The organism is Streptomyces sp. NPDC048650 (genome assembly GCF_043199095.1).
In the GTDB taxonomy this organism is placed as follows: Bacteria; Actinomycetota; Actinomycetes; order Streptomycetales; family Streptomycetaceae; genus Streptomyces.
This window is the reverse complement of the sequence record NZ_JBICVM010000024.1, coordinates 1-56698: the sequence shown is the minus strand read 5'-3', so window position 1 is coordinate 56698 and position 56698 is coordinate 1. Positions and strand designations below refer to the sequence as shown.

The 56698-nt window shown below is 69.9% G+C and carries 47 protein-coding genes and 5 pseudogenes (1 of these 52 cut by a window edge); 21 read left to right on the top strand and 31 right to left on the bottom strand.

Going from position 1 to position 56698, the window contains the following annotated elements; all coding sequences use genetic code 11:
• On the top strand, positions 1 to 664 hold the 3' portion of the coding sequence (locus ACGFML_RS37025; protein ID WP_393550169.1) for a MarR family transcriptional regulator. It extends 164 nt beyond the left edge of the window; the window shows 664 of its 828 coding nt (coding positions 165-828); its start codon lies beyond the left edge, outside the window; it ends in the stop codon at positions 662 to 664.
• Positions 665 to 718: 54 nt separating this feature from the next.
• Here the strand turns inward: ACGFML_RS37025 and ACGFML_RS37020 are convergent.
• Positions 719 to 1070 (bottom strand): annotated as a pseudogene (locus ACGFML_RS37020) (hypothetical protein); the annotation flags it as partial.
• Between the two features lie 177 nt (positions 1071 to 1247).
• Between ACGFML_RS37020 and ACGFML_RS37015 the strand changes: the two are divergent.
• On the top strand, positions 1248 to 1508 hold the full coding sequence (locus ACGFML_RS37015) for a hypothetical protein (RefSeq protein ID WP_393550167.1): 261 nt from the start codon (positions 1248 to 1250) through the stop codon (positions 1506 to 1508).
• Positions 1509 to 1759: 251 nt separating this feature from the next.
• Here the strand turns inward: ACGFML_RS37015 and ACGFML_RS37010 are convergent, their stop codons facing one another.
• Positions 1760 to 2311 carry a GNAT family N-acetyltransferase gene (locus tag ACGFML_RS37010; protein ID WP_393550166.1) on the bottom strand — a complete coding sequence of 184 codons (552 nt, stop codon included), beginning with the start codon at positions 2309 to 2311 and terminating at the stop codon, positions 1760 to 1762.
• Positions 2312 to 3099: 788 nt separating this feature from the next.
• Complete coding sequence (locus tag ACGFML_RS37005; protein WP_393550164.1) at positions 3100 to 4893, bottom strand: amidohydrolase; 1794 nt, start codon at positions 4891 to 4893, stop codon at positions 3100 to 3102.
• A gap of 78 nt (positions 4894 to 4971) precedes the next feature.
• Here ACGFML_RS37005 and ACGFML_RS37000 point away from each other — a divergent pair, with 78 nt between their 5' ends.
• From ACGFML_RS37000 to ACGFML_RS36980, 5 genes and pseudogenes are all read left to right on the top strand, one after another.
• Positions 4972 to 5601: a TetR/AcrR family transcriptional regulator gene (locus tag ACGFML_RS37000; protein WP_393550162.1), complete on the top strand. Its 630-nt coding sequence runs from the start codon at positions 4972 to 4974 to the stop codon at positions 5599 to 5601.
• A 160-nt stretch (positions 5602 to 5761) separates the two neighbouring features.
• Positions 5762 to 6358, top strand: a complete 597-nt coding sequence (locus ACGFML_RS36995) for a hypothetical protein (protein ID WP_393550160.1) — start codon at positions 5762 to 5764, stop codon at positions 6356 to 6358.
• A 48-nt stretch (positions 6359 to 6406) separates the two neighbouring features.
• Positions 6407 to 6538, top strand: a pseudogene (locus ACGFML_RS36990) (ABC transporter permease); the annotation flags it as partial.
• Between the two features lie 233 nt (positions 6539 to 6771).
• A pseudogene (locus ACGFML_RS36985) lies at positions 6772 to 6939 on the top strand (ABC transporter permease); the annotation flags it as partial.
• A 5-nt stretch (positions 6940 to 6944) separates the two neighbouring features.
• Complete coding sequence (locus ACGFML_RS36980) at positions 6945 to 7928, top strand: glycine betaine ABC transporter substrate-binding protein (RefSeq protein ID WP_393550180.1); 984 nt, start codon at positions 6945 to 6947, stop codon at positions 7926 to 7928.
• Between the two features lie 172 nt (positions 7929 to 8100).
• On the opposite strand, the pseudogene ACGFML_RS36975 reads toward ACGFML_RS36980, so the two are convergent.
• The 7 genes and pseudogenes from ACGFML_RS36975 to ACGFML_RS36945 all read right to left on the bottom strand — a co-directional run.
• A pseudogene (locus tag ACGFML_RS36975) lies at positions 8101 to 8336 on the bottom strand (leucine zipper domain-containing protein); the annotation flags it as partial.
• 213 nt (positions 8337 to 8549) lie between these two features.
• Complete coding sequence (locus ACGFML_RS36970) at positions 8550 to 9938, bottom strand: FG-GAP-like repeat-containing protein (protein WP_393550158.1); 1389 nt, start codon at positions 9936 to 9938, stop codon at positions 8550 to 8552.
• Between the two features lie 491 nt (positions 9939 to 10429).
• The gene (locus ACGFML_RS36965) at positions 10430 to 10732 is read right to left on the bottom strand and encodes a hypothetical protein (protein WP_393550157.1); all 303 of its coding nucleotides are present in this window, start codon (positions 10730 to 10732) and stop codon (positions 10430 to 10432) included.
• A gap of 483 nt (positions 10733 to 11215) precedes the next feature.
• Positions 11216 to 11431, bottom strand: a complete 216-nt coding sequence (locus ACGFML_RS36960; RefSeq protein ID WP_393550155.1) for a DUF6243 family protein — start codon at positions 11429 to 11431, stop codon at positions 11216 to 11218.
• Positions 11432 to 12071: 640 nt separating this feature from the next.
• A complete protein-coding gene (locus ACGFML_RS36955; RefSeq protein WP_393550153.1) occupies positions 12072 to 14303 on the bottom strand; it encodes an MMPL family transporter in 2232 nt (743 codons plus the stop codon).
• A 115-nt stretch (positions 14304 to 14418) separates the two neighbouring features.
• The gene (locus ACGFML_RS36950) at positions 14419 to 14994 is read right to left on the bottom strand and encodes a TetR/AcrR family transcriptional regulator (RefSeq protein ID WP_393550151.1); all 576 of its coding nucleotides are present in this window, start codon (positions 14992 to 14994) and stop codon (positions 14419 to 14421) included.
• Between the two features lie 320 nt (positions 14995 to 15314).
• Entirely contained in the window at positions 15315 to 15497 is a 183-nt protein-coding gene (locus ACGFML_RS36945; RefSeq protein WP_393550149.1) for a hypothetical protein, read from the bottom strand.
• A gap of 192 nt (positions 15498 to 15689) precedes the next feature.
• Here ACGFML_RS36945 and ACGFML_RS36940 point away from each other — a divergent pair.
• The 4 genes and pseudogenes from ACGFML_RS36940 (at position 15690) to ACGFML_RS36925 (ending at position 19744) form a co-directional block, all read left to right on the top strand.
• Positions 15690 to 16306 (top strand): annotated as a pseudogene (locus tag ACGFML_RS36940) (TOPRIM nucleotidyl transferase/hydrolase domain-containing protein).
• A gap of 255 nt (positions 16307 to 16561) precedes the next feature.
• On the top strand, positions 16562 to 16759 hold the full coding sequence (locus ACGFML_RS36935) for a hypothetical protein (RefSeq protein ID WP_393550148.1): 198 nt from the start codon (positions 16562 to 16564) through the stop codon (positions 16757 to 16759).
• 305 nt (positions 16760 to 17064) lie between these two features.
• Positions 17065 to 17796 (top strand): SDR family NAD(P)-dependent oxidoreductase, encoded by a 732-nt coding sequence (locus tag ACGFML_RS36930; RefSeq protein WP_393550146.1) that lies wholly within the window; start codon positions 17065 to 17067, stop codon positions 17794 to 17796.
• Between the two features lie 793 nt (positions 17797 to 18589).
• On the top strand, positions 18590 to 19744 hold the full coding sequence (locus ACGFML_RS36925; RefSeq protein ID WP_393550144.1) for an ABC transporter substrate-binding protein: 1155 nt from the start codon (positions 18590 to 18592) through the stop codon (positions 19742 to 19744).
• A gap of 277 nt (positions 19745 to 20021) precedes the next feature.
• On the opposite strand, the gene ACGFML_RS36920 is transcribed toward ACGFML_RS36925, so the two are convergent.
• Both ACGFML_RS36920 and ACGFML_RS36915 read right to left on the bottom strand, forming a co-directional pair.
• Positions 20022 to 21005 (bottom strand): zinc-binding alcohol dehydrogenase family protein, encoded by a 984-nt coding sequence (locus ACGFML_RS36920; RefSeq protein ID WP_393550142.1) that lies wholly within the window; start codon positions 21003 to 21005, stop codon positions 20022 to 20024.
• A gap of 44 nt (positions 21006 to 21049) precedes the next feature.
• The gene (locus ACGFML_RS36915) at positions 21050 to 21916 is read right to left on the bottom strand and encodes a helix-turn-helix transcriptional regulator (protein WP_393550140.1); all 867 of its coding nucleotides are present in this window, start codon (positions 21914 to 21916) and stop codon (positions 21050 to 21052) included.
• Between the two features lie 313 nt (positions 21917 to 22229).
• On the opposite strand from ACGFML_RS36915, the gene ACGFML_RS36910 reads away from it, so the two are divergent.
• A complete protein-coding gene (locus ACGFML_RS36910) occupies positions 22230 to 22925 on the top strand; it encodes a DUF4232 domain-containing protein (RefSeq protein WP_393550138.1) in 696 nt (231 codons plus the stop codon).
• A gap of 172 nt (positions 22926 to 23097) precedes the next feature.
• Positions 23098 to 23418: a hypothetical protein gene (locus ACGFML_RS36905; protein WP_393550137.1), complete on the top strand. Its 321-nt coding sequence runs from the start codon at positions 23098 to 23100 to the stop codon at positions 23416 to 23418.
• A 175-nt stretch (positions 23419 to 23593) separates the two neighbouring features.
• Here the strand turns inward: ACGFML_RS36905 and ACGFML_RS36900 are convergent, their stop codons facing one another.
• Both ACGFML_RS36900 and ACGFML_RS36895 read right to left on the bottom strand, forming a co-directional pair.
• Positions 23594 to 24298, bottom strand: coding sequence for an alanyl-tRNA synthetase (locus tag ACGFML_RS36900; protein WP_393550135.1), 705 nt, complete (start codon positions 24296 to 24298; stop codon positions 23594 to 23596).
• A 96-nt stretch (positions 24299 to 24394) separates the two neighbouring features.
• Positions 24395 to 25414 carry a DMT family transporter gene (locus tag ACGFML_RS36895; protein ID WP_393550133.1) on the bottom strand — a complete coding sequence of 340 codons (1020 nt, stop codon included), beginning with the start codon at positions 25412 to 25414 and terminating at the stop codon, positions 24395 to 24397.
• A 247-nt stretch (positions 25415 to 25661) separates the two neighbouring features.
• On the opposite strand from ACGFML_RS36895, the gene besA reads away from it, so the two are divergent.
• Positions 25662 to 27047, top strand: a complete 1386-nt coding sequence (gene besA / locus ACGFML_RS36890) for an L-propargylglycine--L-glutamate ligase BesA (RefSeq protein ID WP_393550131.1) — start codon at positions 25662 to 25664, stop codon at positions 27045 to 27047.
• An 83-nt stretch (positions 27048 to 27130) separates the two neighbouring features.
• Here the strand turns inward: besA and besB are convergent, their stop codons facing one another.
• Genes besB through besD form a run of 3 tightly spaced genes read right to left on the bottom strand, consistent with a single transcriptional unit; the run spans position 27131 to position 30243 of the window.
• The gene (besB, locus tag ACGFML_RS36885; protein ID WP_393550130.1) at positions 27131 to 28669 is read right to left on the bottom strand and encodes an L-2-amino-4-chloropent-4-enoate dechlorinase/desaturase BesB; all 1539 of its coding nucleotides are present in this window, start codon (positions 28667 to 28669) and stop codon (positions 27131 to 27133) included.
• Positions 28666 to 29439: a 4-chloro-allylglycine synthase BesC gene (gene besC, locus ACGFML_RS36880; protein WP_393550128.1), complete on the bottom strand. Its 774-nt coding sequence runs from the start codon at positions 29437 to 29439 to the stop codon at positions 28666 to 28668. Before besC ends, besB begins: the two co-directional genes overlap by 4 nt.
• A gap of 45 nt (positions 29440 to 29484) precedes the next feature.
• On the bottom strand, positions 29485 to 30243 hold the full coding sequence (gene besD, locus ACGFML_RS36875; protein ID WP_393550126.1) for an L-lysine 4-chlorinase BesD: 759 nt from the start codon (positions 30241 to 30243) through the stop codon (positions 29485 to 29487).
• A 596-nt stretch (positions 30244 to 30839) separates the two neighbouring features.
• Between besD and ACGFML_RS36870 the strand changes: the two genes are divergently transcribed.
• From ACGFML_RS36870 to ACGFML_RS36855, 4 genes are all read left to right on the top strand, one after another.
• The gene (locus ACGFML_RS36870) at positions 30840 to 31649 is read left to right on the top strand and encodes a proline hydroxylase (protein ID WP_393550125.1); all 810 of its coding nucleotides are present in this window, start codon (positions 30840 to 30842) and stop codon (positions 31647 to 31649) included.
• A 39-nt stretch (positions 31650 to 31688) separates the two neighbouring features.
• A complete protein-coding gene (locus ACGFML_RS36865) occupies positions 31689 to 32279 on the top strand; it encodes a nitroreductase family protein (protein ID WP_393550123.1) in 591 nt (196 codons plus the stop codon).
• A complete protein-coding gene (locus tag ACGFML_RS36860) occupies positions 32276 to 33577 on the top strand; it encodes a cation:proton antiporter (protein WP_393550122.1) in 1302 nt (433 codons plus the stop codon). The genes ACGFML_RS36865 and ACGFML_RS36860 overlap by 4 nt, the downstream gene beginning before the upstream one ends.
• Before the next feature lie 228 nt (positions 33578 to 33805).
• On the top strand, positions 33806 to 34750 hold the full coding sequence (locus ACGFML_RS36855) for an alpha/beta hydrolase (protein WP_393550120.1): 945 nt from the start codon (positions 33806 to 33808) through the stop codon (positions 34748 to 34750).
• Between the two features lie 31 nt (positions 34751 to 34781).
• Here ACGFML_RS36855 and ACGFML_RS36850 read toward each other — a convergent pair whose 3' ends face one another.
• The 8 genes from ACGFML_RS36850 to ACGFML_RS36815 all read right to left on the bottom strand — a co-directional run bounded on the left by ACGFML_RS36850 (position 34782) and on the right by ACGFML_RS36815 (position 43902).
• On the bottom strand, positions 34782 to 35429 hold the full coding sequence (locus ACGFML_RS36850) for a LysR substrate-binding domain-containing protein (protein ID WP_393550118.1): 648 nt from the start codon (positions 35427 to 35429) through the stop codon (positions 34782 to 34784).
• Positions 35422 to 36117 (bottom strand): DUF6182 family protein, encoded by a 696-nt coding sequence (locus ACGFML_RS36845; protein WP_393550116.1) that lies wholly within the window; start codon positions 36115 to 36117, stop codon positions 35422 to 35424. The genes ACGFML_RS36850 and ACGFML_RS36845 overlap by 8 nt, the downstream gene beginning before the upstream one ends.
• A gap of 44 nt (positions 36118 to 36161) precedes the next feature.
• Positions 36162 to 37349 carry a hypothetical protein gene (locus ACGFML_RS36840; protein WP_393550114.1) on the bottom strand — a complete coding sequence of 396 codons (1188 nt, stop codon included), beginning with the start codon at positions 37347 to 37349 and terminating at the stop codon, positions 36162 to 36164.
• Positions 37349 to 38791 carry an FAD-dependent oxidoreductase gene (locus tag ACGFML_RS36835; RefSeq protein ID WP_393550112.1) on the bottom strand — a complete coding sequence of 481 codons (1443 nt, stop codon included), beginning with the start codon at positions 38789 to 38791 and terminating at the stop codon, positions 37349 to 37351. The genes ACGFML_RS36840 and ACGFML_RS36835 overlap by 1 nt, the downstream gene beginning before the upstream one ends.
• Position 38792: 1 nt before the next feature.
• Complete coding sequence (locus tag ACGFML_RS36830) at positions 38793 to 39650, bottom strand: class I SAM-dependent methyltransferase (RefSeq protein ID WP_393550110.1); 858 nt, start codon at positions 39648 to 39650, stop codon at positions 38793 to 38795.
• Complete coding sequence (locus ACGFML_RS36825; protein WP_393550109.1) at positions 39647 to 41314, bottom strand: GH3 auxin-responsive promoter family protein; 1668 nt, start codon at positions 41312 to 41314, stop codon at positions 39647 to 39649. The genes ACGFML_RS36830 and ACGFML_RS36825 overlap by 4 nt, the downstream gene beginning before the upstream one ends.
• A 22-nt stretch (positions 41315 to 41336) precedes the next feature.
• Positions 41337 to 42032, bottom strand: a complete 696-nt coding sequence (locus ACGFML_RS36820; protein WP_393550107.1) for a hypothetical protein — start codon at positions 42030 to 42032, stop codon at positions 41337 to 41339.
• Positions 42033 to 42993: 961 nt separating this feature from the next.
• On the bottom strand, positions 42994 to 43902 hold the full coding sequence (locus ACGFML_RS36815; RefSeq protein ID WP_393550105.1) for a TIGR03620 family F420-dependent LLM class oxidoreductase: 909 nt from the start codon (positions 43900 to 43902) through the stop codon (positions 42994 to 42996).
• A 631-nt stretch (positions 43903 to 44533) separates the two neighbouring features.
• Between ACGFML_RS36815 and ACGFML_RS36810 the strand changes: the two genes are divergently transcribed.
• Positions 44534 to 46240, top strand: coding sequence for a TlrC/CarA/OleB/SrmB family ABC-F type ribosomal protection protein (locus tag ACGFML_RS36810; RefSeq protein ID WP_393550103.1), 1707 nt, complete (start codon positions 44534 to 44536; stop codon positions 46238 to 46240).
• Between the two features lie 6 nt (positions 46241 to 46246).
• On the opposite strand, the gene ACGFML_RS36805 is transcribed toward ACGFML_RS36810, so the two are convergent.
• Genes ACGFML_RS36805 through ACGFML_RS36795 form a run of 3 tightly spaced genes read right to left on the bottom strand, consistent with a single transcriptional unit; the run spans position 46247 to position 49214 of the window.
• Positions 46247 to 47329: a transaldolase family protein gene (locus ACGFML_RS36805; RefSeq protein ID WP_393550101.1), complete on the bottom strand. Its 1083-nt coding sequence runs from the start codon at positions 47327 to 47329 to the stop codon at positions 46247 to 46249.
• Positions 47330 to 47345: 16 nt separating this feature from the next.
• A complete protein-coding gene (locus ACGFML_RS36800) occupies positions 47346 to 47954 on the bottom strand; it encodes a dTDP-4-dehydrorhamnose 3,5-epimerase family protein (RefSeq protein ID WP_393550100.1) in 609 nt (202 codons plus the stop codon).
• A 45-nt stretch (positions 47955 to 47999) separates the two neighbouring features.
• The gene (locus tag ACGFML_RS36795; protein WP_393550098.1) at positions 48000 to 49214 is read right to left on the bottom strand and encodes a macrolide family glycosyltransferase; all 1215 of its coding nucleotides are present in this window, start codon (positions 49212 to 49214) and stop codon (positions 48000 to 48002) included.
• A 217-nt stretch (positions 49215 to 49431) separates the two neighbouring features.
• On the opposite strand from ACGFML_RS36795, the gene ACGFML_RS36790 reads away from it, so the two are divergent.
• A complete protein-coding gene (locus tag ACGFML_RS36790) occupies positions 49432 to 50664 on the top strand; it encodes a class I SAM-dependent methyltransferase (protein ID WP_393550096.1) in 1233 nt (410 codons plus the stop codon).
• A 45-nt stretch (positions 50665 to 50709) separates the two neighbouring features.
• Here the strand turns inward: ACGFML_RS36790 and ACGFML_RS36785 are convergent, their stop codons facing one another.
• Positions 50710 to 51717 carry an aldo/keto reductase gene (locus ACGFML_RS36785; protein ID WP_393550094.1) on the bottom strand — a complete coding sequence of 336 codons (1008 nt, stop codon included), beginning with the start codon at positions 51715 to 51717 and terminating at the stop codon, positions 50710 to 50712.
• 53 nt (positions 51718 to 51770) lie between these two features.
• Positions 51771 to 52784, bottom strand: coding sequence for an NAD-dependent epimerase/dehydratase family protein (locus ACGFML_RS36780; RefSeq protein WP_393550092.1), 1014 nt, complete (start codon positions 52782 to 52784; stop codon positions 51771 to 51773).
• 410 nt (positions 52785 to 53194) lie between these two features.
• Here ACGFML_RS36780 and ACGFML_RS36775 point away from each other — a divergent pair, with 410 nt between their 5' ends.
• A complete protein-coding gene (locus ACGFML_RS36775) occupies positions 53195 to 54478 on the top strand; it encodes an IS701 family transposase (protein WP_393550090.1) in 1284 nt (427 codons plus the stop codon).
• Here ACGFML_RS36775 and ACGFML_RS36770 read toward each other — a convergent pair.
• Complete coding sequence (locus ACGFML_RS36770; RefSeq protein WP_393550088.1) at positions 54421 to 56358, bottom strand: helix-turn-helix domain-containing protein; 1938 nt, start codon at positions 56356 to 56358, stop codon at positions 54421 to 54423. The genes ACGFML_RS36775 and ACGFML_RS36770 overlap by 58 nt on opposite strands.
• Positions 56359 to 56698 lie beyond the last annotated feature (340 nt).

Genomic DNA, 56698 nt, shown 5'->3' with positions numbered 1-56698 from the left:
GGTCGTGCACGCGGCCTTCTACAGCTTCGCCGACGGGGAGGCCGCGCGGCACATCCCGAGCGCGTGGGAGACGATCCCGCCCGAGGCATCCGTCGCCGCGCGGGAGCGGGGCAGCGCAGCCTCCCTACGGCGGATCCTCGGCGACGAGCTGGCCGGCTCCCCGGGCCTGGTGCGCGCCGCCGACCTGACCACTAAGGCCGCGACGAACGCGCCCACAGAAGGCCGGGTGATGTACGCCGGGATGCGCACCCTTGCGGTGCCGAGCGACCCGGTCGCCCGGCTGTGGCATTCCGCGACCATGCTGCGCGAGCACCGCTGCGACGGGCACATCGCCGCTCTCGTCGGCGCGCGCATCGGCGGCACGGAGGCCCACGTGCTCAGCGCGCTGGACATGGGCATCCACCCGCCGGAGTCCTTCGGGCGCATCCATCACCTGCCGAAGGAGCGGCTGGCCGCGGTCATGGACGGCTTGCGCGAGCGCGGGCTCGTCGACGCCGACGGCCGGTTCACCGACGCCGGCCGCGAGACCAAGCAACGCATCGAAGCCCTGAGCGACGAACTCGCCGCCCCGCCGTACGATGCCCTCTCCCCCGCCGAGCTCGACGAGCTGGTCGCCGAGCTCGAACCCATCACCGCGGCGCTGGTGGCCGCAGGGTCGCGGTGACGGGCGGCGCCTGACGGGACAAGGCGGATCGGATGATCCGAACGAAACGGCCCAGGCCGCGGCATAGCTGAGGCGGAACAGCTCCTGGGCGCGCTCCAGATCGCGTTCGTTACGCAGCTGCCCGTGCCGCGGTGTCCGAGCCCGGCCACACCCCGGGTGAAGCCGAGGACAAGGTCGATCCTCTTCGGGCCGGCCTTGAGGTGGACGAGGAGCTTGGTCTGCTGCGGCGGGCAGACGCACGAGAGAAGAGTCCCTGGTTGATCACGCCTGCGTCCGTCCCCCGCGTGTACTCGACGACGACCGGTGCCCCGTTCTCGTCGATGCCCAGCGAGTCGATCCGCCCGCCATGGACGGGACCGGTGCTGTACTCACTCGCCAGGAAACGAACGCCCAGCATCGTCTCCATGTGCGCCTCAACGAGGCGTTGCAACACAACGTCAGTGAGCCGACGCTTCAGGACGTTCGGGGAGTTCGGGGTAGAGCTCGTCCATGCGGCCTTCGGGGGAGGTGGCCGCGAGGGCGCTCCCAGGCCGCCGACTCCACGTCGCGGACAGCCCACGGGCCGGGCCGCTACGGTTGCCCCATGCACGTACGAGGAGTGGATCCGCAGGACACCACCTGGGAGCAGGACGACGCCACATATCGGGCGTACTTCTGGGACAGGTCGGCGCGGGCCTCGGACGAGTACGAGGTGACCGGCGCCGACGTCGAGGACGTCTTGGCCTGGGCCCGCGCCAAGGCGGAGGAGAGGGGCTCGACCTACACGCTGTACGTGCGCGTCACCGACGAGGGCAGGCCCGGGCTGGTCCGCCTCAGCGGGGTGACGGGCGACCCGTTCGCCTGAAATCCTCACCCCCTGCGCACGTTCTGGCATGGATGTCCCTCAGAGTGCGTTAAGTCCGTTTCCTGCAGAGGCTTCGCCCGGGCTGGGCGAGGACGCCTTGGCGGACGAGTCGGCCGAGTCGGAAGCGGGTGACGTTCACCATGGCCTCAGCTTCATGGCCCGGGGCCGAGTAGCTTGCGCGGCGGCCTGCCTTCATGCGGCCCCGACGGATCGACAACTGCGCCATGGAGAAACGGCAATCAAAGGACCGCTCAGCTGCCCAAGGCTTGCCACTCCCGCGCCAGCACCGACCAGACCTCGGCGTCGTGGCGAATGCCGCGGTAGAGGTAGGTTTCGCGCAGGACGCCCTCACGGGTCATGCCGAGTCGCTTGGCCACGTTGATGCTGGGGATGTTCTTCGGTGACACCAGCCACTGCACACGGTGGATGCCGCGTTCGCTGAACGCCCAGTCGATGATCAGCCGTGTTGCACGTCCGACCAGTCCCCGGCCTGCGGCGGCCGGCTCCAGCCAGCAGCCTGCCTCGCAGATGCCGGCGGCGGCGTCGAACTTCGGGAAGGAGACGCCGCCCACGAGGGTGCCGTCGAGCCAGATACCGTACAGCCGACCGGTGTCCGAGGCCGCCTTGTCGGCGTAGAGCTGGAGATAGCCGCGGGCCGAGTCGAGGTCGGCGGCGAGGTCGGGCAGCTCCATGTGCTCGCCGATGAAGTCCCGGCCCCGGTCCATATGTGCGAGGAACTCCTCGGCCCGCCACGGCTCCAGTGGCCGCAGCTCGGCCCCGTCCCCCAGGGAGATCACGAACATAGCCGTCCTTCAAAGTGTGCTTATCCGATCATTGATCTTCGCATGCACGCCCTCCCGTCCGCTACGGACGGCTTACCGCCGTTTGGATCTGCCGCCTGTCCAACCGTAAGAGCCCCCACCCCTCCGCACCGAAGCAACCCATGTTGCCAGTACAGGAGTTGGGATCAGCCAGATGAACAGATACCGCCACGCCAGTCCGCGCTGCTCTGCCTCAGCCCGCAGTGCTGCGGACGATTCGAACAGCGACATCACCCGCCGTGACCACTCCCCGCCAGCTCTGACAGACCCGAGAAATGGCGTCACTTTGCGACGAGGGACGGCGCCAGCCGTCGAGCGTGGTCAGCTGCAGTGCGACCTCTCGGAGCGCAGTGCTGATTCAACGCGTGGTGATCTGGTGCCTGCTGACCTGAGCGGCCTCTGTGGGAACGGTGCGGGAACACAACTGGAGCCTGGAAACACGGGCGTCGACCTCGGGCCGGTAGGCAGGTCGGAGCGCCCGGGCTGCCGACGCCGACCTTGCCTGGCCGCCCCGCGGGCAGCCGGTCCCGTACCGCCAGGGCGAGCTGCCGTGCTTCGTCCGGGTTGCCGTCGTGCTCGGCGGTACGCAAGGGGGCTCCGGGCTGTCAGCCGGGAAGGGCGGTCGGCACGTCGGCGAGGTGGCACGTCGGCGGGGTGGCGGGGGCCGAGGCGGGCCGGGGCGGCACCTGGACGGGCCGAAGGGCTCGTGAGCCAACCGGCCCACCAGCCCCCAAGCCCACCAGCCCCCAAGCCCCCAAGCCCTTCCGGTGTCAGTCGAGTTCGGCGCTGCCGTGCACGATCTCGCCGCCGACCATCGTCAACAACACCTTCGTCTTGGCGATCTCCTCCGCGGGGACCTTCATGACATTGCGGTCCAGCACGATCAGGTCCGCGAACTTGCCCCTCTCCAGGGACCCGGTGTGCTTCTCCTGCCGCAACTGGTAGGCGCCGTTGATGGTGGCGGCGCGCAGGGCCGTGGCGCGGCTGAGCCGTTGGTGCGGTGTCATCGTGCCGTGCTCGGCGAACGGGCTGTCGGGTGCGGCGGTGCGGGTGATCACGGTCTTGATCGCGGCCCACTCGTCGAGCGGATCGACCGGCCAGTCGCTCCCGAGGGAGATGCGCCCGCCGCTCTCATTGATCTCGCCCTCGGGCTCGTAGTGGGCCCAGCGCTTCGCGCCGAGGTAGGGCTTGACGGAATCGACGGAGTCGGGGGCGGGCTTGGCCCAGTGGAAGCCCATGGCCGCGACGATGTCGAGCCTGCCGAACCGCGGTATGTCCTTGGGGTTGACGAGTTCGGCGTGCGCCACGGTGAGGCGGTTGCTCTTGTGTCCGGCCTCGCGTGCCGCCGCATAAGCGGTGAGGGCGGCGCGTACCGCCTGGTCACCGATGGCGTGCATATGGGGGTCGAAGCCCGCGTCGACGAGCTTCAGAACTGTGTCGTTGAGCTTCTCCTGCTCCCAGTACTGCTCGCCCTTCTTCTTTCCCGCGATCCAGTGGTCGTGCCGGTGCACGAGGTAGGGGTCGATCAGCGAGGCCGTCTGGGCGGGGTGTTGGAGCACACCGTCCAGGAAGAGCTTCGTGTTCCGGACGGCGATACGAGGTCGAGCGGTGATCCGGTTTCCGCTGTCGAAGGCGCGGCGCAGCCGGGTCGGCTCCTTCAGCGGGTCCTTGTCGTCCACATTGACCGGCGCGGCGAAGTGTGCGCGGGCGGTGAGCTTGCCCTGGTCCGCCAGGGTGCTGAAGGCCCGGAGCCCTCCTTCCGAGGCGATGGCGTCCATGAACGTCGTCACGCCCTGCTCGGCCAGGGCGGCCAGGGCGGTGCGGGCAATCTTCAGGTTCTCTTCGGCGGAGGGCTCGGGGATCCTCCGCGCGATGAGGTCGCCCGCGTCGTCCTCCAGTACGCCGGTCGGCTCGCCCTTGTCGTCACGCGCTATGCGCCCGCCGCCCGGGTCGTCGGTCTTGGAGGTGATGCCGGTGCGTTCCAGGGCGCGGCTGTTGACCAGAGTGGTGTGGCCGTCGCTGGACTTCACGACGATCGGCCGCTCGGTGTCCAGGGCGTCGAGGTCGGCCTTGGTCAGCGTGGTGCCCGCCGGTCGCATGGCCTGGAGGTACCAGTGCTCCACCTGCACCCAGCCGTCCGGGTCTTGCGCCTTCGTCTTGTCCAGATACGCCTGGATCTTCTCCTGGAACTCCTTGACGGTGAGCGGGGCGTACTTCAGGTCGCAGCCGAGCAGCCCCTGGCCGCCCGACATCGGGTGCAGATGCCCGTCGTGGAGGCCCGGCATGACCATACGGCCGCCGAGCTTGATCACCTTTGTTCCCTTCCCGATGTGGCGGGAGGCCCCCTTGGTGGTGCCGACATAGACGATCCTGCCGTCCTTGACGGCCAGCGCCCGGTGCACGCTGTCCTCGGCATCGACGGTGTGGACGTACCCGCCGGTCAGCACGAGGTCGGCCGGCTGGTGGCTCTCGGCGGCGGGCTCGGAGCAGCTGTCGACGGCGGCCACTGCCGCGACCGCGCCGGCAGCCGCCAGCACGGTACGACGTCGCGGGTTACCCTCCACGGGACTTTCCACAGGACTCTCCTCCAGATGCGATGAACGAACGGGTGGGCGGGGGAACGGGTGAAGGGGAATTGGTGCATGGCTGAGCGACCGGGCAGCGGCGGCGGCAGAACGCAGGAGCGCGGCAGGCAGGCGCGCCGTGCGGTGGTCGAGGCCGCGCTCGCGCTGATCGCGGAGCGGCCCGTAGGGGAGATCCAGGTACAGCAGATCGCCGAGCGGGCGGGGATGAGCCCGGCACGGGTCCTGTACTACTTCCCCTCGAAGGACCACATCCTGGCCGAGACCTTCCGCTGGAGTGAGCGGGAACTGACCGAGCGCCGGACACAGGAGCTGGCGGGGGTCGCCGATCCTCGTGAGCGGTTGGAGCGGTACGTCAGGCTCTACCTGCCCTCGGGCAGGCACGACGTCTCATGGAAGCTCTGGTTGGAGGCGTGGTTGCGCGCGGTGGAGAACGACGAGATGAGCCGCACGGCCGACGGGCTCGACAAGGGGTGGATGCGGGATCTGTCCGCGATCATCCGTGACGGTGCGGCGAGCGGGGTCTTCCGCCCGGTGACCGCCGAGGAGTTCCTACCCTCGTTCAACGCCCTGTTGGACGGGCTGGCGGTGCATGTGCTGATCGGGCGGCTCGACCGTACGGATGCCGTGCGGACCGCGCTCACCCATGCCTCCGGGGAACTGCACCCGCCCCCGGCCGCACAAACTTGAATCTCATTTAAGTTCGGTGGCGTGAGTATTCACCGGGATGCGTGGCCCCGTCAACCATTTCCACGGGGCCACCGCGGCGCAGCGCGCTCAGCGTCCGGGGCGGATCGCGGGATGGCTGCGACTGCATGGGGACGCGGGCGGTGAGCCCCGGACGCGCCCGGTGCTCGCGCTGAGCGGAGAGCGCGGCACCTGCGCCTGCGCCTGCGGGCACGGAGAACGGAGCTGTCGCCTCTGGTTCTACGGGCCCGAACGGGCGCCGGAACGGCTCGACTTGCAGAAGGCTGCAGCCCGCGCGGACTGCGACATCGCGGAGTACCCGCGCCGGAGGAGGGCGACGGCGTCTGACGATCTTGGCGCGGTATCGCTGGGCGCCGAGCTCGTGGATCTCGGCCGTGCTGCCGTCCGCCAGGGGCTGGATACGGACCGGGGCCACCGTCTTGGCCGTGGCGGCGTGCACGCTGCCACCGCACAGCGCGACTCGGGCCGCCACACACAATCCCCGCCGGCTCAGGGCGACATCCGGACGGTGATCCCGATTCCGGCGGACCAGCGCGGGCACCGACTGCGACGTGGCAGCAAGGGCGGCAGGCCGCCGGCTCTCCACCGTGAGACCTACAAGCAGCGCAACACCGTCGAACAGTGCATCAGCCGTCTCCAGCAGCGGCGAGGAATCGCCACCCGCTACGAGAAGATCGCGACCATCTACCCGGCCGGACGCCACATCGCAGGCATCTTCCTTACCTTGTTGGTGGGTTGATTCCTCTGGTCCGCTCAGCTGGTCCGCTCAGCGATCCGAACGAAACTGCGCGGGATCTCCAGCCCGGGCAGTGCAAACACGCTCAACGAAGTACTGTCGGGGACGCTCGGAATCGTCGTCCCAGCCCTGCCGTTCGACGCCGGGTACGTGCTGATCGGACGGCTCACCATCTCACGGGGGGATCCGTGGCTGACTCTGCCGAAATCGTCGAACCGACCTCCCCGACGTCCGGCGCCGCGGGGCCCGGCGGATCCGCCCGATCCGCCGGGCCCGACCGGCCGGCCGCCGGCGCGAGCATCCGGCCGGACAATCTCACCAAGCGCCGTCCGGACAGCCAGGCCCCGGCCGTGGAGGAGGTGACCCGGGACGAAGCGACCGGCGCATCCGTGGTCCTTGTGGAGCCCTCGGGCTGCGGCAAGAGCACAGGACTCGGGGACCAGGTCTCCTCCGGCACCACCGACCAGCGCATGCCGGTGCTGGTGCTCGGCTCCGTACTGACGGTCGCGATGGCGCTGATCATGGACTGGCTGGGGACGCTCGTCGAGTTGCTGCTCCGCCCACGCGGCCTGGAGGTGGACTGATGCGCATGGCCCATGTACGGACGGCCGTCGCGGGCGCGGGCGCCCTGCTGCTCGCCGCCGCAGGACTGAGCGGCTGCGGACTGACCAGCGGCAGCCCGCTGGCCGACTCGGTGCAGCCCGGCTCCATCGGCAAGGGGCGACCGCTGGAGGGCGCCCAACTGACCGTGACCTCAAAGGAGTTCACCGAGCAGATCATCCTGGGCCAGATCATGGGGCTGGTCTTCAAAGCGGCCGGTGCGGAGGTCCTGGACCGGACGAACATCCAGGGCTCGATCGGTGCCCGCGAGGCGGTCAAGTCCGGTACGGCGGACGGGATGTACGAGTACACCGGCACGGCCTGGATCACCTACCTCGGTCACACCAAGCGGGTCGTCGACCCGTACGAGCAGTGGGAGGCCGTACGCGAGGAGGACCGCCGCAACGGCGTCACCTGGCTGCCCGCCGCCCCGCTCAACAACACCTACGCACTGGTCGCGAACCAGGCGAATGCGCAGAAATACCGGCTGCGCACACTCTCCGACGTGGCACGTCTGACGAAGAGGGACCCGGGCGCGGCGACGATCTGCGGCGGAAGCGAGTTCTCGGTGCGCGAGGACGGCCTGCCGGGCGTGGCGAAGACCTACGGATTCACCCTCCGGCGCGGGAACTTCAAAAAGATGGGCGACGGCGTCGTCTACACCCAGGTCGCGAAGGGCGCGGCCTGCGCCCTCGGTGTGGCGGCCACCACCGACGGCCGCATTCCCGAACTCAAGCTGAAGGTGTTGGAGGACGACCGGCACTTCTTCCCCAACTACAACGCGGCACCCGAGATGAACAGCGCCACGATGAGGAAGTACCCCGCCATCGCCGACCTCCTCGCCCCGATCACCAGGCGGCTGACGGGGGCGGAGGCCCAGCGGCTGAACGCGCGGGTGGACGTGGACGGGGAGGACCCGCACGAGGTGGCGAAGGACTGGCTGGTGCGGGAGGGCTTCATCCGGGAAGGCTGACAGACGGATTCGCACGAGCCTCCGACGAGCAGGAGGAGAACGCCCTGCCGCTCGCGTAGACGCCGCCGTCCGGAAGGCCGGGACACCGTGATCCGAACGACGTGCCCTCTTGCCCCGACGCCCCTGACCGGCGGCGGTCTCCTGGTCGCCGCCACCCGGCTGCTGGGTAGGTCGGTCCGACGCGGGCCGGCCCGAGCTTGCGGTCCTGGCGCAGGCGGCATACCTGTGAGTCGGTGTGGGCCTCCGTGCGGTGCGGGGTCGTCCCGGTCCGGCTGGAGCAGTCGCGCAGCCCGCCCCGCCCTCGGTCCGCCGGCGGAGGATCCAATTGTGGGCCGTGAAGCGGGAGATGCCCATCTCGGCTGCGCCATGGGCGGTGGGACGGCCCAAGTGGACACGGTCGACCAGCAGCCTCCTCCCGAAATCGCTCCGATCCGCCGTGACCCGATGCGTTCACTCCGTACCGGTGATCCAGCCACCGTCCACAACGCCGGTGACTGACCGGCAGGAACGGCCGCAGCCGTTCCCACTCGGCAGCTGTCAGATCACCCCGCCCCGTGTCGGCAACAACGAGCCCACCGGCTGACAGGCGGTGATCTGCCGAACAGGCCCCAGTGTGCGGGCCTACTTCGCCGGGTTCGTCAGCTCCGTGCCGAAGCGGCCCTTCGTCGCCGGGGAACCCAGGTCACTCGGGTCGATGAGTGAGGAGCCCTTGGCGCTCAGCCCGTCGGTGCCCGCGTACAGCAGGGCCGCCGCGCCGACGCCCTCGGTGCGGTTCGGGATGCCCACGGCCAGGTCCGCCTTGCCGTCACCGTTGTAGTCGGCCGCCGAGACGGACGTTCCGAACTTGTCGTTGCCCTCCATGGAGCCAGGGACGCCCTCGGTGTCGAGCGAGAAGGTCTGCGCCCCCTCGTCGGTCAGCCAGTTCTCGGTGCCCTTGAGCACGTTGATGGCACCGGCGTCGTTATAGCCCCCGGGCGCCTCGGCGCCGGTGTTGCTGACCACCAGGTCGTCGTGGCCGTCGCCGTCGAAGTCGGCGAGCCGGATGGCCTCGCCCTCCTGCGCCTTGCCCTTCCAGTCCACCGGCTTGTCGGAGTCGAGCCCGTCGGCGGTGCCGGGGTAGGTGCGCAGCTTCTGCTCCTGCGGACCGTCCGAGAAGCCGGTGTCCGTGACGACGTCCTCCTTCCCGTCGCCGTTGATGTCGCCGACCACGGGGCGGTACTGCGCGAACGGCAGGGGGATGTCCTTGCCCAGCGGCGTGCTCTTCAGGCCCCCGGATGAGCCGGGCAGCACGCCGAGCGTGCCCTCGTCGGAGGGCGAGTCCTCGGAGGCGACGGTGACGAGATCGGTGTAGCCGTCCCCGTTGATGTCGCCGGAGGCCAGGTGCTCGACGCTGACGCCGCCGCCGGGCGGGGTGACGCCGGTCATCTTCGGGGTCGCGGTCTCCCGCAGGTTCTTCGCGCCCTTGACGAGCTGCACCTTCTCGCCGTCGGAGATGGCGAGGTCGCTGAGGCCGTCCTTGTTGTGGTCGCCCACGGCTATCTGGTCGCCGAAGTGCGCGTTGGCGGCGACCTTTGGCGCGTGGAAGGCGATGGCGTCACCGGACAGGCCGCTCTCGGAGCCGAAGACGATCGTGACGGAACCGGCCTGCGTAGTGCTGCCGATGGCCTCGTTGTTCGCGGCGACGACCAGGTCGGCGTAACCGTCCCCGTCCACGTCGCCACGCACCACGGTCGAGCCGAAGCCGTCCTTGGCCTCCGGGGTGCCGGGCACGCCCGCGCTGGCCTGCGTCAGCGTGCTGTGCCGCTTGGTGTCGACGCCACCCTTGGCGCCGTAGGTCACGCCCACGTACCCCGCCTTGGACTTCCCTGAGACGGTGCCCTCGGGCGCTCCGACGCCGAGGTCGGCGTGGCCGTCACCGTCGAGGTCGCCCTCGGTGATCTTGCTCCGCTCGGCGGCATTCGTGGAGGGCTGGTCCTGGCCCCGCCCGTTGCCGTCCGTCGCTGCTGCCATGGCCCCGCCGGCCACGGCCGCGACCACGGCGGCGCCCACAGCGCCGGCCACCATGCTTCTGGTTCGGTTGCGCACAAATCCTCCAACGGGTAACACATCGGTCGCCCCTCGGATCCGTCCCCCTGAGGTGTGGGCCCGGTGGAACGGAAGGGGTTGCAGAGATAGACAGAAACAAAAGCGGGATGGTTGCAGAATGAACAGAAAATAACTCGGTCCAACACATTCGCGCAGCGCACGGCAACTCCGTCGCGGGGCCCCGTACTTGGCGCCCACCATCCGCCCCTCGATTCACTCCTCCATGCCGCACAGCGAGTGGGCGCCCCGCGTTCCGGTGATGCTCAACTGCCTGCCCCGGCGACCGGTCTTCGGTGGATGCGGTACGAGTCGTGCCCACTCGTCGTTCGTCAGACCGCCCCGCCGGGGCAAGATGACTGGCGATGGCGGGGCCGCAAGCGCCTTTCGGGCAGCGGTCGGTGGGGGCACGCTCGCTGTCAGTGCCAGGACGGCAGCAGGTAGGCGGACAGCCGTCCCCACTGCAGCGCGTAGACGACACCATCGCTCTCGTTCACGGCGAGCGAGGCGAGCCCCGAGTTGCGCGCCACCGTTTCCATCCGCCCAGCACTGGTGATCTTGCGGATCCGGCTGGCGCCCGGTGGGTCGAGGCGGTAGTAATCCGCCACGTACGCGTCGCCATCGTCGCCGAGGTCGATGCCGCGCGGGTTGAACATACGAGCTCGGCGGGCGTCGGGGACAGAGCCGCTCTCATCGGTGCCGCCTCCGCCCAGAAGCGTCACGCGAGGACCATCGCCGGACAGATTCTCGACGGTCCCGCACGGAGTCAGGGTGAACACGGCACGGCCGCCTCCGTGGGCTGCCACACCGGCGGAGTCGAAGGGCGACGTCGTTCACCACGCCATGCTCGGCATCGCACGACTGCACCATCTCGCCCTCTCCAGAGAGACGAACGGGCGATCGGCAACCGACCACGCCCGCACTCAGCGGCGGTGTCGCCCGGGCTGGGCACAGGAACGCGCTGGTGGTGACGCTGCTGGTGCAGCTCAGGGTGGTGGCGGTCACCGGGCTGCTGAATCTGCGGCTGCCCCGTGTGATCGGCGGAGACGCGGAGGGTCAACCGAGAGCTGAGCGGGACCGGCCGCGCCCGATACGGCAGCAGAGCCCCGGTACGACAGGAGAGACCCGGTACGGCAGCAGGGCCCGGACCGCGCGTCGCGGTCCGGGCCCTGCCCCGTGCGGTGCCGCCCTGCAGCGGCGGTGAGTCAGCTCTGTGCGGTGTCGTCGCCCGCCTGCCCGGTGCCCTCAGCTGCGCCTGTCTTCTCGCGCATCTTGCGCACCAGCTCCGCCTTCTGGTCGGCTGCACCCTGGCGGTCGAGGTTGCGGTGCGGGCCGTTGTTCTGCCGTTCGGCGCGGGACAGCCTCTTGCGCTGGCCGCCGCCCATGCCCACGGGGTTGTTGATGTTCTTGCTTACGGTCACGGGTTCTCCCGGTCAGGATGTGAAGTGATCTACGGATTCGTCGGTGGGGGACGGGCGGCGACGTCGAAGGACGTCAGCAGGGGCCCGTCACGCTCTCACTCGTAAATCGGCGTCTGGAAGAACATGACAAAGACGTTACCCGGTTCCGTCGGCCCCGCGCACCAACCTTTTTGCCGCTCCGGCGTCGGCCGGCCTTCGGCGAGCGCCCGGGGTGAGTCGTTTCCGGACCGCTTTCGGCCCGCCGCGCGTGGAAGTCCCACCGGAGCATTCCGGCGGGACTTCTCGTCCCACGTGCTCTCCCACGCGTCTCACAGACTGTGTGGACGCCCTCGGGCTCAGGCTCCGACATGGCCCTGGGAGCCATTCACTGATTTCGGCTGGACGCCCCAGGACACGGGTGACGACCTGCGCCTCGGCCCCTCCGCTTCAGGTGCTGCGGCCCGCCATCGTGAGCAGCCCGGCGACGGTCCGTCCTGACGGAAGACCGTCGCCGGGCTCTTTCGGTGCGCCGCTCCCGTCCCCACGGGCGGGCGCCCCCTCCGGGATGCCGTACCGCTCATACGGCGGTCCCGGAGGATCTAGAGGATCTAGGTGTGACGGCCGGCGGCCGGCGGCCGGCGGGCGGGCACGGAAGGGGCCGTCAGACGCCCACCGGTTCGCGGGGACTGCTCGCCTCCGGTCCGTCGGCGGCGAGCAGATGGCGCAGCCCCTCCCCCTCGACGTCCACGTTCGGCAGGATCTTCTGCAGCCACCGGGGCAGCCACCAGGCGGAGCGGCCCAGCAGCGCGAGGACGGCGGGGACGAGCGCCATCCGGACGACGAAGGCGTCGAAGAAGACGGCGATGGCAAGGCCGAAGCCGATCATCTTGATCATCGAGTCGGTGGAGCCGATGAAGCCGGCAAAGACGCTGATCATGATGACGGCAGCGGCGGTGACCACCCGCGCACCGTGCCGGAAGCCGGTGACGACGGCCTGGCCGGGGTTCTCGCCCTGCACGAAGGCTTCCCGCATCCGCGTGACGAGGAAGACCTCGTAGTCCATCGCCAGTCCGAACACCACGCCCACCATGAAGATTGGCATCATGCTCATGATCGGGCCCGTCTGTTCGACGTCGACCACATCGGACAACCAGCCCCACTGGAAGACCGCGACGACCGCGCCGAGCGCCGCCACCACCGAGAGCAGGAAGCCCAGCGCCGCCTTGAGCGGGACGAGGACCGAGCGGAACACCACCATCAGGAGGAGGAAGGCCAGGCCGACGACGAGCGCCAGGTAGGGCAGCAAGGCGTCGTTCAGCTTCTTCGAGACGTCGATGTTCATCGCGGTGGTGCCGGTGACCAGGGTCTTCGCGCCGGTGTCGGCGGCGATGTGGGTCGCTGTCGACCGGATCTGGTGGACCAGGTCCTCGGTTTCGGTGCCGCTGGGCTTGGACTTCGGGACGACGTTCAACAGGGCGGTGTCCTGGGCCTTGTTGAAGGTGGGCGGAGTGACCACTGCGACGTCGTCCAGCGCACGCACCTTCTTCACCACCCGCGCGGTGGCGGACTTGGCGCTCTGCCCGTCGCGGGTGTGCCGGCCGTCGACGACCACCGTCAACGGGCCGTTGAACCCGGGCCCGAACCCGTCCGACAGCAGGTCGTACGCCTTGCGCTGGGTGGTGTGGGTGGGCTGCGAGCCGTCGTCGGGCAGGCCCAGTTGCAGGGAGGCGGCCGGGATCGCGACAACGCCGAGTCCGATCACCCCTGCGAGGAGGACGACGACCGGACGGCGCAGCACGAAGCGCGCCCAGCGGGTGCCCCCGTTGGGGCGTTCGGTGTCAGCCGCGTGCTCGGCACCGGCGCGCTTGGGCTTCCGTGCCGCGCGGGGCAGCATCCGTCGTCCGGCGAAGCCGAGCAGCGCCGGGATGAGGGTGAGGGCGATCAGGACGGCGATGACGACGGTGCCGGCCGCGGCCAGGCCCATCTTCGTCAGCATCGGGATGTTGACGACGGCGAGGCCGACCAACGCGATCACCACGGTGAGTCCGGCGAAGACGACGGCGGAGCCCGCGGTGCCCACCGCGCGTCCGGCGGCCTCCTCGCGCTCGCGGCCCTCGGCGAGTTCACCGCGGTAGCGGGAGACGATGAACAGGGCGTAGTCGATACCGACGGCCAGGCCGATCATCGTGGCCAGTGTCGACGTCGTGCTGGACAGGTCGAGCGCATGGCTCAGCGCGGTGATGGCGGAGACGCCGACGCCGACGCCGATCAGCGCGGTCAGCAGCGGCAGTCCGGCCGCGATCAGTGCACCGAAGGTGATGACGAGGACCACTGCGGAGACGGCTACGCCGATGATCTCGGTGTTGCCGGTCTCGGGTACGGCCTGGAGCGCGTCACCGCCGATCTCGACAGTCAGCCCCTCCTGCCGGCTGCTTTTGGCCGCGTCCTGAAGGGCATCGCGGGAGGCGTCCGACAGCTCGAAGCCGGTGACCGTGTAGGAAACCTGCGCGTAGGCGGTGCGGCCGTCCTTGCTGAGGGTCTTGGCGAGGTACGGGTCGGCCACCCGGGCGACCTGCTTGGAGCCCGACTTGAGGTCATGGACGGTCCGTTCGACGGCCGCCTTGTTGGCCGGGTCCGTCATCGACTCGCCCTTGGGCGCCTGGAACACGACCCGGGCCGTGGCGCCGTCGGCGCTGGCGCCGGGGAAGCGCTGGTCTAGCAGGTCGAAGGCGCGCTGGGCCTCGGTGCCGGGGATCGAGAGGGAGTCGGAGGCGGGTGCGGAGGCGGTGGCAGCGCCGGCGCCGACCGCGGCCAGCAGTGCCAGCCATATCAGGGCGACGACGCCGCGTCGCCGGAAGGCGAGGCGTCCGAGTTTGTAGAGGAAAGTGGCCACGAGACCGAGTGCTCCCGTCAGGGGAAGGGTGTACAGAGACGTGCGCCATCGCCCCGGCGACGAGAGCGGCGCACCGGGTACGGGGGCTGGAGCCCGAGGGGGTCGGGCGGGGAGGTCAGAGGCCGAGGGCGGGGAGGACCACGGCGTCGAGATAGGCGGAGAGGAACGCGACGTCGGCGCTGCGGTCCTCGATGAGTTGCTCGGCGACCAGTGCGCCGACGAGCATGTGCGGGGCGAACCTCAGCGCGGGACAGTCGGCCGCGATCTCGCCGCGATCGATGGCCCGTTGCAGCATCGCGTTGAGGCCGGTCACCTCGGGGTCGAGGAGCACGTCGCGCAGGGCGCGGTGGAGATCGGGATTGCCGTGGATGGCCATGCCCAGACCGCGCATCAGTGCGGCGTCCTTCTCCATCTGCCCGGCTTCGTCGGCGCGGCACACCAGTTCGGCGAGGTCACCGCGCAGGCTGCCGGTGTCGACGTCCGCGGTGCTGACCGGCTTGCAGCTCTGCAGTGCCCTGGCCACCAGCTCCGGCTTGCCCTGCCATTGTCGGTAGAGAGTGGCCTTGCTGGAGCGCGTGCGGGCGGCGACGGCATCCATGGTCAACGCGTCATAGCCGACCTCGCGCAGCAGCTCGAGGACGGCGTTGTAGAGCTCCGCCTCCCGCTCGGGAGTCAGCCGGCTGCGTCCCATGACATGCCCCTTCTCACTGGACCGTACTGTGCGCCACCACCCTACGACAGCGAACGAAACGGTTTCGTACACTTCGAAGATAGCGCCCCGCGGAGCGAAACGAAACCGTTTCGAGGGTGGTCTGCGTCACCCGCCCGACGCGTACTGCCCGGCGCCCCGGCGCGGCGGGCACATGAGCGATGCAGCCGCGCCGCGGGACAGTCCACCGAGCCCAACTCCGGGACGCCGCGCGGCCGGTTGCACCGGATGCCGCGCGGACGCTCACGACCGGCAGGCCGGCCTCGCCGCAGTCCGGAGCGGTCGGCCGGACCCCGTCACCGTCAGACGGCGAGCCGAGGGAAGAGCGCCTCGGCGTGGCCGCGATCGATGGCAGCACGCTGGGCGGCGTCGAGCGGGTAGGCGTCGAACTCTCCGGTGACGTGAGCGGCACCTTCGGAGGTGGCGTGCGGGTAGCCGTACGGCATGGACTTGCTGCCATGGTTCCGATCTCTTCTCTGCGCCATGTCAGGCGGAACCAGCGGCCGACGTGGCTTCGTGCCCAGTTGTCAGTGGGGCGCAGGTCGTGTCCGGCCGAGTGGTGGAGCGGATCACACTCCGCTTTGGGGTGGTGCTCACCGGGCCTGAGGACCGTCGCAGCTCCTGAGGCCGTCGAATAATCCCGTGCCGTGCCACCAGTGGATGTGCAGACTCGCCCCATGGCGGACATGAGGGCGTTCCGGGATGCGGTCACCAGCTGGGCGACGGGCGGTCCCGACGGGCCGGCGCGCGATCTGGCGGAAAGCCTGGGGGCACGGACCGCGGTACTCCTGGAAGGGCTGAGCGATCTCGCGGCCGTCGAGGCGCTGGCCACCCGACGTGGCAGGGACCTGGCCGCCGAGGGGTGTGTGTCGTGCCGATGGGCGGGGCGATGAGCGTCGGCCGCTATGCCGGCCTCCTCGGGCCACCCGGCCTCGGTCTGTGCCTGACAGGACTGTGCGACGAGGGCGAAAAGGGCTTCTACGAGCGCGGCCTGACACGAGCCCGGGCACCGCTCCAGGACATCTATGTGTGCACCGCGGATCTGGAGGACGAACTCATCCGCGCGCTCGGCACGGCAGGAGTCGAGGAGATCCTCCGTTCCGAGGGCGACTTCCGCGCCTGGCAGACCTTCCAGCGCCAGCCCGCACAGCACGACCGGCGCCGGCATCAGCAGATGCGGCGCTTCCTCGGCACAAAGAAGGGCCGCAAGATCCGCTACGGCCGTCTCCTTGTGGAGGCCCTCGCACCGGACCGGACACCGCCCCGGCTCGACGGCCTCCTCGCGATCCTGTGAGGTCGTGGACGGACTGCCGTTTCGAGCGTGCTCGACAAGCGTGCTCGACAGCAGACGAGCGCGGGGCTTGATCACTTGACCGGGTGGCGACGGCTGGGCAGGTTCCAGCCCGACCCGCCTGCCCCTACCGGGAGACCTACGGATGACTTCTCACCTACGTCCACAGCTGCAATTGTTCCGCCAGGGGTGTTGGTAAGGCGGGTTCAAACAGGTCACGGTCGCACGTGCGGGCGGCCCGTGCGGTTCAATGCAGGGATGGAGAATGCCCTCCGGGGCCGGCTGTCGGTGGAGGTGCGCCGAGAGGTGGACCGCCTCGTTTCGGCCGGGCAGAACGTGCAGGCCATTGCTCTGGTGGATGAGCATGCCGGTCTGCCAACGCCGCATCTGCATGATTGCGTTGATGCAGTGGACCAGCGATTCGGCATATTGCGGCACAGGCCGGCGAGTTCGTGACAATGCCTTGCGTGGTGGTTACGCGTCACGCCGGTTCGGGGTCGATTCGCGGGTGAGCCTGCGGGCGGGTCAAGCCATTTCGCGGGGCCCGATGCCAGACCGGACCAGGTTGAACACCATCGACGCCGGGGCAGGCGCACCGCTCCAAGAGCGGATGGAGGCGTGGCGGGATCGGACTGGCCAGGTGAATCGTCCCGGAAGGTTGTTCACGCGGTTGATGGGACTGGCCTGCGAGCACGGTGCAGCCGCGGGGTCCAGGTGATCGAACTTCGATGAAGCGATGAAGCGATGAAGTAGGGAATGCCATGCTGCTGGAGAACAAGACCGCCATCGTCTACGGCGGCGCTGGAGCGATTGGCTCCGCGGTCGCCCGCGTCTTTGCCGGCGAAGGCGCCACGGTCCACTTGGTCGGGCGCACCCACGCACCTCTGGAGGAGCTGGCCCGCACCATCGCCCAATGCGGTGGTCGCGTCGAGGTCGCCACGCTCGACGCGACCGACCGCGCCGCGGTCGAGCAGCACGCCGACGCCGTCGCCCGGCACTCCGTGGGGATCGATATCGCCTTCAACGCCACCTCCAACGACGACCTGCACGGCACCCCGCTGGTCGACATGGCCGACGAAGACGTGCTGCGCCCCGTCACCAAGGCAGTCACCACCCACTTGACTCTGGCCACCGCCGTCGCCCGCCATATGATCCCCCGCCGCACCGGGGTGATCCTGGCCATGGGCGGCGGCCGAGAAGCCATCCCTGGCCTCGGCGGCTCCCATATTGCCTGGTCCGCCCTCTCCGGTCTGTGCCGCCAGCTCGCCGGCGAACTCGGCCCGCACGGCATCCGGGCAGCCTGGCTGCTCTCTCCCGGCTCGCCCGATCCATCCAACCCGCCCGAGGACGACCCTGAGGCGACCGCGACTCTGCTCCACCGCCGGCCCCGTCTCGAAGACGTCGCCTACGCCGCAGCCTTCCTCGCCTCCGACCGCGCGCCGACCATGACCGCCACAGAGGTCAATGTCACCGGCGGCGCCGTCGTGGACTGAACGCACTCGCCGAGCTGCCCCCGCCCATACGGCGAACCACGCTCTGCTCATCACCGGCGTCGCCGCATCCCTGACGGGCTGCACCTCCACGCCGTCAGCCTCCACCGGCGCCTCGCCGCCGAACGCCGCGACCCGCTCACCGGAGCCCACCGCCTTCGAACGCCGCACCCGGCGACTGCTCGACACAGCCGTGGCCCTGGCGTGGCCCTGGCGTGGCTGGCTGGCTGGCTGGCTGGCTGCTGCTCGACGCCGCACGGGCCCTGGAACGCCACGTCCTGCGCATTCAGACGGTCGCCACCGCGATCCGCGGCCACAGGCGACTGAGCCACCCGGCGACGGAGACGCCCTCACCGCTCCCCCGCCCTACCGGCTCCGAAGGAGACCCCGGACATGCCCCAACAGACCCCGCCCACTGCCTCCCCCGCACACGGGACGCCGGCCCCTCCCCTGCACGACGTCGGCCTCGTCCTGGGGTGCGGAGCACGACGTCGGCCTCGTCGGCGGTCTCCGCGTGCCGTGCCGCCATGCCTCTACTCGCGCGCGCAGTTGTGCGCAAGGTGTGCAGCGCGGCCGGCCTGGACGAGGTTCCGTATGACCCCTGTGAGCTGCGATTGTGAGGAAATCGAAGCCATTAATTTAGTTGTTGTTCACCTGATGGACACCATCGGTGGGCCTACTGAGGCCCAACTTGTTCAGGCCAGTGGCACGGACAACTGCTCACCCCCCACGTGCATCCCCTGTGTGGCCCCGCATGATTGCCCTCAACCCCTCTGTGCGTACCCCTGGAGAGACCGTGACCGTGTTCCCGCCGAGGACCGCCGCCCTCACCGGCGTCCTCGCCGTCGCCACCGCCCTCGCCCTCAGCGCCTGTGGCTCGGCCACCGACGGGTCGACCGACCCCGACGGCAAGAGCGCGGCCACCGCGACCACGGCCGAGGCCGCCGGCGGCATCGACGCCCTGGCCAAGGCGGCCAAGAAGGAGGGCACGCTGCATGCGATGGCGCTGCCCCGCGACTGGGCAAACTACGGCGCCCTGATCGACGGCTTCGAGAAGAAGTACGGCATCAAAGTCGAGGTCGAGAACGCGAACGGCACCAGCCAGGACGAGATCAACGCGATCACCTCGCGCAAGGGCCAGGACCGCGCGCCCGACGTCCTGGACCTCGGCAGCTCCTTCGCGCAGAGCGGCGCCCAGCAGGGGCTGTTCGCGCCGTACATGGCCGCCGGTTTCTCCGACATCCCCGATGTCCAGAGGGACTCGATCGCCCGCTGGGCAAACGACTACGGCGGCTATATCTCCCTCGGCTGCGATGCCAAGCGTGTGCAGACCTGCCCGACCAGCTTCAAGGATCTGCTCAAGCCGCAGTACAAGGGGCAGGTCGCGCTCAACGGCAGCCCCACCAAGTCGGGTTCGGCCTTCGGCGCCGTGTACGCGGCCGCCCTCGCCCGCGGCGGCTCCTTCGACGACATCCAGCCCGGCACGGACTTCTTCGCCGAGCTGAAGAAGATCGGCAACTTCACGCCCGTCGACTCCACCCCGGCCACCATCGAGAAGGGTCGGACGCCGATCAGCATCGACTGGGACTACCTCAACGCCGGGTACACCGACGAGTTCAAGTCCAAGGGCCTCGACTGGACCGTCGCCGTCCCCTCGGACGGCAAGTTCTCCCAGTACTACTCGCAGGCCATCAACAATTATGCGCCGCACCCCGCGGCCGCCCGCCTGTGGCAGGAGTACCTCTACAGCGCCGAGGGCCAGAACCTCAGGCTCAAGGGATACGCGCGCCCGGCTCTGATGGCCGCCATGAAGAAGGCCGGCACGCTCGACAAGGCCGCAGCGGCCAAGCTGCCGAAGGTCTCCGGTACGCCGAGCTTCCCGACCGAGTCCCAGCAGGACCGTGCCAAGTCCTTCATCGCTCAGAACTGGGGCGACGCCGCTTCCGGATGACCGCGACGTGCGTCAGGGCCGACGTGGTGCCCACCGCTCCCTCTCAGCGGCGGCACCGCGCGGCCGGCCGACTCGCCGTCGTCCCGCTGCCCGCCTCCCTCGGCCGGCGCATCACCGCCGGTCCGCAGCACGGCAGCGGCCGGCGCGTCCTTACCGAGGCCGGCGCGTCCTTACCGACCAGGACGGACTCGCCCTGCGGCCGCCGTGTGCGGTGTTGCGGTGTTGCGTTGTTGCCGCTGCGGGCGAACGGCTCCGGCCGCGGGCGCGGGGCGGCAGGTCACAGCCCCGCGACGTCGAGCACCAGCTTGCCCGTGGTTGCCCCCGCCTCGAGACGGCGGTGCGCTTCGGCAACCCGCGCCAGTGGGAGAGCCTCGACCTGTACCCGCAGCTTCCCCTTGGCCGCCGCCTCCACGGCGCGGCGCAGTGCCCGGCCCGTCTCGTCAGGGCGGGCGGCAGCGAAGGCGGCCAGGTTGAAGCCGGAGACCGTCTTGTTGGTGAACCAGAGTTCGTTGGCCGGGACGCCGACGTCCTCCGCGCCCGAGGCATTGCCCATGACCACCAGGCGCCCCATCGAGGCCAGTCGGTCAAGGCTCGCTCGGCGGGTCGGGCCGCCGACCATGTCGACCACGATGTCGAACTCGCCGGCATCCGCGAGCCGGTCACGGAGGATCACCTCGTCGTAGCCGAAGCCCTTGGCAGTGTCGATCTTGGAAGGGCTGCCGACGGTGCCGACCACGCGGCCGGCGCCCAGCAGACGGGCGGCCTGGCCGAGTTGACTGCCCACTCCGCCGGCGGCGGCGTGCACCAGGACGCTGTCGCCGGGAGCGATGCGGGCCACGCGGTCGAGCACCAGGAAGGCGGTGGTGCTGTTGGACGGCAAAGCCGCAGCCGTGCCCATCCCGATGCTCAGGCCGTCCAGCGGGGCGACCAGGTCCGCCGAGGTGATCGCGACCTCGGCATAGCCGCCGGAATCGACGATCGTCAAGGCGGCCACCGGCTGGCCGGGCCGCAGACCCTCGACGCCCTCGCCGACGTCCCGGACGTAGCCGGCGACCTCGATGCCCGGAACGAAGGGCAGCGGAACATCCACCACCCCACGCCGGTAGAGGACCTCCGCGAAGTTCGCCCCCGCGTACGCCACGTCGATGGCGACCTGCCCCGGCCCCGGGGCGGGGATCGGCACGGCGTCGACGCGGAGCACCTCGGCGTCACCGAACTCGGGGATGGTCACTGCCTTCATGTGGGTGTCGTTGCTGTTCATGGCAGTGATCCTGCCGCTTGGTCAGCGGGCCGGGCAGTGTCCGTTCATCCTGGGTGTGCTGCCACCAGGCTGCGCTGCCGCATCAGTTCCTCCAGCCGCTCCTGGGTGTCGGTGCCCGGGCGGGGGTTGTGCAGGATCAGGGAATGCCCCGGGGTGTCGGGCAGCGGCATCAACGTCGCGTCGAAGACCAGAACCCCGGCCTCGGCATGGTCGACCGCCTTCACCGCACTGGTGTGCTCAGCCACGTCGTGGCGGGCCCACAGCTCCGCGAACTCCGGGCTGACCGCGGCCAGGTCGCCGGCGATGCGTTCGAACTCCCCGTCATCCGGGTAGCGTGCCGCATCGGCCCGGAAGCCTGCGGCCACCTCGGGCGCGCATTCGGCCCAGTGCCGGTGCAGGGCCCGGTAGCGGGCGTTGGTGAAGAAGGAGACCAAGCAGTTGTGGTCGGTATCGCCGTAGCCGAACACCTCCCGTGCCATCTCGTTGACGGCGGCGAAATTCCAGTGACGATCGCGGATGTAGCCGGGACGCGGCAGCCAGGAGTCGAGCAGCCGTTGCAACTCCGGCGAGGTGGGCGCGGACGGCGCGGGGGCATCCTGTGGAGGATGGAGCCCGGCCAGCCGGTACAGGTGCGCGCGTTCGGCCGCATTCAGCAACAACGCGCGAGCGATGGCGCCGACGACCTCCTCGGACACCGTGATGTCGCGCCCCTGCTCCAGCCACGTGTACCACGAGACCCCGACCCCGGAGAGCACCGCGACCTCCTCGCGCCGCAGTCCCGGGGTGCGTCGTCGACTGCCTTCCGGCATACCGACATCGGCCGGCGAGACCCGTGCCCTGCGGCTGCGCAGGAACTCCCGCAGCTCGGTGCGGCGACGGTCACGAGATATGAAGGAGTCAGCACTGCCCATGAGACAAACCTTAAGAGGTCGCGCGGAGAGCCGCGGGGTGCCCCTGGCAAGCAGGACGGCCACGGTCTTGGCGATCCATGATGGTGCGACGCTCTGCGTCCACGGGGGGGGATGCGGCAGCCTGTCCGTACCTCATGGCTCACCGCTGTTGTGGGGCCCCGGCCCGAGGGTTCGCGCGCGGTGTGTTTGCGGGACGTGAGTGAGGCGTTTCCGGAACGTCAGCGGCTCCGGGAAAAGTGGTGTCCACACCGCGGGAACAGCCAAAGCGACCGGCCGAAGGAACTCCCGCACAAAGCACAGGGGGAACCCGATCATGCGTACTTCCCGGATTCGTACCGCCACCCTGGCCGCCGTCACCGCCGCGCTGGCGCTGGGCCTGACCGCCTGCGGCGGCGCCGACGGCGGCTCGAAGGCCGCGGGCGGCGACCACGCCGCCGGTAGCGCGCCGAGCCGGTCCGCGTCCAGCGGGGACGGCAAGGGCGGCGCGGAGCAGGCCAACGGTGGCGGTGACAACAAGGAGGGTGCGCGCTCGGCGACCGCCTCGGGCGGGACGGGCGAGGTCGCGAGCAAGGACGCAACGGCCGGCGCCCAGCAGTGCCGCGGCGACGAGATGCTGCTCACCGCGGTGCACCGGTTCGCCGGGCAGCAGGGCGACCACCTGCTGCTCACCGCGTCGAACGAGGGAACCGAGCCCTGCTGGGTCACCTCGTACCCGGCCGTGAAGCTCGGCGACGTCGACGGCGTCGCACTGCCGCACTCGAAGAAGGACAACCCGGGCGGCGACAAGCACCTCACGCTCCAGCCCGGCGGCAAGGCATACAGCGCGGTGAACCTCTTCGACTACGGCTCGAAGAACCACACGGCGCAGTCGTTCGCCCTCGCGCTGCGCGGCGCGGACGGTCACGACGGCCCCTTCTACTCCGTCCACATCAAGGGCGAGAAGCCGCAGTTCAGCTGGAACGAGGCCGACGTGTTGAACTGGAACACCGAGAAGCCGTACGACTTCTGACGGCCCGTCGGCCAGTGGCGCGTCGTCCCGGACGTGCCGCCGACCGGTCGGTAGAGCCGGTGCGGCTGCCGGCAGTCACGTGAAACTCATCAGATTCTCGCTCCCGCAACCCACTTCGACGTCCCGGCGTCCCCCTCCATGTCGGACGGCTACCGATCACCCAGGAGAGCACATGGCGAAGAGGGACCGGAGGACGGACGCGGCGAGGGAGAAGGACCGCGAAAAGTGGATGGCGCGATTCCAGGTACGGCTGGCCATGCAGCCGGGCGTGGACCGGGCGGTCGTGCTCCGGGCGGTCGAGGATGTCACGACGCGCTGCCCGGCTACGGGAGAGCACCCTCGGACGGCCTTCGGCGACCCGGACGCCTATGCCGTGCAGGCCGCCGCGCAACTGGTGCCGGCGGACCGGGCGGCGCGCGCGAGGCGGCACGACGCCGTGGTGGACGCGCTCGACTCCGCGCTGAAGAGGGCCGGGGACATCGCCGGTCTGTGACCGGTTGAAGCGACTTCCCTCATGGCCCGGCGCACGGGTTCCGCCACGGCTGCTCTCCGCCTGGGCTGCTGGTCAGCTCAGACGATTGGCGGAGCGCCGGAGCCCGGTGACACCGCATTCCCTGCGTGACCCCGACCGGGACGGACGCTCCACCGGCGTCCAGGACCGGCGCCGATCAGGCGAGCGCCACGTGGGCCGCCTCATAGCCGACCTTCAGCCGGCTCGACTTGATTTTGACGGAGCGGATGGAGACGTCGGTGAGGCAGCTCAGGTCGGTGACGTGTGTGCCGCCGCAGAACTCCGTCGCGAGTCCCTCGATGGTGATCGTCCGCCGCCCGTCCCACTCGCCGGAGCTGATCGGGAGGCCCTGCGCGATGGCCTCGACCACTCCCTCCCGCAGGGAATCAGCCAATTGTTCCTTGTCCACTTCCGCGCCTTCCAGCTCGTATTCGACCCGAGCCTGACCGGGAAAGTGGTTGCTGCCCACGTGCCGCACCCCGAATGGGCGGATCAGCGCGTCGACCAGGTGACCCGCGGTATGGAGGGCGGCATGCAGGCGGCGTTGTTCGGCGTCGATGGCCGCGGTGACCACTTGCCCCTCGGAGAATGCACGCGCGTCGTTCTCGGATTCCGGGGCCAGATCGACGTGCACCCATCCCGAGTCGGGGTCGCGGACCGGGGAGACGGGATTATCGTCGACCCAGCCCCGATCGCTCGGCTGCCCTCCGCCCTGCGGATGGAAGATGTTGTCCACCAGGGTCAGCCGAATCCCGACGGCGCTCGATGCGCGGCTCAGAATCCTGCTCTTGGCCTCGTAGGTGTACGTCTGGGTCAGATAGACGTTGTTCTGCGTGCCCATTGTCCTTGGGGTGCCTTCCATGTTGCTCATGGTGTGGTGCGGGAGCGTGCTCATGGTGTGGTGCGGGAGCGTGCTCATGGTGCGCTGCAGGAGAAGGTGAGGGGCGGAAATGGCGAATTACTCAAGCCCCGGTGCCGCCGGTCCGCGCCGCTCTGCCGGTCGCGCCGTTCTGTGATGGGACGGCGGCTCCTTCCCGTCCGCATCCGGCCCGTCCCACTCGCCCGTGCGGGCCGTTCCGGGCTTTCCGGCCAGCGCGTCGGGGGCATTGCCGGAAGCCGCCCGGCCCGGGCGGCGATTGATGAGTGCGACGCCCGTGATCCCGAGCACCCCGCCGACCAGCGCCAGCGGGGGCGGCACCTCCCCCAGCCATACGTACGCGACCACGAGGGCGACCGGTGGCACGAGGTACAGGGCCGCGGTGGACGAGGCGATGGACAGCCGGGCGACCGCGTACCCCCAGACGACGAAGCCCACGGCGGAGGGGAACAGCCCAAGGTAGATCGTGGACGCCAGGGACGCCGTCGAGGCGGTTGCGAAGCCGTGCGCCATCCGGGGGAGGAGGGGGAGCAGGAAGAGGGTTCCCGCCCACATCGCATAGCAGGCGACCTCGAGGCCGGTGTACCGGGCCAGGAGGGGCTTGGTCGCGAAGTGGTAGACGCCCTGGACGACGGCCGCGGCGAGGACGACCCACGCCGAGGCGGTGTATTCGGCGTGGCCTCCGGCCACCGCGATCACCGCCGCGCCGGTGATCGCCACCACGCTTCCGACCGCCTTCAACCAGGTGATCCGCTCCCCGAGGAAGGCCGCCGCGAGCAGCACGCTGAACACCGGCGCGACGGCGATGAGCAGGCTCGCGGTGCCGGCGGGGACGTGCACCTCGCCCCAGTTCAGCAGGACTTGATAGGCCGACATACCGCTCAGACCGCACAGCACGATCATGGGCAGGTCGCTTCGGCGTGGCGTGCGTACGCCGAGGAACGGTGCCGCGATCGCCAGGGCGACCGAGGCGACCATGAGGCGGGCCAGCGAGAGACCGGCGACACCGAAGCCCTCCAGGCCCACGCGAATGGCGGGGAAGGCCGACGCCCACGCGAAGACGGTAAGGGCCAGGGCCCAGCTGGCTTTCGGGATCTTCACGAGCCCGATCGTGTCACCCACGCGCGTACGGATCAAATGGCCCATACGCAAATAAAGGGGTCCAGGCTATTTTCCGGCCACGCACCTTACGGCGATCGTTCGCACTTTCTTGCGAGAACTCACCGGAACGGGTAATTCCGATCCCGTTTCCCCTGACGGGCTCGTAGCCTCGCCTGGAGCACCCGGTCCTTATGGATCTGTGCGGACCGCCGGCCGCAACCCAGACAAGCGAGGTAGAGCGCTTCTTATGGCTGATTTCGATTTCACACGGATTCTCATCTATGCGTTCAACTACGCCGACCGGATGCTGCAAGAGGTGTCGTACCTTCGGTACTCGGCGGAGCGGAGCCTTTGTTTCCTGTGGGAGCTCCGCGACCCGGCGGTGCGGGCTGTCGTCATTACGTCGGAACCAGTCGATCCCTACACGCTCGAGTACCACTTCCGCGACGTTTTCCGGTTCGACGACCGAATGGTCGAAAGCGCCCGTGAGCGACTGACCCTGCTGACGCCGAGCTCCCACCAGCCGGGCACGCTCGATGATCTGGCCCTCGGCGAGGACCGGATCGTGGACGCGCTGCGGGGCGCCGCGCAGGAGAGTGCGCGGACGTCCATCGTCCACTTCATGGCCTCCGACTCCCTCGACGAGCTGGCCCGCAGGATCGGTGCCGATCCCGAAGAGGGCCACCGGTCCTTCGTCGCCCGCTGGGGCAGCAAGGCCGGGGGCAAGGAGATCCTCCTGCGCGCCGGTGTCGCGGTGCCCGACGGGACGGCGGAGGAGCTGCGCAGCGAGGAGGCCGTGGTACGGGAGATCGAGCGGCTCGCCTCCGGCCCGCACCGGGCGCAGCGCGTCATGGTGAAGCTGAGCCCGGACACCTATGCCGCGTCGATCGGCAATGTGCTGGTCGACTGCGACAAGCTCGAGATCACGGGGGATCTCGTCGCGGCGGCCGAAGTGATCCGGATGCCCGCCGACGACTTCCACCAGGAACTCGCCGGCGGAGGGGCGATCGTGGAGGAGTTCCTCGACGACGTCACCTCGTCGCCCAGCGGGCTCGGGCACATCGGCGCGGACGGCACGGTCAAGGTGGTCGCCAGCCATGACCAGGTGCTGTCGGGCGGCCAGTACTGGGGGTGCCGGTTCCCGGCGGAGGAGCGGTGGCGGCCCGTCATCAGCGACGCGGTCGCGCGCACGGGTGCGGTGCTGGCCGAGCTCGGCCACCGGGGCACGTTCGGTATCGACTTCGTGATCGCGGGAGAGCGCGGGCCGCTCGCGGTGGAGATCAACCTGCGCAAGGTCGGTCCCAGTCATGTGCTGAGGTATGCCGAGGCACTCGTCGGCCGGGAGGTCGGAGACGACGGACTGCTGCGACGGAGCGACGGACGGCCGATGTGCTACGTGCACGGGCGGCTGCACGAACCGGAGGCGCTCGGCAGGATCGACCCGAGGACCGCTGTCGAGCGGCTGCGTGCGGAGGGGCTGCTCTACCAGCAGGACAGGGGCGAGGGTGTGGCCCTGCATGTTCTGGGGGCCCTGACGTCCTGCGGCTTCGTGGAGTTGACCGCCTTGGCGCCCACCTTCGAGGCCGCCGACGCGTACAGCAAGGCGGCGAAGGCGACCCTGATGCGTGGGTGAGGACGCGTGGGTGAGGACGCGTGGGTGAGGACGCATGCTCGAGAAGATGAACCGCCCCGCGGGTGCAGGGCGGTTCATCTCGCTCAGAGGGGGCGCAGGGCCTGTTCGAAGGTCTCCACGATCCGCTCCGGCTCCTCGGTGCCGACGGAGATCCGCAGCATGTCCCGGTGCAACCCTCTGGATCGCAGGGCGGCACGGCCCTCGGGCGTCGAGAGCAGGTCGTGGTGTGCGATGAAGATCTGTGGTGACGCCATCGTGAACTCGGCACCGAAACTGGGACCCTTGGCGACCGCGAGGCGGTCGTACACCTGCTCGAGCGGGACTTTGAGGTCCACCATGAGCAGGCCCCCCGGTGCGTCGGGCCGGCGTTCGACCTTGCGGTAGTTGCCCTCGGAACGGGCGTCGTAGGCCCAGTCGACGCGTCGGACGACCCTCCCGTGGCGTTCGAGACAGGCGGCGAGGGCAAGGGTGTTGGCGTTCACCCGGTCCATACGTTCCGCATAGCCGCGGATCCGGGCGGCCACGCGTGCCGTGTCGCGGTGGTAGGGCTCGTCGCCGTGGCGCCGCAGCTCGGTGCGGAGGTCCGGCCCGAAGGAAGAGTCCGGGTCGACCACGGCCGCGCCCATCAGGACGTCGGCCGATCCGGTGGCGTACTTGGTGAGGCTTTCGCAGACCACGTCGGCGTGCGGAAGCACATCGACGTTGTAGGGGGTGGCGATCGTCGCGTCGACCACCAGCGCACAGCCGGCCCGGGCTGCGATCTCCCGCAGGGCCGGGATGTCCGGGGTGCGCAGGCTCGGATTGCTCGGAACCTCCGCGATGATGCCGGCGAGCTCCCCGGCGTGCGCGTCGGCGGCACGGGCGATTCTCGCCAGGTCGAACGGGTCGGGGAGCGTGGTGTGTTCGACGTCGATGACGCGCTTCTCCAACAGGCTCATGGTGTCGAAGAAGATCCAGCCGAGCTGGAGCCATCTGCGCCGCCCGTTCTTCCGCTGGATCCCGGAGACCGCGGCGATGGCCGCCGCCACGGCGTTCATGCCGCTGTTGTGCAGCGAGACGTCCGCCGTGTCGCGTACGCCGTAGGCGTGGGCGAGGACGGCCCTGACGGCTTCCGAAGGCGCGTCCTCCACCACGGCTTCGGCTTGCCGGCTCTCGATCAGGCCGGCGTCCAGCAGCACGTCCTCCGCCTCGCGCGAGGACAGATGGCTGCCCGTGTGCTGTACGTACGCACGGACCCGTGCGGCCGAGGCGTCGTCGGCGGGGAGCCGCACCCCGTGCAGGCCGCGTCCTGCGAATGCGGCGCCTGGGGAGAGCCCGGCGTACGCCGCAGCGGCCGTCGCGGCCCGATCCGAGCGGGTCAGGACGAGGCCGTCGCCCGGCCCGATGCCGTCCTGAGCGAGGAGTCCGGCCACCCGTGTCACATACGGGTGGGTACGGAAGCGCGGGTAGCCCCACGGGATGCGGTTCCGGGTGGCCGCATCGCCCGACTCGTAGCCGATGACCGCCGCGATGTCGGGGATCGAGACGGACACCGAATGGACGGAGCCGGGGATGGGCCGGCCTACGGCGATGTGCCGCAGGCCGCGGGCCGACCCGATGTCCCCGGATGCCTCGAGGGTCATGCCTCGAGGCCCACGAGCTGCTGCACCCCGTCCCAGTAGTTCTCCACGAGTCCGAGGAACTCGAAGGCCCCCTCCTCGAACTCCGCCCGGGTGGCCGGCGAGCCCACATAGGGGGCGATCGCGTTGAAGACGGAGTTGCTGTGCCCGACCTCGACGTCGATGTGCAGTTGCCAGAAGTGGCGCAGGTCCTTGTCGTAGCCCTGATGGGCCAGCCCGTCATTGATCTTGGAGACCATGATGGACGACATGGTCTCGTCGGCGTACAGCGCGCCGAGGGCCTTGTGAATCGGCGATTCGGTGTAGAGAATCCGGATTCCGTCGTTCAGGCGTTTGGTGACCTCCAGCGGCTCGTAACCGTCGAGGTGTTCCTTCTCGATTCCGATCCGGGCGAGAAACCTGCCGAAAAGGGTGGAGTGCGTGGTGTCACCGCCCACCTCGTCGAACACGTTCAGGATGATCTCGCGAAGGATCATCTCGTCCCGGGTCCTGATCGCCATTCCGGTGATGTAGAAAGGGAGATGGCGGAAGAAGTAGTGGCACTCGCTGTACATGAGGCGTTCTTGTTCTGGAGAGAGCCGCGTGGTGCGATAGGCGTTCAGGTACGGGTGCTCGACACCGCGGTGCCCAGCGATACGGGCCAGCATTCCGTCCAGGTATTCCTTGATCGCCGGGTCCTGGACGGATATCCGGCGACGGATTCCCGGTTCGACGTTGTCGAAGTGATCCCAAACGGCTGTGGTGGCGGAGTCCGCGGTGTTCAGCTCGGTCATGGTCGTCTCCCTTCGTGGACGGAAATCAATCGGCGTCGGGTGCCTTCACTCCTTGATGGCGGACGCCGCGGAGACGTTGGCATCGTCCCACCACCGGTCATCCGCGTCGAAATCGCGCGTCAGGTCCCGGTCCCCTGCCCACGTCATGTTGAGGATGATGCGGGTGGCGTCCTCGCGCAGCGGGATCGTGCGGTGCAGTGTGGTGTCGGTTCGCAGGAAGTACACGTCTCCCGACCCGAAGTGATAGGTGTTGATGGGGTTTTCGGCGAGGTAGTTGTTGATTCGCGGTGCCGACTTGTCCCATGCGGTGTGGGGTACGCACTGAAGCAGCCCGCCGACGTCGATCGGCGGCGCCAGGAGCACCCAGATGAGGGCGAAACTGAAGTCGCCCCAGTGCCATCCGTGCGTGTCGCCGCGCTGTTCCTGACGAGTGATCAGGAACTCCTCGTCGGCCTTGGGGCACGGGTGGAGCTTCTCGCCGGCGAGGGCCTCGAGCGCCCGTAAGAGCTCGGGGTTCGAGTAGATCGAGGTCACCAGTTCGCTGTTGGCCGCGATCAACTCGCTGGGCACCACGGACATGGAGCGGCGGGTGAAGTCGGTGGTCTCGAGACGTAGATCGCGTCGCTCGGAGTGCTTCTCGAGAAGGCGTTCCGCTTCGGCGCGCACCAGTTGACGGGTGTGCGCTTCGATCAGGTCGGTCACGGTGGCGATGCCGTGCCGGTGGTAATGGTGCGACATCCGGCGGATTTCGCCGGTCTCCAGCGGGGCGCAGACGTTCTTGGATCCAAGTCCGTTACCGCTCACGAAGGGTCTCCCAAGTTCGACGGGTGAATGCGGGATCCGCTGCAATGATCAGAGGCGGTGCCTGGTGGAACGCACGTTGGAGGACGGTAGGCGTGTTTCCTGGCCCCGATCAACCACCCAACCGGACGACGGCTTGATTCTGGTCAAGTCGGGAGGCGAATTCGACGCGGTTTATGGCCGATTGATGGAGGGCGGCGGGCGGCGGGCCGCGAAATTGCGGTCGGTCGTCTGCCGGAGGTATGGGCCGGCAGGCGTTCGAGGTGCGACATGTTGGATCTCCGGTCGCTCAGAAGGTCATCGTTCGTTCAACTGTGGCGCGAATTGCATAAGGGCCGTTTTCGACCCCTCGGCTGTTCGGTGGCATGTTCTATTGGGGCCCCGTTGCTGCGCCGGCCCACTCGCGCGAATAATCATCGGGGTTTACTGTGATGGGCCGACATCCACCAAATGCCTCAGCCGCGAGTCGACGACCGCCCCGTCGGCACCCGATGCGCCGCCAACGTTCAGGAGCCCGTGCATCCCCGCGCGCGAAGACGCTGCTCCGACCGGCCCTTCCCAAGCCTTGGCACCCCAGTCATGACATCGGATTCGGAGACATGATGCCCAGCACAGCGCTCGACCCGAGTTTTTCCGCCGTGGACGTTTCCGCCTTCTCCAGGCAGCACTTCGCCGATATCGCGGCGGGCAAGCTCGCCGCGGCCCGCATCCCCGGCTTCCTCGACCGGGCGATTCTCGACAGCATGACGTCCGCACTGCACCGTCTGCCCACGGTCGACTACTACCCGGTCCGGGTCGCCATGACGAGGTTCGGCCCGGCCCTCAACGACTACCGCACTCCCCGGGGAGTGCTCGATGCGGAGCGCTATTGGACGGATGCCGACGCCGCGGAGCAGATGTGGCGGGAGGCCGGCATGGAACCGGATCCGGCCCTGGTGTCGCTGGACATGCTCGGCACGGCATGGGGCGCGAAGGTGACAACCGCCACCATCGGGGGGCGGCCCGCCTTCGTGGGGATGATGCGCGAGATCAACGCGGGCACCCTCCTGCACTACGACGACATCCACCTCGAATACCCGGATGGCCTCTTCGATCAGGAGATCGTCTCCCAACTCACCTACAACGCCTACCTGGTGGTACCCGAGGACGGCGGCGGGACGAGCCTGTGGCAGCACCGCTGGGAGGCGTCCGACGACGTCCACCGCCAACGGTACGGGTACGCCCCCCGTGTGGTGGACGGCTGCCGGCGCGTCACCATCGCCCCCGGCCACGGTGACGCTCTGCTCTTCAACCCGAACCACTACCACCGTGTGCTGCCCAACGGGACGGGCGAGGGGGGCCGGCGTCGGATCACCGTGACGTTCTTCCTCGGCCTCACCCCAGCGGGCGATCTGGTCGCCTGGTCCTGACTCCGCCCTGCCACCCGACCTGGAAGGAGCCGCGGCTCCATGGACGCCATGACCGCGATCGTCACCCGCAGGAGCGAGAAAATACTCACCGAACCCACCCCGAGCGATGAGGAGTTCCACTACCTCCTGAGCGGCGCGGCCACAGCGCCCGATCACGGAAGGCTGCGCCCCTGGCGCTGGATACTGGTGCGCGGCGAAGCGCGCGCCGCTCTGGTTCGCGCGCCGGCCCCAACGGGATCCCGCGCCGTCGGGACGGGGTCGAGCAGCCTCCCGGAGCCGCCCCTGCGGGCGCTCCTGGTGTTCGCCCCCTTTCCGGGACACAGGATTCCCGAATGGGAGCAGCTCGCCGCCGGTTGCTCCATGACGCACGCGCTGATGATGCTGCTGCACGCCCGTGGTTACGGCAGCATCTGGCGCACCGGTCGGCTGTGCACCAGCCCCGGCCTGCCCGCCCTGCTACACCTGGCGGAAGGGGAACGATTGCTGGGCTCCCTGGACATCGGTACGTCTCCGGAGGGCCCGCGGCAGCGCAGGCCGCTTCCCGACGTCTCGGACCGGGTCTCCGTCTTCGAGGCAGTGACCGCCGTGCGGGCGGCGCACGGACCCCGGGAAGCCGTCGATGCGGAATGAGCGGCGGACTTCTCGTACAGGCCGGGGTGTTGCTGGCGACAGCCCTGGTGCTGGGGCGGCTGGCCGTACGCATCGGGATGCCGCCCGTGGTCGGTGAACTGTGCGCGGGGATCCTGCTGGGACCCTCGGTGCTCGGCCACGCCGTCCCCGCCCTGTCGTCCTGGTTGCCCCTCGCGGCCGCGCCGCACGGCCCCTTGGACTCGATCGGACAGCTGGGCGTCGTGCTTCTGGTGGGCACCACCGGGATCGAGATCGACACGAAGATGCTGCGCCGCAGAGGAGTGGCGACCCTGACCGTAGGCGCCACCGGGCTGCTGGTACCGCTGGGGCTCGGGGTGGCGGCGGGGTTCCTGCTGCCGTCGTCACTGGTCGCCGAGGGCAGCGGGCAACCGGTGTTCGCCGCGTTCCTCGGCGTGGCCCTGTGCGTCAGCGCCATCCCCGTGATCGCCAAGATCCTCGCCGATATGCGCCTGCTTCATCGCACCGTGGGGCAGCTGATCCTCGGGGCCGGCATGGTGGACGACGCGATCGGCTGGTTCCTGCTGTCGGTGGTGTCCGCCATGGCCACCAGCCGGATCCAGGCCGGCCACGTCCTCCTGTCCGTCGGGTACCTGGCGGGGGTGGTGATCCTGGCACTGACCGTCGCCCGGCCCCTGGTGCGCCGGGCGCTGGCCATGGCGGAGTGGGCCGACGATGCCGCGCCCACGATCGCCGTGGTCACGGTGATCCTCGTACTGGGCGCCACCGCCACGCAGGCGCTCGGCCTCGAGGCCATGCTCGGAGCGTTCATCGGCGGCGTTCTCATCGGCTCCGGAAGCGACGTCGACCTCCGGAAGCTCGCTCCGCTCCGGACGGTCGTCATGGCGGTGTTCGCCCCCCTCTTCTTCGCCACCGCGGGCCTGCACATCGACCTGGCCGCCCTGGCCCGTCCGGTGCTGGCGGTCACGGCACTGGTGGTGCTGGCGGTCGCCGTGCTCGGGAAGTTCGCCGGAGCGTTCCTCGGCGCGCTGCTCGCCCGGCTCGGCGTGTGGGAAGCCCTGGCCATGGGCGCCGGAATGAACGCGCGCGGTGTCATCCAGATCGTCGTGGCCACGGCGGGCCTGCGCCTGGGCGTACTGACCACCGCCACTTACACCGTCGTCGTCCTGGTCGCGGTCGTGACCTCGGTGATGGCTCCCCCCGTCCTCCGCATGGCGATGCACAGGATCGAACAGACCGAGGAAGAGGAGCTGCGCCGCCGCGACCTCGCCGCGTTCTCCGAGCCGAGCCTCGATGGCCCGCCTCCACCACGGCATTGACCGGGCTCAGCCGGTTGGTGGTGCCTTCTCCACCACGTACCGCGCGCTCGCCGCAATCGAGGTCCGCCACGGAACCGTCGTGCCGGCGGCGCTCGCGCCGAGCTGACATCCCGTCCCCCTGTTTCCCGCCACAGCGGCGGCGCGGAAAGAGAATGGACCGCAGGTGCTCCGGACCGCCCATGAGAAGGATGCGGGAAGCACCTGCCGAGCCCCTGTGAGAGGAAGCGGATGACGTACCCGTACGACCCCGAGCTGGCTCCCTTGGCACCGCAGCTCAAACCCTCGGACTACAACGACGTCGTCCAGGCCCGGGCCGAGTTGACCTGGTTCATCGCGCAGTTACCCGTGTACCGGCCTGCCGAGCCGGTGGATGTGGAGGATCGCAGAGTGCCCGGGCCGCCCGGCGCCCCCGAAGTGCCCGTGCGCGTCTACCGGCCGCACGGAGCCACCGCACCGATACCGGGCCTGGTGTACATGCACTGGGGCGGGCTGATCAGCGGCGACCTGGACACCAACCACTCGGCTGTGCTGCGCATCGCCGAGCAGGCCCGGGTCATGGTGTTCTCGGTGGATTACCGGCTGGCCCCGGAACACCCTTTCCCGGCCGCTCTGCACGACAGCTGCGCCGTACTGGAATGGGTCGTCCGGCACGGCCCGGAACTGGGCGTGGATCCCGACCGGCTCGGAGTGGCCGGAGACAGCGCGGGCGGCGCACTGGCCGCCGGGTTGGCCCTGCTGGCCCGCGACCGCGGCCTGCCGTTGCGGATGCAGTGCCTGAGCTTTCCGGAGCTGGACGACCGGTTGGACACCCCGTCCGCCCGCGCCTTCGTCGACACACCGGTGCTGGACCGGGGCGCCGCGCTGCTGAGCTGGCACCACTATCTGGGTGGCAAGGACGGCTCCGAGCGAACCGACGTCTCCCCCTACGCGGCGCCGGCCCGGGTCGACGACCTGACGGGGCTTCCCGCCACCTTCCTCTCGTGCTGCGAGTTCGACCCGCTGCGCGACGAGGACCTCGACTACGCCGCCCGGCTCGTCCGGGCGGGCGTGCCGACCGAACTGCACCACTACCCCGGCACCTTCCATGCCTGCACCGGATTCACCGAGGCCGCGGTGTCGGAGCGGATGGTGCGCGACCAGGTCGACGCGATCCGCCGGGTCCTGCACGGCTGAGGGAACGCCCGCGGCGGCCCGGGTCTCGGTGTCACGCGTTTGCGGCCACCGAGCTCGCGGCCTCCGCAGCGGCGGTGAACTGCGCCACATGTCCGGGCAGTTCCGCATGCCGGTACCAGGCCAGGCAGACCGGGACGGGCGGCAGATCATGGACGGGTACGACCCGGATGGCCGGCGGCGCCACGTCTGCCAACGACGCCACCGAGAGATGCACCGCGTCGGACTGCACCACCAGAGCCATCATCTCCGGAATGCCGTTCACCCGGTGGCGCCGGTGGATCGGCCGGCCCTGTGGGGTACGGCGCGGCACGATCTCGTCCCACAGGTACTCGGGGAAGTCGCCGGGGCGGTCGAAGGCGTCGTATGCGGCGACCTCCTCGACGGAGACGGTGTCGCGCTCGGCGAGCGGATGCCGCGCGCCCACCACGACGGCGCGTGTCTCGTAGTGCAGCACCTTGCTCGTGACGAGGTCCGGCTCCTGCGGGTCGAACTTCACGACGAGCACGTCGAGTTCGCCGCGGCGCAGTGCGGAGAAGGGGTCGGCGAGATCGTAGGGGGCGAGCACCGCGCGGTCCTCGCTCAGTCCCGCGGAGGCGAGGATGTCGTGGGCGGTCAGCGGGGAGCTGGGGTAGCCGAGGCGGATCGGGCCGCCCGCGGGGCAGGCGGTCGGTTCAGGCATCGTGGATTTCCTCGGTGAGGGCGGTGTAGGCACGGAGGTGGTCCCGGCGATCGGGCGTGCCGCCGATCCGCAGGGCCGCGAAGGGGCCGGCCGAGGCCGGCAGCCACGGCGCCTGGCGGACGACCAACTCGTCCCCGGGGCCGATGATGTCGTCCAGTACGGCTTCGACCAGCAGGTGGTTGAGGTGGACCAGACAGTCGGCGATGGTCACCCCGGCAGTGGCCACATGCAGCTCCCGCCGGACCGGAGCGCGGCCTCGCGCGTCCTGGCCGGCCAGGACGGGCACTACCGCGGAGGGACGGGTCGGCAATTCGGCCGACCCGTCGAAGAGCTTCAGCAGCCGGCGCAGGGCGGTGCTCTCCTCGACGGGTGCCGGGCTCTGCCAGGCGGCCGATCCGTCGTCGGCCACATGACCGAAGGCGAATCGGTCCTTGAGGTTGTCCGGGTTCCCGGCGAGAAAGACGGTCCGGGTGAAGTCGCGGCGCCAGTCCGCGGCCGCAGACCGGTCGATGCCGGCGGCGAACGCGCACGTGGCACGCACCCAGGCCGGCAGGTCGAAGTCGCGCAGCACACAGACCGCCATGACCTTGGCGTCCTGCGCGGCCCGGGTGATCTCCCGCTGCGCGGCCAGCAGCCCATCGGCGGTCAGCAGGTCGAAGCGCGCCGCCAGCTCGGGTCGAGCGGTCACGATGCGCCGAGCCACCTCTTCACGGAACAGCTCTTGGGAGGTGGTCACAGGTAGACCGCCGACAGCAGGTCAGGACTGGGTGCCGGCCGGTGTCTGGCCAGCAGACTGGACGTCAGCCGGTACGGATTGACGTAGAGGTGGTCACCGCGGTGCCGGGAGAGCACCTCCGGCAGCGGTGCCGGGTCGGTGGCCCTTCCGCGGGACAGCAGTCGGGCGGCACGCGCCAGACTCTGGCGCAGCGCCTCGTGGCGGAAGGACTGCTGCTGGCCCGGGCCCAGCCCGGCGATGAAGTACAGCCGCATGCCCAGCCGGAGCACCGGATCGTCGTACTCGGCCGCGGCCCTGCTCAGCAGAGCGCCGGTGGTGTGGTCGTGCCAGTCACCATGGCGCGCGGAGCGGATCTCCCCGTCGATGGGCACCCGGCCGAGAGTGACCCTGCGGACGGCCGCTCCGAACACGGACAGCGTGCGCTCCAGCAGCAGGTAGTCGGGTTCCAGATCACGGTCGTACAGCAGCACCATCTCGTCGAACCGAGGTGCCAGCGGTACGAGTTCCCGCAGGGCGCAGGCCAGGTAGTTGGGCCGGCCCTGGGCGTCGACGATCTGGCGCAGCGGCAGCCCGTACCGGGTGGCGTCCAGGAAGACCGGGCCGCCGTAGGCGCGCTGGTCGAGACACATGCCGAGGGCGCCGAGGCGGTCGATCACCTCCTCCAGCCCCAGGTCGGGGGGCTGGTGCGCGAGCAGCCCGGGGTCGTGCATGCCCAGGCGCGCGTAGTGTGCCGCCCACAGCTCCAGGATCCGGGCGCTCGCCGGGTGAACCCAGCCGTGCAGCTCGACCGCCTCCGCATACGGACGCAGCGCGGCGAGGTCGGCTCGCTGTCCTTCGGACCGGTAGCCGACGTACAGCTCGCCGATGCCCTCCTCCGTGAGACCGGAGTAGTCGGTGTCCCCGACGGAGCGGTCGAGGTATTCCCAGAACCCGAGGGTCTGCTCCGTGAGGTGGTAGGTGGTGGGGCTGTACCGATAGGTCACCTCGGCCAGCTGCGCGGTGGCCCGGTACATCACGTCGGTCCACAGCAGCCCCTTGAGATGGCTCGGTGTCAGGGGCTTGGACGGGGTCACGGTGATCGGGGCCAGCAGCACCCGGCGCCGCACTGCACCGGCGGACACGGCTTCGGCGTGCGGGAGCCGTGCCCGGTCACCCAGGGAGGTGGCGTGAAGACGGGTTTCCACTACGCTCCTTCCTCCGCCGCGATCAGGTGGAGGAACTCGTCCCGGCTCGGCGCCGCGGGCAGCAGCGCCGGATCGATCGGGGACGCCTGCTGCACCCGGGCCCGGAACTTCTCGTCGCCGAAGGCCGCGGCCGGAGTGGTCAGCCCCATAATCACGCGGGTGACGGAACGCCAGACCAGCCCGTCGGTGAGTGTCGCGGCCCTCACCTGCGCGGGGCTCGGCCCGTTGCCGCGCTGCTCCTGCGACGGCGTCGGCGGCCTGTCGCCGCCGGTCACCGCCTTCCACTGAACGGCTCGCTCCGCGTCCTCCCGAGCCGCGAACTCGTACCAGGGCGTGAAGTACTGATCGGCGAGCCGGGCAGCCGCCTGGCCGAGCGCCTGGTCGGGCACTGCATCGCCGAGCAGGTCGGCGAGCCGGAAGGCGTGGTCCAGCGCGAGCGATATGCCGCGGCCGTACAACGGATTGGTGACGCAGGCCGCGTCTCCGACCGCGAACAGGCCGGCCACCGGCCGCTGCCGGGTCGTCGCCGTGCCGCGCAGCGTGTTCGGCGGGCAGGCGATGACGTTGACCGGGGTGAGCGGGTCGCTGACCCCGGGGGCGAGCCAGGCACCGATACCGGGAGTGGCCCGGGCGGCGGCGGTGAACGCACCCGGCTCGCGCAGGCGTGCCGTCGCGCGGTCGCCGGGCGGCACCATCACCGCGACGGCGAAGTGATGGTTGTCCGCCGGGTGCAGCGCGGCGGCGTAGTGGTCCCACACCCCGCCGGTCGCGTTGCCCCGGTTGAGCGGTCCGGGGCGCCCGGTACCGCGCAGCCGATACTGGCGGCTGTATCCGGTGATGGCGGAGGGCTCGACCAGGTCCTCGGCGACCGTGATCCCGGCGGCCGCCAGCCAGTCGCGGGACTCGGCGCGCCGGCCGGTGGCATCGATCACGACCGAGGCCGGCAGCATCTCGCCGTGAGCGGTGTGCACCCCCCGCACCCGCTCGCCGGAGGCGTCGAGCGCCAGCCCGCGGACCACCGTTCCGTGGTCGAACCGGACCTGCGGCAGGTCCCGCACGGTCCGGTACAGGAGCAGCTCGAGGACGGTGCGCCGGCAGCCCAGGGCCACCAGATCGTCGTCGCCCACCTCACGGGCACGGTCCTCGACCAGCGGGGGCAACGCCTCCAACAGGTCCAGCAGCTCGGCGCCGGCCTCCAGCAGCGTGGTGAGCAGCTGCGGGGCTCGTCGGCGCAGCGTCCGTACGCCGACCGAGGTCAGGGTGTGGGAGTGGATCGCCTGCGGCACGGTGGGCCGGTGCCAGTCTCGTACGGCCTGCTCTACGGGCCCCTCGGGAGGTGGCGCGGAGCGCTCCAGCACCCGCACCTCGTAGCCGGCGCCGCTGAGGGCGAGAGCGGTGGCCAGACCGGCGATGCTCCCGCCGACTACTGTCGCGCTCGGCATCTCAGGTCCGTCGCCCGTGGACGAAGAACACCCGGCGCACATCGGCCACGGCACGGTCCGGTACCGGGTCGGGCCACCGTCCGTAGTCGGCCGCCGGCTCGCCCGGCTGCACGGCCTCGACGGTGAAGCCGTGTGCGTCGAACAGTGCTTCCGGCTCGTCGGTGCCGAACAACCAAGGACAGCCCCAGCCGGCGAACACGTCGAGCAGGACTCGCATGTTCGGCAGGGTCAGCGCGGCCGCATTGACGATGTCCGCGGCGATCCGGCTGCCCGGTGCCATGATCGCCGCCACCCGGTCGAGGATGCGGTGCGCGTCGTCGCGGGGGATGTAGTAGAGCAGACCCTCCAGCAGCCAGGTGGACGGCTGCTCCGGGTCGTAGCCGGCAGCCGTCAACTCGCTTTCCCAGTCGGGCGAGGTGAGGTCGAGGGCGATCGAGCGATGGTCGACCCGGGGCCGCACGTCCTGCAGCCGCTCGTCCTTGTAGGCCAGAACCGCGGGCCGGTCGACCTCGAAGTAGCGGATGTGGGAGGGCCAGTCGAGCCGGTAGGCACGCGAGTCCATCCCGGCGGGTGCCAGCACGATCTGGTGCATCGCCGGGTCCTGGGCGGCCTCCTGGAGGAAGTCGTCGAAGAACCGGGTACGGATGGCGTTGTAGTCGGGGGTGCTCGGTACGGAGCGTTCCGCGTCCTTGGGGAAGGTGGCCTCTCGGACCTCCCGGAGCAGTTCCGGGCCTCCCTCGCCGGCCAGCCGGGCCGCGTAGGGGTCGCTGTAGAGCCGGTCTTCGCGCCCGGTCTCCGCCGCGCGCAGCGCTGCCGTCAGGAGTGCGGTCCGCTCGACGGCGTCCAGTGTCTCGGTCATGCCCTGCCTCCCTCGCTGACCGGGTCTGTGCCGGTCAGCCGCTCCCAGAGTGTGTGGTCCTGTCGGAACAGCCGGTCCTTGACCTGGGTCGGCCGGATGCCGGTGGCGACGCTGGCGTGCCAGTCACGCAGGAAGGCGTCGCCGTCCAGGCGTCGCACGGTCACGGGGTCCAGCCGACCGGCCGACCGTGCCGACCGATACGCCGCGGCCTCCCGGCCGATGGCCGTGTCCAGCTCGGAGGCGAAGCGATCCGTCTCCTGCCGGCTCCACTCGCCGCGGGCCGCGACGGCGAACTCGTAGTGCGCGGCGGCACCCTCGGGCCGGTCCCCCACCCGGCAGGCGGCGTTGCGGACGTCGAGGCCGGTGGCCTGGGCGGCCGCGGCGAGTGCGCGGATGACCTGGGCGTCGCGCAGCCGCTCGCCGGCGGCGTCCGACCGGGTGTTCCGGCCCGCGTACTCCACCCGCGGCACGCCGCCGACCCGGTCGACGACCCGGACCACGTCGCCGACCGCGTAGCGGTACAGGCCGCCGATGTGGCTGAAGATCACGTGGTAGTCGCGGCCCGGCTCCAGATCGTTCATGGTCAAGGTCGAGGAGTCGGGCCTGATGTCGGACTCGGCGTCCAGGAACTCGTAGGCCGACGCGGTCACCACCAGAGAGCCGGCGGAGCCGTGCCGGTCGAGGGCGACACCGACGGGCCCCTCTGACGCGGCGACGGGCGCCGGCAGGGTGGCCACGCCGGGGCCGAACTCCTCACGCAGCCGCTCCAGGTAGAGCGACGCCATACCCGTCGTCCAGCAGAACAGTGCCCGCATGTGGGGCCAGACATGGGCCGGGCGCACCGTCCCGAAGTGGTCGGCCAGCCGCTCCAGCGTGGCCGCCCGCTCCGGGTTGGGGCTGCCGTACGGCACCCCTCCGAGGGTGCCGTCGCGGATCTCCTTGACCAGCCGGGGCCACCAGAGGTTCAACTGGTAGGGCAGGGCTGCCACCATCGCCGGGTTGATGCCGATGACGCAGCGGACATCGCTCTCCACCGCGAGGCGCAGCCGCAGGTAGGTCTTCTCCAGGTGGTCGTCATCCTCGACGGGCACCGACAGCGTGCCCCACGGCGCGAACGTGCCGGGCTCGGCGGACAGCGGCTCACCGAACCTGGTGCCGAGGTCGACCTGGCTGGCGCCGACATGGGGCCGGCCCGAGGCCGTGGTCGGGGGCGTGGGGCGCGGGTCGTGTTTGAGGTTCAGTGTCGCGTCCGGACGGTCGAGCACATCGGGGAAGTGCTCGATCAGCGGGGCCCACGCCGCGTAGTAGAACGGAAAGAAGGTGCGGCGCATGAAGCCCGCGGTGACCGGCAACTTCTTGTGGGCGCCGGTGGTCCCGCTGCTGGTGAAATACACTGCGGGGTCGTCCGCACTCAGCAGGTTGCTCTCGCCCGTCGCCATCCGCTCGATCCAGGGTGCCAGCGCCGCATAGTCGTTGATCGGCACCGCTTTGCGGAAGTCGTCCAGGGATCGGATCGCACCGAAGGAGTGGGCGCGGCCGTACTCGGTGTCGGCGTTGTGCTCCAGCAGTTCGGTCAGGACCCGGCGTTGGTGGCCGTCCGCGTCCGCGAGCGCGGCTCGGAGGCTCGCGCGTTCACCGAGGACCCGCTCTCCGTAGCTGCGCATCCGGGACGGATCAGTCCATAAATCAGCTGACTTCACGGCCCATCACCTCTCCTAGTATCTGTACGGTCCGCGAGACCTGTTCCTGCTCGTCGACGACGGTGACCGGAAGGTCCCAGACCTCTTCGAACATGGCCACGCGCAGGTCGGACTGGAACTTCTCGAACGACGCCTGGTCGGGCTGCTCGCCGTAGTACTCCAGGGAGTTGGTCCCGGCTCCTTCGCCGCAGCGCTTCCAGGCGGTGGCCGTCGACACGTCGAGGAAGATCACCCGGCGCGGCTGGGGAAAGGTGCGCCACCAGTCGAACAGGGGATGGCTGTCGACTCCGGCCAGCCGGCACTTGGCGAGGATCTTGTAGTAGTAGGAGTCGACCAGAACCGGTGCTCCGCCCGGGCTGCGCTCGATGCTGTCGCGCAGATGAACCGTCGCCGTCTGCAGCAGGCTGACCATGAAGTCAAGGGAGTAGCCGTCGTGCAGATCCGGCAGAACGTCAGCAACCAGGTTGCGGCGAAGTCTTCCGATCAAGGAGTGTCCGGGCTCCAGGAACTCGTCGTCGAGGGAGACGACGTGCCAGGAGGGCATGTGGTGGGCGAGTTCCGTCAGCGCGGACGACTTGCCGGCGTAGTCGTTGCCGAGAAGCACGACGAACGGGGGTGTGGTGCACAGCGCACCGGACCCGGAGCTGCGGGTGGCCGTGCGGCTCGTGGTGTTCCGCGTCATCAGCGGATATCCGTACCGAGGCGGTGCTCCGCGGAGCCAAGAAAGCTGCGTCGCACGTATTCCGACGCAGCCACCGGCCGGCGGACCGGATGACGGCGCCTTCTCCGTCCGGAATGACTCAATGGGTCAGGGCCGGTAAGTCGTAAACCGGAAATTGCCGAAGTCGACACGCTTTTCCCCCGCTTCTGAACGTGTGGTTCCATCGGCTCGCGCAGCCCATCCCTCCTGCCGAGCCCACGGCTTTGCCGACCCGACAGACGTTAATTCGCCCACCGTTAGGGATCAACCTAGACTTGACATATTCCGCACGCGGGAATCCCCTGGCCAGGTCGGATCGCGGGTGAGGAGCCGTGACGCCGTGACCGGCGGTGCCGAGATCGGCCGATCCGGCACCCTCCGGGCATGAAGTCGCCGCCCGGGCGGGGAGGGCGATCAGGCTTCGCCTGTCGACGGAGGCCGAACCGGTCGGCGTTGGAGCCTGCTCGCCGGGCTGCGGTAGCCGAATCGGCAGCGAAGGAAGCCACGGGGAGAGACCCTCACACGTGCCGCGAATGTTGCGCATTCAAGGAACTCGAGCGGCGCGTCGGCCTCCGTCCGGGGTGGACCCGGGCTCGTCCGGAACAGGGAATGCCCTGCATCGCGAAAGGCGATGCATGCACAGCAAATGCGCCGCGAAATCCCGGCGGTGGCCGCCGGTTGCGCGGCGTGGACACCCACCTCTCACACCCACTGGTGAGGCGCATTTTTTCGGCCCGGCGCGGCCGACGCGTCCCACTTGCCCAACGCCCGCGGAGCGGGCCTTCCGAGTCACGGAACGGAAGCTCCGACTCCAGCACCTCGGGGCCATGACCCTTCGATCCTTGCCCGCGGCATTCACCTCTTCCGTGCGGCCGAGCGGTACAGCGAGGTTCGCCCTGATGTCCTCCGGAACCGGACCGGTCGGACGGCCGGCCCGGCCGGATCACCGCGTGAGGTGGGCGAGGCTTCGCCACTGGTCCACGGGAAGAGTGGCCGGGTGCGCGGGCAGCGCCTGGAGGCACACATGGTCGGCACCCGCCTCCAGATGGGCGTTCACCCGCTGTGCGATCTCCTCTTCCCCGATCGCGACGAGCGCTTCGACCAGACGGTCGCTTCCGCCGTCGGCGAGGTCGTCCTCGTCGAACCCGAGCCGTCGCCAGCTGGCCCGGTACGGCGCCGCGGGCAGGTACCCGCCGACGTGGGCGCGCGCCCTGTCCCATGCCTCGCCGGCACCGAGCCCGGTCACCACGGCCTGTTCGACGATCAGGAACCGGTCGGGCCCGAGCGCCGAGCGGGCTTCGGCCGTGTGCTCCGGCGTGACGAGGTAGGAGAACGCACCGGCTGACCGGTCCCGGGCCAGTTCAAGGGCGCGCGGCCCCAGCGCGGCGAGCACCCGGGGTGGCCGAGGTGCCGGGCTCCCCGTGATGCCCGCCAGTTGGAGGACGGGGTCGGGTGCGTCGAGACGGTCCACGTGTTCGCGCAGCGCGGCCAGGGGCCGTTCGTAGCGGAGGCCCAGCCCGCCTTCGATCAGTCCCGCGTGGGAGGTGCCCAGGCCGAGGACGAATCGGTCGGGATGGGCGTCGAGCAGCGCGCGGGCCTGCGATCTGATCACTCGAGGGTGGCGCCCCCAGATCACTGCGATTCCGGTGCCCACGACGAGAGAACGGGTGGCGCCCAGCAAGGTGTTCGCCTCCATGAACGGGTCGCGGAACAGCCCTTCGCTGAGCCACATCGCGCCGTAACCGAGCGCCTCGACCTCGGTGGCCGCCTCGGCGGCCGCGGCCGGTGACCGCCTGTCCATACCCTGCACCCACAGTCCTACGGTGCCGATGGGCGGCAGGTTCGACTCCATGGTTGACCTCCCAAGATACGATCCGGAGCGGCGCTCCGAATCGTATCGAGTGACAACTCGGGGCGTCCATTGGGGAGTTGACACAGTGACAGGCCAACCCGAGCGCAGTGATGCCCGCCGCGACCGGGCTCGACCGGTCGACGGGCAAGGCGGCTCATCAGGTGCCCGCGATGGGGGAACGACGCGTCGTCGACCACCCGCACCTCAGGGCGGACCGTCTCGCACCACCGCTCGGCGATCCGCAGCCCGACCGGTAGCGACTCCATGACGACTGGTTCACCGACAGCGCTCGATCCGTCGCCGGCGAGTCCGCGTCCTGGTGGTCCAGCAGGCGCTGCAGGCCCGCGAAACGCCCATGTCCCGTTCGTCGCCGACGCGTTGATCCTGCGGCTCGACCCTGCGGCGGTGCCCACAGTGGTGATAAAATCATCGCCATGGGTTCTCTGTGATAGCTGAGTCGAGTGTGTGACCGCGTCGAGTTTCTGCTCCGCCGTCACACCTCCGCGTGCCCCCGCATCGCCGGCCGGTGAGGACGACCGTTTCGGCGTTCCCCGTGGGTCTCCCCTACGGCTGCGGTGTGCGCATGCGGACACGGCATCCCTGTTTCGGCTGTGCTCAGGAGGAAGCCCCCGTGCGTTTCGCCCACGTCACCCTGCATGACCTCACCAAGCGCTTTTCGGACCACGTCGTACTCGACCGGGTGGATTGCCACGTCAAGCCCGGCGAGCGGATCGGCATCGTCGGCGACAACGGATCCGGCAAGTCGACCCTGCTCAGGCTGCTCGCGGGTCGTGACACCCCCGACAACGGGACGGTCACCGTGGTAGCGCCCGGCGGAGTGGGATATCTGCCGCAGTCGCTGGAGCTGCCGGACGACGCCGTCGTCCAGGACGCCGTCGACCTCGCCCTGGCCGACCTGCGGGAGCTGGAGGCCCGCATGCACGAAGCCGAGGCACAACTGTCTGCGCACGCCGACGCCTCACGGTCGGACGAGCCACTGGACCGGCTGCTCGAGGAATACGCGGAGCTGCTCGAACGCCATACGGCCCGCGGCGGACACCGGGCAGACTCCCGGGTCGACATCGCGCTGCACCACCTCGGCCTGCCCGGGCTGGAGCGGAGCCGGCCGTTGGCCACCCTGTCCGGGGGAGAGCGGTCGCGCCTGGCTCTCGCCGGGACGTTGGCGTCGGCACCCGAGCTGCTGCTGCTCGACGAACCGACCAACGACCTGGACGAAAAGGCCGTGAACTGGCTGGAGGAGCATCTGCGTCGGCATCGGGGCACCATCGTCGCGGTCACCCACGACCGGGTGTTCCTGGAGCGGCTCACCACCACCATTCTGGAGGTCGACTCCGGCCGGGTCACCCGCTACGGCGACGGCTACGACGGCTTTCTGTCCGCCAAGGCCGCGGAGCGCCGTCGGCGACTGCGCGAGTACGAACAGTGGCGCACCGAGCTGGAGCGGAACCGGGAGCTGGTGACCAGGCACGTGTCGCGGCTGGACGGCATCCCGCGCAAGCTGCCCCTCGCCAACTTCGGGGCCGGCCAGTTCCGGTCGCGCGGACGCGTGCACGGCGCAACGTCCCGGATCCGCAACGCCAAGGAGCGGGTGGCCCGGCTGACGGAGAACGCCGTCGTCCGCCCCTCGGACCCGCTCGCCTTCGAGGCTCGCATCGACACCACCCGTCCGCAGGCAGCGGTGAAGGACGGGGACACAGTGGCGGATATGACTGCGGTCCGGGTCGGCGACCGGCTGCAGGTCCGGTCCCTGTGCGTCGGGCGGGGCGAACGCCTGCTGATCACCGGGCCCAACGGGGCGGGCAAGACGACGCTTCTGCGCGTGCTGGCCGGTGAGCTCGCGCCCGACGACGGTTCGATCACCGTTTCCGGCCGGGTGGGCCATCTGCGGCAGGACCCCACGCCGTGGCCACCCGGGATGACCGTGTCGCAGGCATTCGCCCACGGAAGGGGCGGGCATACGGACGACCACGCCGAGGAGCTGCTGTCCCTCGGGCTGTTCAGCCCGGATGACCTGCTGCGACACGTCGGGGAGCTGTCCTACGGGCAGCGCCGCAGGATCGAACTCGCCCGGCTGGTGAGCGACCCGGTGGACCTCCTGCTGCTGGACGAGCCCACCAACCACCTGTCGCCCGCGCTCGTCGAGGAGCTGGAGCAGGCGCTGGCGGACTATCGCGGCGCCGTGGTCGTCGTCACGCATGACCGGCGGATGCAGCAACGGTTCGCCGGGTCCCGGCTCACCCTGCGCGGCGGACAGGTCGCCGCGTTCGGGACGAGCTGCCGGGCGCCGTCCCGGAGCGGCCCCGCGCAGGTCCGGTGATGCCGGTCAGACGTGCTTGAGGGTGGCCTCGACCGCGCCGCACAGGTCGGCCCACTCGGCACGGACGGCCTCGAGCTGAGCCTGCTGCAGCTCGAGGCCGACGGCTTCCAGGTCGACCTTCCGGCGCCGCAGGGAGGACAGCAACCGGCGCGAGTACCTCTCCGTACCGCTGACGGTGTCGCCCCGCAGTTCGGCCCGGCCGCCTACGGCGCGCAGCGTCGTCGGCCCCGCCGAGAAGCCGCTGTTCCAGCCCACCAGCTCCTCCAGGTAGTGCACCGCTTCGCGGACGGGCGCCTCGCAGGAGGACCAGACGAAGTACGGGGGGCGGGCGCCGGCACGGACCAGCAATCGCCAGCGGGCGCCGCCCATCAGCTGCTCCCGGCGGTGGTACAGCAGCCGGGCCACGGCCACCGCCCAGCCCTCGCACCGCGCCGTCACACCGAGCCGGGCGGCGATCATCTCGTCCAGCAGCCACAGCGGGACGGAGATCGTCAAGTGAATGCCTGTCAGGTCGCACCCCGCGTCACGGGCCCGCTCCAGGCCGGTGAGGAACTCCTCGAAGAGGATCTCGAACTGTTCGAGCGTGGACAGCGGCCGGACGTCGACGCTGATGCCGCGCGCCAGCAGGTCGCCGACCAACAGCATTGCGCCGTCCGCCAGTTGCACCGAGACCACTACGTTGGGCCGGTCCACCGTCCACCACAGCGCGGCGGCTTCCGCCAGGGCCCGGCGGCCGTCGGCGTAGGGGTCCAGCGGTACGAAGACGCAGGCGCACATCCGGCACCCCCGGCGGTAGTGCGACAGCAGCACGTCGCAGGCGGCGCGCACGTCCTCGTACAACAGGCTGTGCACCGCCTCGGCGGTCGAGACCCGGCGGCACGCCAGGTCGGACAGATGCGCTCGGTAGGCGTCGCCGTGGCGGACGGCCTGGGAGACCGCAGCGAGCCGGACCGCGGTGGCACACGCGCCGAGCTCGCCGAGCAACCGCGGCAGCCGGTGGCCGTGTTGCAGCTCGCGGGTCAGGCCCTCCATGCTCAGGCAGACGCCTTCCGCCGCGAGTCTGTCCACCGGCGGGCGCGATCGAGTCATTTTCCGGTCCGCGCAATCACTCGGTGGGGTCGGGAAGGGCCCGGTAGGTGCGCAGGCACTGCTCGTACGTGGGCAGGGTTCCGGCGGCGGTCGCCGCGGCGAGGGAGGGGGCAGCGGCGTCCCGGGCCGACCGTATCGGGGGTGCGTCGAGGTTCCACGGGAGGCCAAGAGCGGGATCGAGCGCGTCGATGTCGATGATGGTGCCGTGGACGTACTCCCGGGTGCACAGGTAGTTCATGCAGGTGTCGTCGGCGAGCGCGACGTAGGCAAGGCCCAGTCCGTCGGGCAGGTACACGGCGGTGGCGGAATGCGGGTCCTGCCGGATGACGTCGTGGTGGCCGAAGGTCGGTGAGCCCACTCTGATGTCCACGACCATGGTGAGGGCGGCGCCCCGTACACAGGTGACGATCTTGCCCTGGCCGGGGGGCAGCGTGGTGCCGTGGATGCCGCGCAGCACGTTGCGGTGGGAGACCGTGAAGTTCACCTGCCGGACCTCGAAGAGAGCACCGGTGACCGCCCGCAGCGTCTCGTGGCGCAGGGCCTCGTAGAACTGCCCCCGGTGGTCCGGGAGCAGTTCCGGCTGGATGCGGTAGGCGTCGGGGACGGCGGTTTCAGTGATGAGCATGGCCGGTTTTCCACTGGTCGGAGGGTGGGCATGGCGAGCGGGCACTCAGCGGTGCGCGGGCACGAGCCCTTCAATGACGGTGGCCGCCGCGCCGGGGCCGCCGGCCGCCCGGATCAGCTCCCGCATCTGCCGCAGCCGTTCCGGGATCTCGTCGTCGGCGAGCATCCGGCGCGCGGTGTCGCGCAGCTCCGCCGCCGTGACGTCCGGTTCCGACAGCTGTGTGCCCAAACCGAGTTCGGCGATCCGTCGCGCGGTCGCCCTCGGCTCGGTCATCACCGGTACCGCCACCACGGGGACGCCGTACGAGAACGCCTCCATGGCCGTGCTCATCCCTCCATGGTTCACCACCAGGTCCGTGTGCGGGAACACTTCGCCGAGCGGGACGAAGTCCCGTACCTGGACGTGGTCCGGCAGCGGGCCCAGGTCCTCGCGGGTCAGGCCGCCGCCGAGGACGAGGAGGACGTTCCACGGTTCGTGGCGGAATGCCTCGACGCAGGCGCGGAAGAATTCCGGCCGCTCGTTGTACAGGGTCCCCATGCTCACCATGACGAGCGGTTTGCCGTCGTGCGGTGGCTCCCAGGTGCCGTGGAAGGAGGTGTGGGGCGCGCAGGGGCCGACGAAGTGGTGCTGATCGTCGAAGGTCTCCCCGGCATACTGGAAGTGGCGGGGCATGTAGAGCAGCGCGGGGCCGCTGTGGATGCGTCCGGTGAAGGTGCCCGCATCGTCCGCGACGCCCTGGCCGCGCAGCAATCGGTCGATTCTGTCGATGAGTTCGAGCAGAGCCGGATCGTCGGGAGGCCCGGCGGCCTCGGCATCGGGGTGCAGGGACCAGTGTTCGTTGGAGGCGTAGGTGGGGGTGCTCCGGATGGCCGAAATTCCCCACCGGTCGGCAAGAATGCGTCCCGTCCAGAACGATGACGGGTCGTTCACGATGACGTCGGGGAGGTCGTCGGCAAAATGCCGCGCCAACGGCTCCGCGGTGCGCTCCGTCATCTCCAAAAGCCATTCCAGGGACCGGAGTATTTCGCCCTTGTCGCTGTACTCGTCAGAATTCTGCTGGGGCACCATATGGGTGCGGAACCGCTCCTTGTCCATGCGGTAAGTGACGACCCCGGCGCCGACCTGTCGTGCTCGCCCGGCGATGTCTTCGGGAAGTGCGTAGGTCACCCGGTGACCGCGGGCCACGAGTTCCTCGGCCACTCCCAGAGTCGGATTCACATGCCCGGGAACGGGGAGAATGAAGAATGCTATGTGAGCCACGCGGAACCCTTCACTGGGTGTTTCGATCGCACGATCACGGCGGTGGACGGTGGCAAGGAAATGTGTCTCCGGGGGTACGGCGCCATACGTTAAGAAAACGGTCCGGCCGAGGCAATACCGAGCTGACATAGTGTGGTTCGCTGTTCGCGGAGGGACACGTGACAAAGTGCCGCCCGAGCCGTCGATCGCCCACCGGCGCCCGCGGGAGAATCCGGCAATGATCACCACTGCGTGCCGCATCTGCGGCAACCGTGAGCTGCTTCCGGTGCTGGACCTCGGGGAACAGGCGCTTACCGGCGTGTTCCCCACGCGCCGCGACCAGGTCGTCCCCTCGGTTCCACTGGAACTGGTCGTCTGCTCCCCGGCTGGATGCGGGCTGGTGCAGCTGCGCCACACCCCGGACGCGGACCTCATGTACGGCGACAACTACGGCTACCGCTCGAGTATCCGGCCCTTCATGATCCACCATCTCCACGGCAAGGTGGCAGCCATACGCGACCTGGTCGAACTGGGCCCCGAGGACCTGGTGGTCGACATCGGCAGCAATGACGCCACGCTGCTGCGCGGCTATCCCGAGGACGGTCCTCGGCTGGTCGGTATCGACCCGACCGGTGGGAAGTTCCGCGACAGGTATCCGGAGAAGGCGGAACTGATCGTGGACTACTTCTCCCGCGCGACGTTCGAGAACCGCTTCGGCCCGGAACGCGCAAAGGTCGTCACGTCCATCGCCATGTTCTACGACCTGCCGGATCCGATGGGCTTCATGCAGGACGTCCATGACATTCTCGCCGACGACGGTATCTGGGTCATGGAACAGAGCTACATGCCGTCGATGCTGAGCGCGGACGCATACGACGTCGTGTGCCACGAGCACTTGGAATACTACGCTCTCCGGCAGATCGAGTGGATGGCGGAACGGGTCGGGCTGAGCGTGGTCGGGGCCGAGCTGACCGAGGTCTACGGCGGCAGCCTGTGCGTCACCCTGGCCAAGAACCCGGACCGGTACCCGCGGGACGAAGCCGGGCTTGCGCGGATTCGCGCGCGGGAGACGGCGGCGGGGCTCGACACGACCGTTCCGTTCGAGGCGTTCGCGCGTCGGGTCGAGAGGCAGCGGGAGATCCTGCTCGACTTCCTCACGCGGTCCCGGGAGTCCGGGAAGCTGACCCTCGGGTACGGCGCCTCCACCAAGGGGAATGTGATCCTGCAGTACTGCGGGCTGACCGAGCAGGACCTGCCGTGCATCGGTGAGGTCAGTCGGGAGAAGTCCGGCCGGTTCACGCCGGGGACGGGAATCCCCATCGTGTCCGAGGAGGAAGCCAAGGCGAGGAAGCCGGACCAGCTGCTCGTTCTGCCGTGGATCTACCGGAACGGATTCGTCGAACGCGAGCGGCGGTTCCTCGGCGACGGAGGAAAGTTGGTGTTCCCGCTGCCGGCGCTCGACATCGTCTGACGGCGGTATCGGTCAGCGCACCGCCGACCGATCCGTCCGCCCGCTTCACCCCGCCCCGGCCACCCGCGGCAGCGCGACATCGCCCGGGGCGGGGAAGAGGGCGCCCAGTTCGTCCAGTTCGGCGTCACCGAGGACCAGGTCGAGGGCGCGCAGCGCCGAGTCGAGTTGCTCGATGGTGCGCGGCCCGATCACCGCGCCGCTGATCCCGGGCCGGGACAGTACCCAGGACAGGCCGACCTCCGCGGGGGATTCTCCGATGCGGTGGCAGAACCGCTCGTACGCCTCGATGTTGGCCCGTAGCGCGGGCAGCAGCTCCTGTGCCCGGCCCTGGGCCGACTTGACCGCCGTGCCCTCGGCCAGCTTGCGCAGCGCCCCGCTCAGCAGTCCGCCGTGCAGGGGCGACCAGGCGAACACTCCGACGCCGTACGCCTGGGCGGCGGGGATCAGCTCCGAATCGGCCCGGCGCACCGCCAGGTTGTAGATGCTCTGCTCCGAGACCAGCCCCATGGAGTTGCGGCGCACGGCGGTTTCCTGGGCGGCCGCGATGTTCCAGCCGGCGAAGTTGGACGACCCGACGTAGCAGACCTTTCCGCTGGTGACGAGGCGGTCCATGGCCTGCCAGATCTCGTCCCACGGGGCGGCGCCGTCCAGCCGGTGCATCTGGTAGAGGTCGATGTGGTCCACGTCGAGGCGGCGCAGCGACTGCTCGCAGGCGGCGACGATGTGCCGGGCCGACAGTCCGCCGTCGTTGACGCGGCCGCTCATGTCCTCGCCGACCTTGGTGGCGAGCAGGACGTCCTCCCGCCGGACGCCGCTCTTCGAGAGCCAGCGGCCCACCAGTTCCTCGGTGTGTCCCTTGTGAACGCGCCAGCCGTAGATGTCGGCCATGTCGATGCAGTTGATGCCGCGGTCGAGCGCTCCGCTCAACAGCCGTGCGGCGTCGTCGTCCTCGACGCGTCCACTGAAGTTCACCGTGCCCAGCCACAGCCGGCTCACCAGAGTCGCGCTGCGTCCGAGCCGTACGTAGGGTGTGCGCTTTGGATCCTCGCTCACGCTCGGATTCCTCCCTTCAACTCGACCATCGGGGCTCGCTGAGCCGGTGTGCGTCACCGCTCGCGAAACGTGCTCGCTTCCGCGGCCACCAGGGCGGCCACCAGCTCTTCCAGCCCCTCGTGCAGTGGTACCGAGGGGGACCATCCCGTCACAGCGCTGAAGGCCGCGGGGTCGCTTTTCGGAGTGTGGAAGTCTCCCGCTTCGGCGAAGTCGGGCGGCTCCACGGAGAGAACCGGGACGGGCGGGCGTCCCGTTCGCTCGGCGACGGCGTCGGCGAGCGAACGGAACACCTCATCGAGACGGACCCGGCTGCCGCTGCCGACGGCCCAGTCGCCGCCCTGGAGACGCGGCAGGTGGTCCAGCGCCGTGACAAAGGCGCGGGCCGCATCCCGCACATGGAGGAAGTCACGTTCGACGGATCCGTCGTGCCACATGGTGAGCGGGGCGCCCTCGACGGCGCGGTGGGTCATCGTCGCGAGTACGCCGCGCCCGGGCGAACCGGACAGCGGAGTCCGGCCGTAGACGGTCGACAGCCGCAGTACCACCCCGCGGACCAGGCCCCGTGAGGTTGCCTCGCGCAGCAGCTTCTCGGCAGCCATCTTCTGCTGGGCGTAGGCGGCGCGCGGGTGGCCCTCAGAGGGGCCGGCCTGTGCGGTGCTGGCGAAAACCACCGCGGTCGGGCGGGCGTTGTGGCCTCCGAGCGCCGTGACGAGGTCGCGCATCAGGCCGACGTTCACCCGCTCGGACCGTTCACCGGCCCCGCGCCAGGACCGGTCGCCGCCCGAGTCGGCGGCGAGGTGGATGACCGCGTCGGCTCCCTCGACGGCACCGGCAAGCGCTCCGGACTGGGCCAGGTCCACCCGGCACCGCTCAATATCGGCCACGGCCTCAGGAGGTACGGGAGTGACGCCCCGTGCCACGGCGCGGATCGTCACCTGCAGCCCGGCGAGTCGGTCGATGACGGCGGACCCCAGGAACCCGGACGCGCCGAGCACGACGATCAGTGGTTTTCGTGTGTTCTCCGACTGGTTGAGTGACGCGGCACCGAGTTTCACATGCCTCCTCATCCGCCGTTTCCGTGCGCCGAACGTATCAGGAGAAGATCGCCCGTTCGAGTGTTCACGTGCCAATTCCACGGCGCCGAGGGCGATTTGGCGAAGGTGTGTCATGTCGCCACACCTCTGGCGTCCATCGCCGGTCGCGCGGCCCCCGGGCGCACGGCGTACCACGATGCCGAGGTTCTGGGACCACCGTTCCTGACGCACCGGAGGGCGTGTGCGCGTGCGGCTGCGGTGGCCGGGCCACCCCTGCCCCGCCGGCACGGGGGGAGCATCCGACCACCGCTGTGAACCGGCCACCGGGACCCTGCGGGAAGTAGGTCATCTGCGGACCTGGGACGGCGGGAACCGCCCGAGGAGGCTGAGGGCATGACGAGCCCGGCCGTCATGCGCCACGGAACCTATCTCTGAGGAGCTCCATGGGGACGCTGACCATTGCCCCGACGTCGCACCACGACCCGGTCCCCTCCCCTGAAGGGCGACTCGCGCAGGAGGTGTGTGCTTCGGTGCTGGCCTCGCTGCGCCGCCGTGACCAGCGGCACAAAGGACAGCTGTACGTGAACGGCCTGCTGACCGCTCAGGGCCGCAAGACGATGCGGAACCTCGCCACCAGCACGGCGGAGCCCGCCGCCGCCCAGAGTCTGCACCATTTCATCAGCGTCTCGACCTGGGACTGGTCCGAGGTGCGTGCCTCGCTCGCCCGCCGGGCGGAGTGGCTCATGACACCGCACGCCTGGGTGGTGCAGCCCATGGTGACGCCGAAGAGCGGCGTGCATTCCGTGGGAGTCCAGCGGCGTTTCATCCGCCACCTGGGTCAGGCCGTCACGAGTCAGCACAGCCACGGGCTGTGGCTCGCCGGTCCGGCCGCGGCGGCGCCTGTCAACTGGCAGCTGTCCGTGGGTGCGGAACGGGGCAGGGAGCCGTCACCCGGCGCGCGGGGGACGACGGGCGACGGTCTGTCCTGCGACGACACGGCGGTCTCCGTGGTCCTGCAGGCCGCTTCCTGGGGACTGACCCCGCGGCCCGTGGTCATCGACGCGCGGGATGTGCCGCCGGCACCGCTCATCGAGGCATTCACGGCCGCCGGCCTGCCGTTTCTCCTCCGTGTGGGCGGCAACACGCCACTGCTGGCACCGGATCTGTCCGGCGGGCAGCACCGTGTGCTGTCCGCCTCGGCAGAGCATCTCACCACGCTCGCCAGGTCGCAGCAGCGGCCCGTGGAGTGGGTCGATCCGGCCATGCCCCGTGTCCTGCGCACGAGTCTGGTCGCCCTCCTGCCGGTGCTGTGGCCGGGCACCGTCCCCCGCCGGCCCCGTGCCAACGGGGTCTCCGGGACCGATCCGCGCCGGTCCGGCGGAGCGAACCTGCTGCTGATGGGCGAGTGGCAGCCGAACAGGCGCCAGGTGGCGGAGCTGTGGCTCACCAATATGCCCCGCGCGGGACGCGGCACGCTGCTGCGCCTGAGCAAGCTCACCCGCCGCGCCGACACCGACTTCACACGCATCTGTCTGGACGTCGGGGCCCAGGACTTCGAGGGGCGCTCCTACAACGGCTGGCACCGGCATATGACGATGGTCTCCCTGGCACACTCCGTGCGTGTGCTGCTGCGGGAGAGGCGCGGATCGACGACACCGAGTGGTGTGGGTCAGGAGCACCGGCCCCGGGAGGCGAGGGCAGCGGTGTCCGCCACCTGTGAGGCGTAGCGCGTGCGGTGCAGCCGCAGCGCGAGCTGCAGTTCCAGGGCCTGGTCCGGCTCCTGCCAGTCGCGGTCCAGCAGTTGGGTGATGCGTTCCAGACGTCGGGAGACCGTGTTCGGGTGAACGTAGAGCAGCTCAGCCGCGCGGGTGGGGCTGCACGCCGCCTGGAAGTACGCCTCAAGCGTCTCGACGAGCGCAGTGAACCGCTGCGTGTCGTACTCGATCACCGGGCCGATGATCTTGTTGACGAACTCGGCGACATCGTAGTCCTCGGCGAACAGCAGGCCGAGGAAGCCGAGGTCCCGTGCGCAGGCCGCCCGGCCCTCGCCGCCCATCGCGACGAGGGCTTCCACACAGCGCATCGCCTCCTGGTAGAAGCGCTGTATGCTCTCGGGCCCGGCAGCGGGACCGGCGGCTCCCACCGTCACAGGCACCTCCAGCGCAGCACTGAGCCCGGCCGACACCTCGTGGGCCATGGCCGCCGGGTCGTCCCCGGGCAGCAGCAGCACCACACAGTCGTCCCGGGTCATCTTCAGGCCCCGCCGGCGCTGCACCCAGGAGGCGGCCCAGGCGGCTGCCTGTTCGGCGACCGGGCCCTCGGGGCGGGCGATGACCACGTTGTGGGGGCGGTCCAGCCCCACCTGGAGCCGACGGGCCCGGGCCATCGCGACCTCCGCCGGGTGGTCGAGGCCGATCAGGTCCTCCAGCAAGTCGTCCCGCCACTGATGGTCGGCGGGAGCCGAGCGCCGTGACGCCATCATCATGCTCACCACGTTGGCGACCAGGAGGAGGATTTCGGACGGGGCGGGGTCGAGGCCCCCCGCCCCGTCCGGGCGGAAGAGGAGCCAGCCAGGGTCGGAGCGGGCCGTCAGCCTCGCCAACCAGGTGCCGTCGGCGAGTGCGACAGGGCGCCCGGAGGCGTGGACGTCGAGGTGTGCCCGTGCCAGTTCGGCCTTCTGCCGCGGTGGCATGTGCCCGGATGTGCCGACGACTTCACCGTACCGGTCGTAGACCGCAAGAGAGCCGCCCAGCTCACGACTGCAGTGATCGAGCACCTCGTCCAGTTCGGCACCGTCGATCGCCCGTTGCAGCAGGCGCTGCTGAGTCAGGGCCGTGCAGGGCTCGTCGGGTGTGGTGGGTCTGCCGCCCGACCGCCGGTGGCGGTCGTGCCCTTCCAGTCGCGCGAGCAGCCGACCCGACATGACGGCAACGGCAGCGATGTCGGCGAGCGACTGCAGCAGGGCCACGTCGTCCGGCGAGAACTCGTGGGCACTGCGGTCCGCCACGTAGAGGACGCCCAGTTGTTCGCTGTCCGCCCACATCGGCACCGACAGCACGGCGCGCAGCCCTTCGGCCTGCATCGTGTGGTCGATGCCGGGGTCGTGGGTGATGCGGTCCTCGGTCAGGTAGTCGGATACCCAGAAGGGCCCTCGGTTGCGGACGACGGCCCCGCCGATTCCTCGCTCGACCGGCACCCGCAGGCCGGGGAGTTGTGTGGTGACGGCACCGTCGACGGCACTGATCACGACGTCCCCGTCCGGCTCGTCCAGCCGGGCGATACAGGCCAGATCGCTGTGCATCAGCATCCGCGTGCGCCGGACGATCTGGTTGAGTGCCGCTTCCGGGTCGGGGGAACGGGACAGGCCCCGTACGACGTCGACGAGCCCGGTCAGCTCTGCCTCCCGTCGCCGACCGCGGCTGACGCGGTCCTCGATCTGCAGCGCGAGGCGCTTGGCACACACGAGCTGTTCGACGGTCTCGATGTCGGTACCCGCGGCACTCGCCCGCTGCACCAGCTCTTCGTACCGCCATGCCGGAGCGTCGGCGATGAGCAGCTCCAGGAGGCGCAGCGCCCCGGTCGTGTCTGTTAAGCCCAACTCCTCCATCAGTCCCCCGTTGTTGCTGGTGACCTGCTTCGGGATCCACGACCCCGACGCCGTCGCCTTACAGGTGGAGGAGAGCCGGTGTCGGACGATGACTGGTCAGGGTCATCGCGGCCCTCTGCTCCGTGCCGCACCGGCAATCACATTCGATCACCAAAGCGATCGCCATATTAAAGAACTTTGGTACTGCCGTGAAGCGTTTTTGGTTCACACGATCAACTCGATGCGCTCGTCAACGCGGTATCCGCCGGAAGCGGTTGATGGCGTCGAGGTGCTTGGCGCGCATCTCCTCGTCGTGCACGCCCATGCCCTCCTCGGGGGCCAGTGCCAGCACGCCGACCTT

Excerpts from the sequence above, each read along its gene's own strand:
- ACGFML_RS37015 (WP_393550167.1), top strand. The coding sequence starts at position 1,248 with ATGCACGTACGAGGAGTGGATCCGCAGGACACCACCTGGGAGCAGGAC.
- ACGFML_RS37010 (WP_393550166.1), bottom strand. The coding sequence starts at position 2,311 with ATGTTCGTGATCTCCCTGGGGGACGGGGCCGAGCTGCGGCCACTGGAG.
- ACGFML_RS37000 (WP_393550162.1), top strand. The coding sequence starts at position 4,972 with ATGGCTGAGCGACCGGGCAGCGGCGGCGGCAGAACGCAGGAGCGCGGC.
- ACGFML_RS36980 (WP_393550180.1), top strand. The coding sequence starts at position 6,945 with ATGGCCCATGTACGGACGGCCGTCGCGGGCGCGGGCGCCCTGCTGCTC.
- ACGFML_RS36970 (WP_393550158.1), bottom strand. The coding sequence starts at position 9,938 with ATGGCAGCAGCGACGGACGGCAACGGGCGGGGCCAGGACCAGCCCTCC.
- ACGFML_RS36950 (WP_393550151.1), bottom strand. The coding sequence starts at position 14,994 with ATGGGACGCAGCCGGCTGACTCCCGAGCGGGAGGCGGAGCTCTACAAC.
- ACGFML_RS36945 (WP_393550149.1), bottom strand. The coding sequence starts at position 15,497 with ATGGCGCAGAGAAGAGATCGGAACCATGGCAGCAAGTCCATGCCGTAC.
- ACGFML_RS36935 (WP_393550148.1), top strand. The coding sequence starts at position 16,562 with ATGGAGAATGCCCTCCGGGGCCGGCTGTCGGTGGAGGTGCGCCGAGAG.
- ACGFML_RS36930 (WP_393550146.1), top strand. The coding sequence starts at position 17,065 with ATGCTGCTGGAGAACAAGACCGCCATCGTCTACGGCGGCGCTGGAGCG.
- ACGFML_RS36920 (WP_393550142.1), bottom strand. The coding sequence starts at position 21,005 with ATGAACAGCAACGACACCCACATGAAGGCAGTGACCATCCCCGAGTTC.
- ACGFML_RS36915 (WP_393550140.1), bottom strand. The coding sequence starts at position 21,916 with ATGGGCAGTGCTGACTCCTTCATATCTCGTGACCGTCGCCGCACCGAG.
- ACGFML_RS36910 (WP_393550138.1), top strand. The coding sequence starts at position 22,230 with ATGCGTACTTCCCGGATTCGTACCGCCACCCTGGCCGCCGTCACCGCC.
- ACGFML_RS36905 (WP_393550137.1), top strand. The coding sequence starts at position 23,098 with ATGGCGAAGAGGGACCGGAGGACGGACGCGGCGAGGGAGAAGGACCGC.
- ACGFML_RS36900 (WP_393550135.1), bottom strand. The coding sequence starts at position 24,298 with ATGGAAGGCACCCCAAGGACAATGGGCACGCAGAACAACGTCTATCTG.
- besA (WP_393550131.1), top strand. The coding sequence starts at position 25,662 with ATGGCTGATTTCGATTTCACACGGATTCTCATCTATGCGTTCAACTAC.
- besB (WP_393550130.1), bottom strand. The coding sequence starts at position 28,669 with ATGACCCTCGAGGCATCCGGGGACATCGGGTCGGCCCGCGGCCTGCGG.
- besC (WP_393550128.1), bottom strand. The coding sequence starts at position 29,439 with ATGACCGAGCTGAACACCGCGGACTCCGCCACCACAGCCGTTTGGGAT.
- ACGFML_RS36870 (WP_393550125.1), top strand. The coding sequence starts at position 30,840 with ATGATGCCCAGCACAGCGCTCGACCCGAGTTTTTCCGCCGTGGACGTT.
- ACGFML_RS36865 (WP_393550123.1), top strand. The coding sequence starts at position 31,689 with ATGGACGCCATGACCGCGATCGTCACCCGCAGGAGCGAGAAAATACTC.
- ACGFML_RS36860 (WP_393550122.1), top strand. The coding sequence starts at position 32,276 with ATGAGCGGCGGACTTCTCGTACAGGCCGGGGTGTTGCTGGCGACAGCC.
- ACGFML_RS36855 (WP_393550120.1), top strand. The coding sequence starts at position 33,806 with ATGACGTACCCGTACGACCCCGAGCTGGCTCCCTTGGCACCGCAGCTC.
- ACGFML_RS36850 (WP_393550118.1), bottom strand. The coding sequence starts at position 35,429 with ATGCCTGAACCGACCGCCTGCCCCGCGGGCGGCCCGATCCGCCTCGGC.
- ACGFML_RS36835 (WP_393550112.1), bottom strand. The coding sequence starts at position 38,791 with ATGCCGAGCGCGACAGTAGTCGGCGGGAGCATCGCCGGTCTGGCCACC.
- ACGFML_RS36830 (WP_393550110.1), bottom strand. The coding sequence starts at position 39,650 with ATGACCGAGACACTGGACGCCGTCGAGCGGACCGCACTCCTGACGGCA.
- ACGFML_RS36825 (WP_393550109.1), bottom strand. The coding sequence starts at position 41,314 with ATGCGCAGCTACGGAGAGCGGGTCCTCGGTGAACGCGCGAGCCTCCGA.
- ACGFML_RS36820 (WP_393550107.1), bottom strand. The coding sequence starts at position 42,032 with ATGACGCGGAACACCACGAGCCGCACGGCCACCCGCAGCTCCGGGTCC.
- ACGFML_RS36815 (WP_393550105.1), bottom strand. The coding sequence starts at position 43,902 with ATGGAGTCGAACCTGCCGCCCATCGGCACCGTAGGACTGTGGGTGCAG.
- ACGFML_RS36805 (WP_393550101.1), bottom strand. The coding sequence starts at position 47,329 with ATGACTCGATCGCGCCCGCCGGTGGACAGACTCGCGGCGGAAGGCGTC.
- ACGFML_RS36800 (WP_393550100.1), bottom strand. The coding sequence starts at position 47,954 with ATGCTCATCACTGAAACCGCCGTCCCCGACGCCTACCGCATCCAGCCG.
- ACGFML_RS36790 (WP_393550096.1), top strand. The coding sequence starts at position 49,432 with ATGATCACCACTGCGTGCCGCATCTGCGGCAACCGTGAGCTGCTTCCG.
- ACGFML_RS36780 (WP_393550092.1), bottom strand. The coding sequence starts at position 52,784 with ATGAGGAGGCATGTGAAACTCGGTGCCGCGTCACTCAACCAGTCGGAG.
- ACGFML_RS36775 (WP_393550090.1), top strand. The coding sequence starts at position 53,195 with ATGGGGACGCTGACCATTGCCCCGACGTCGCACCACGACCCGGTCCCC.
- ACGFML_RS36770 (WP_393550088.1), bottom strand. The coding sequence starts at position 56,358 with ATGGAGGAGTTGGGCTTAACAGACACGACCGGGGCGCTGCGCCTCCTG.